Raw genomic sequence first — 55,289 nt, forward strand, 5'->3', positions numbered from 1 at the left:
GTGGCTGATCGAGCAAGGCGTGCCCTTTACCCGCGACGAGCACTACAGCGTCGACGACGGCGGCTTTGAGTTCCACCTGACCCGCGAAGGCGGCCATAGCCACCGGCGCATCATCCACGCCGCCGACGCCACCGGCGCAGCCATCTTCACCACGCTGCTGGAGCAGGCCCGCAAACGCCCGAATATCCAGTTGCTGGAGCAACGCGTGGCGGTCGACCTGATCACCGAACGCCGCCTCGGCCTGCCCGGCGAGCGCTGCCTGGGTGCCTACGTGCTCGACCGCAACACCGGCGAGGTGGACACCTTCGGTGCGCGCTTCACCGTGCTGGCCACTGGCGGTGCGGCCAAGGTGTACCTGTATACCAGCAATCCCGACGGTGCCTGCGGCGACGGCATCGCCATGGCTTGGCGGGCTGGCTGCCGGGTGGCGAACCTGGAGTTCAACCAGTTTCACCCGACTTGCCTGTACCACCCACAGGCCAAGAGCTTCCTGATCACCGAAGCCCTGCGTGGCGAAGGTGCCCTGCTGCGCCTGCCCAATGGCGAACGCTTCATGCCACGTTTCGACCCGCGCGAAGAACTGGCGCCGCGCGACATCGTGGCCCGCGCCATCGACCACGAGATGAAGCGCCTGGGCGTGGACTGCGTATACCTGGATATCACCCACAAGCCGGTCGACTTCATCAAGAGCCACTTTCCCACCGTGTACGAGCGCTGCCTGGCCTTCGGCATCGACATCACCCGTCAGCCGATCCCGGTGGTGCCAGCGGCGCACTACACCTGCGGAGGGGTGATGGTCGACGACCGCGGCCACACCGACGTGCCGGGCCTGTATGCCATTGGCGAAACCAGCTTCACCGGCCTGCACGGCGCCAACCGCATGGCCAGCAACTCGCTGCTGGAATGCTTCGTCTATGGCCGTGCCGCCGCCGCCGACATCCAGGCGCACCTGGATGAGGTGACCATGCCCAAGGCCTTGCCCGGCTGGGACGCCAGCCAGGTCACCGACTCGGACGAGGACGTGATCATTGCGCACAACTGGGACGAACTGCGGCGCTTCATGTGGGACTACGTCGGCATCGTGCGCACCAGCAAGCGCCTGCAGCGAGCGCAGCACCGCATTCGCCTGCTGCTGGACGAAATCGACGAGTTCTACAGCAACTACAAGGTCAGCCGCGACCTGATCGAATTGCGCAACCTGGCGCAGGTGGCCGAGTTGATGATCCTGTCGGCCATGCAGCGCAAGGAAAGCCGCGGACTGCATTACACCCTGGATTACCCGGGGATGCTGGACGAGGCCAAGGACACCATTCTCAGCCCGATCTAAGTCCGGCCCCTGGCGCGGCAATTTCAGCGCCTGCGAGATCGAGCGCCGCCCGCGCGGCGCTTCGCAGCACAAGGCTGCTCCTACATCTGTTTCGGGCCAGTAACGCCTGTGCCTGCGCACGCGACCGCCTTGTTTGCCCGACACGATATCGAGGCGTACGCCAGGGGCCGCGTGCCGCGCTCACAGGAATAACTGGCCCGAAACAAACGGTAGGAGCAGCCTTGTGCTGCGAAGCGCCGCGCGGGCGGCGCTCGATCTCGCAGGCGCTGAAGCTGCCACGACGAACACCTGTCAGCCCTGACTCGCCCCCACCCCTGCCCACCTGCGCCGGCTGAATTTCAACCGCACCCGCAAGCGCCTGTGCTCATCAGCCCCCAGCGCATCCCGTGGCACGCATTGGCTATCCCCCAACCAGCGCCCCGCCCGCACAAAGCGCAACACCACCAGCGCCGGCAACGCCACGCTGTCCCGGCACAAGCGCACCGGCTGCCAGCCACGGGCACGGCTGAACACCTGCCAGCCGCGCACATCACGGCGCAGGCCGACAACGGCATGCTCATGCGTCAGCAGAATACGTCGGGGAATGGCCCAGCCAGCGTGGGCAATACAGGCGGCGACAACTGCAAGGGCCGACCACCCGGGCAGCGGGCTCGCCCATACGGCGAACCACGCCAGTACCTGGCAACCCAGGTAGACCGCCAGCAGCAGGCGCGAGCCTTGCCAGCGGCACTCGAAGCACTCACTTGGGCTGGACACGGTCCAGGATGATGCGGACCATGCGCTGCAGCTCCGGATCCTCGGACTCGGTGCGCTCCATGAACCAGCCGAACATGTCCTGATCCTCGCAGCTCAACAGACGCACGTAGAGTTCGCGGTCGGTTTCGTTGAGCGTGGGGTAGACTTCCTGGGTGAAAGGCACCAGCAGTACGTCCAGTTCCAGCATGCCGCGGCGGCTGTGCCAGAAAAGCCGGTTGAGTTCAGTTTGTTCGACCATGGGGCCCTCCTCGAATGGCCCGCCAGTATACAGCCAGGCGAGCGAAGCGACACCGGGCGTTGGTCTAGTCAACTACCTATTTTGTTACCGGCGTTCTATGATGGCCGCCAGTCTTTAGCCACCGCGATGACCCATGGCCGATTCCGCTTTCTTCTGCCCCCTGTCCCACGAGGGCATCCTCGCCGTCCGCGGCTCCGATGCAGGCAAGTTCCTGCAAGGCCAGCTGACCTGCAACATCAACTACCTCAGCCCGGAACACGCCAGCCTCGGCGCCCGCTGCATGGTCAAGGGGCGCATGCAGTCGAGTTTCCGCATCCTGCCCGAAGGCAACGGCTACCTGCTGGCCATGGCCAGCGAGCTGCTCGACGCCCAGCTGGCCGACCTCAAGAAGTACGCCGTGTTCTCCAAGGCCACGCTGACCGATGAAAGCGCTGCCTGGGCACGCTTCGGCCTGCAAGGCGGCGATGCGGCGCTGCAGGCCCTGGGGCTCGATGTGCCTGCGGCAGCCGGTAGCACCGTGCGCCACGACGGGTTGATCGCCATCGCCGTGTCCGCCGACCGCGTGGAACTGTGGGTACCGGCAGACAACGCCGACCGCGTTCGCCAGGCGCTGGCCACCGCGCTGCCCGAAGGCAGCCTGGACGACTGGCTGCTGGGGCAGATTCGCGCCGGGATCGGCCAGGTAATGGGGCCGACCCGCGAGCTGTTCATCCCGCAGATGATCAACCTGCAGGCCGTCGACGGCGTCAGCTTCAAGAAGGGCTGCTACACCGGTCAGGAAATCGTTGCCCGCATGCAGTACCTGGGCAAGCTCAAGCGCCGCCAGTACCGCCTGGCACTGGACCAGCAGGCCACTCCGGTCCCGGGCGTCGAGATCTTCTCGCCCACCCATGGTTCGTCGGTCGGTGAAGTGGTCATTGCTGCCAGCAACGGCACAGGCTGCGAACTGCTCGCGGTGCTCAGCGCCGAAGCGGTGGAAGACGACAACCTGCACCTGGGCAGCCTCGAAGGCCCACGCCTGCAGGTGTTGACCCTGCCCTACGAACTGGACCGCGATCGGGAAATCCAGCGCTGACCAGCCTGCCCCGCCTACATGGCGGGGCCGCACCACCACTGCGGTAGACACGCCCATGAACAAGCTGGCCGAGATGGTTCAAGCACAGTTGCTCGATGCCATCGAAAAGGATGACCTGGTCCTGCCGACCCTGCCCGAGGTTGCCTTGAGCATCCGCGAGGCGGCGGAAGACAGCGAGATCAGCGTAGCGGCCCTGAGCAAGGTGATCGGTCGCGATGCGGCCCTTTCAGCGCGCCTGATCAAAGTCGTCAACAGCCCACTGCTGCGCGCGGCGGTCGAGGTCACCGACCTGCACACCGCCATCACGCGGCTGGGCATCAACTACAGCTGCAACCTGGCCATTGGCCTGGTGATCGAGCAGATTTTCCACGCCCGGGCGCCGGCAGTGGAACAGAAGTTACGTGATATCTGGGCCAACAGCCTGGATGTGGCGGGCATCAGCTACGAAATCTGCCGCCGCTTTACACAGCTCAAGCCCGACCAGGCCACCCTCGGCGGGCTGGTCAACCAGATTGGCGCACTGCCGGTGCTGATCTATGCCGAAGAGCACAACGAACTGCTGTCCGACCCGGTGTGCCTGCATTATGTGATCGAGCAGATACAGCCCGTGCTGGGCGACAAGATCCTCAAGGCCTGGGAGTTTCCGGAGCAACTGGTCAACCTGCCGAGCCAGGTGCAGGACCTGGACCGGCAGACTGACAAGATCGACTACATCGACATCGTGCAGATCGCCCGCTGCATCAGCCAGCGCGGGCGCCACCGGCCGCTGGCGGCACTGCCGGCATACCGCCATCTGGGCCTGCCGTACGGCACCGAGCTGGAAGTGGGTGAACTGATCGAGGCGCGGAGCATGTTGCGCTGACCGGTGTCAGCCTGTTCGGCCCTCTTCGCGGGTAAACCCGCTCCTACAGGGACCGCGCCGCTGCTGAAGGCTGCGCTGTACCTGTGGGAGCGGGTTCACCCGCGAAAGGGCCGGTACAGGCAATACATCAATCCGCGATAAAACTCACCCGCACCCGCAACCCGCCCTTCGCTCCGTCATGCAGGCTCACCTGTGCCAGGTGCGCCCGGCAGATCTCGCCGACAATCGCCAAGCCAAGCCCACTGCCCTGCGCACTGCGCCGGTAGAAGCGCTCGAACACCCGCTCACGCTCGGCCTCGGGTATCCCCGGCCCGTCGTCTTCCACCTCAAGCACCGCCGGCGCCAGCACCCGCAAGATCACGTTGCCGCCAGCCGGCGTATGCGCCAAGGCATTGTCCACGAGGTTGCTCAACAGCTCGTTGAGCAGCGTCGGCTCCCCCTTCAGCCACACCGGCGCCTCGGCCTCCAGGGCCAGCGCCACCCCACGCTTGTGCGCCAGCGGTGCCATGGCCATGCCCAGCTCACGAGCCAACTGGCTCAGGTCCAGGCGCTGCGCGCCGCCTTCTGCAATCGCCCGCGCACCGTTCTCGACCCGCGCCAGCGACAGCAGCTGGTTGGCCAGATGGGTCAGCCGGTCGGTGCCCTGGGCCGCGGACTCCAGTGTCTGCCGCCACTCCTGCGGCTCGGCCGAACGCAGGCCCAGTTCGACACGTGCCTTCAGCGCTGCCAGTGGCGTGCGCAACTCGTGGGCAGCGTCGGCGATGAACTGCGCCTGGCGCTCGAACTGGCCGCGCAAACGCTCGGTAAAATGGTTCAAAGCCCGCACCAGCGGGCCCAGCTCACGCTGTACCTGCACCACCGGCAAGGCCCGCAGGTCGTCCGGCTGACGCTCTTCCACCGCCGTGCGCAGGCGCTCCAGCGGCCGCAACGCGGCACTCACGGCAAACCACACCATCACCAGCGCGCCCAGCGCCAGCATCCCCAGGCGCAGCAGGGTATCGGCCATCAGGCCACGGGCCATGCGCACCCGCGCTTCCTCGGTCTCGGCCACACGGATTTCCGCCATGCCGTTCATGTTCGGCTCGCTCACCGGCTTCAGCAGGCTGACCACGCGCACGTCCTGGCCCAGGTAGGTGGCGTTGTAGAACCGCGCCAGCGCCGGGTAGTCGTCGGTACGCGGCGTGCCCGGCGGCGGCGCTGGCAGGTTCTCGTAGCCGGAAATCAGCCGCTGCTGGATGTCCAGCACCTGGTAGTAGATGCGCCCGGCACTGTCGTAGGCGAAGGTGTCCAGGGCCACGTAGGGCACATCCGCGCTCAGCGAACCGTCACGCTGGGACAGGCCTGCGGCAATGGTCCTTGCCGAGGCCAGCAGGGTCCGGTCGTAGGCGGTGTCGGCGGCCTCGCGGCCGTTCCAGTAGGCGCTCAGGCCGCTGGCCAGCATCAGCACCACCAGCAGCAAGGCCAGGTTGCCGAGCAAGCGCCCACGCAGGCTGCCGTTGTCACGCATCGCGGTGCTCGAGCAGGTAGCCCAGGCCACGGAAGGTGACAATCGCCACCGGGTGGCCGTCGAGCTTCTTGCGCAGGCGGTGGATGTAGATTTCGATGGCATCAGGGCTGGCTTCTTCGTCCAGGCCGAACACCTGGGCGGCCAGTTGCTCCTTGCTCATCACCCGGCCCGGGCGGGCGATCAGCGCTTCCAGTACGCTTTGTTCGCGAGAAGTCAGTGTCAGGTTGTCGCCACCCAAGGTGAAGCGCCGGGTATCCAGATCGTATACCAACGGCCCGCAGCGTTGCTGGCGCTCGCCACCGAGCACGCTGCGCCGCAACAGGGCCTTGACCCGTGCTTCCAGCTCGGTCAGCTCGAACGGCTTGGCCAGGTAGTCGTCGGCGCCCAGGTTCAGCCCATGAACCCGGTCCTTGACGTCGCTGCGCGCGGTCAGCATCAGCACCGGCAGGGTCTTGCCACGGCCGCGCAGACGCGCCAGCACCTCGAAGCCGTCCATGCGCGGCAAGCCGACATCCAGCACGGCCACGGCGTACTCCTCGCTGGCCAGGGCCAGGTCGGCGGCCACGCCGTCATGCAGCACATCCACGGTCAGGCCATGGCTTTTCAAGGCCTGGGCCACGCTTTCAGCCAGTTGCAGGTGGTCTTCGACCAGCAGCACACGCATCGGATTCTCCCTGCTCGGGTGGGACGGTGGCGCGGAGTGTACCGCTGTCGGCAGGCCTGTGAAGCCCTGTCGACAAACCTTTCACGCTGAAAGGTTAGCGAAAGGTTGGTTACCTAGCATCGCACCACGGTCGCCCTACGCGCCGAAAAAAAGCACCAGCAAGGTGCAACGAATAAGAACAATAAACGGAGCCATCAGTGATGCTGTCATCGCAGCCGCAGGCGTTCGCGCCTACCCGTTCCTTTGCCGCACGCCCCTCCGCCATCGTCAGCGCCCTTGCGCTTGCCGGTGTCGCGCCGATGAGCCAGGCCGCCTTCTTCGAAGACAGCACGGCCACCTTCGAAACCCGCAACATGTACTTCAACCGCGATTTCCGCGACGGCACCAGTGCGCAGCAATCCAAGCGCGACGAGTGGGCCCAGGGCTTCATGCTCAACTTCGAGTCTGGCTACACCGATGGCACCGTGGGTTTCGGCCTGGATGCGCTGGGCATGCTCGGCATCAAGCTCGACTCCAGCCCCGACCGCACCGACACCGGCCTGCTGCCGACGCACGATGACGGCAAGGCCGCCGACGAGTACTCCAAGCTCGGCCTGACCGGCAAGGTGAAGGTGTCGCAGACCGAACTGAAGATCGGCACTCTGATCCCCGAACTGCCGACCCTGCAGCCCAACGATGGGCGCATCCTGCCGCAAACCTTCGAAGGCGGCCTGCTCACCTCGAAGGAGGTCAAGGGCCTGACCTTCACCGGAGGCCGACTGGACAAGGCCAAGGACCGCAACGACACCAACTGGGAAGACCTGGCCCTGAACAACAAGAACGGCCGCTTCGGTGGCTCGTTCAGCGCCGACAACCTGGACCTGGCCGGCCTCGACTACCAGTTCACCGATCGCATCACCGGCAGCTACCACTTTGCCCAGCTCGACGATATCTACCGCCAGCACTTCATCGGCATGGTCGCCACCCAGCCATGGGGCCCCGGCACCTTGGGCGCCGACCTGCGCCTGGCCGTGAGTGACGACGCCGGCGCCGCCAAGGCCGGCAACATCGACAACACCACCGTCAATGGCATGCTCAGCTACGCCCTGGGCGGGCACAAGGTCAGCGCCGCCTGGCAGCAGTTGTCAGGCGACAGCGCCTTCCCGTACGTCGATGGTGCCGACCCGTACCTGGTCAACTTCGTCCAGATCAACGACTTCGCAGGCGCCGACGAGCGCTCCTGGCAGGCGCGCTACGACTACAACTTCGCCGCGCTCGGCGTGCCCGGCCTGACCTTCATGACCCGCTACATCAGCGGCGACAACGTCAGCCGCGCCGCCGGTGGCGAGGGCAAGGAGTGGGAACGCGATACCGAGATGAAGTACGTGGTACAAAGCGGCCCGTTGAAGAACGTCGCCGTGCGCCTGCGCAACGCCACCTTCCGCTCCAACTTCGCCCGCGACGCGGACGAGGTGCGGCTGCTGGTGAGCTACAGCGTGGCGCTGTGGTAACCCCATAGCGATAACTTGATAACAACAACGCTCACGGAGAAAGACGATGACCTACTCACTGCGCCGCCTCGTCCTCGCTACCGGCTGCCTGCTGCTGGCCGGCAACGCCCTCGCGGCCGAACCGAAACGCCCCGAATGCATTGCCCCCGCCTCGCCCGGCGGCGGCTTCGACCTGACCTGCAAACTGGTGCAGAGCGCCCTGGTGCAGGAAAAAATCCTCACCAAGCCGATGCGCGTCACCTACATGCCCGGCGGTGTCGGTGCGGTGGCCTACAACGCCGTGGTCGCCCAGCGCCCGGCCGATGCCGGCACCCTGGTGGCCTGGTCCAGCGGTTCGCTGCTGAACCTGGCCCAGGGCAAGTTCGGCCGCTTCGACGAAAACGCGGTGAAATGGCTGGCCGCCGTCGGCACCAGCTACGGCGCCATCGCAGTGAAAAGCGACTCGCCCTACAAGACCCTCGACGACTTGGTCGCAGCGTTGAAGAAAGACCCGAGCAAGGTGGTGATCGGCTCCGGCGGTACCGTCGGTAGCCAGGACTGGATGCAGACCGCCCTGATTGCCAAGGCCGCCGGCATCAACCCGCGTGACCTGCGCTACGTCGCCCTGGAAGGTGGCGGCGAGATCGCCACGGCGTTGCTGGGCGGGCATATCCAGGTAGGCTCGACCGACATCTCCGACTCCATGCCGCACATTCAGAGCGGCAACATGCGCATCCTCGCGGTGTTCTCGGAAAAGCGCCTGGACGAGCCCGAGATGAAAGACATTCCCACCGCCAAGGAACAGGGTTACGACATCGTCTGGCCAGTGGTACGCGGCTTCTACCTGGGGCCAAAGGTGAGCGACGAGGAATACGCCTGGTGGAAGCAGTCATTCGACAAGATGCTGGCTTCGGAAGACTTCGCCAAGTTGCGTGACCAGCGCGAACTGTTCCCGTTCGCCATGACCGGTGCAGAGTTGGACGGCTATGTGAAGAAGCAAGTGGCTGACTACAAGACACTGGCCAGGGAGTTTGGCCTGATCCAGTAACACGCCAACGCCCTTTCACCGACCCTGTGGGAGCGGGCGCGCCCGCGAAGAAGACACCGCGGTGCCTGGCACCGGCGTTGCCGGTGTTCGCGGGCATGCCCGCTCCCACAGGGTCCGTGCTCAATGAGGACTCTCTGATGATCCTGCAACGCATCTTCGCCCTGGCCCTGCTGGCGGTGTGCGCCGCCCTGGCCGTGATGGCCTGGCCTTACCAGGCGGCGTTTTCCTATGAACCGGTGGGCCCGCGCGCCTACCCGCTGTTGACGCTCGGCCTGCTCGGCCTGGGCCTGCTGTACCTGGTGTTCCGCCCCACCCCCATCGTGCGCAAGGACGACGAACCGGAACTGGACCGCGAGACCCTGATCAAGATCGCCGCCTGCGTCGGCCTGCTGATCGTGTTCGCCAGCACCTTCGAAGCCCTGGGCTTCATCCTCAGCGCCATCCTGGTCGGCGTGCCCATGGCCCGCCTGTACGGCGGCCGCTGGCTGCACAGCGCCATCGTGGTGGCGGGCATGAGCCTGTTTCTCTACTGGCTGTTCGACCGCGTGATGGACGTGCCCCTGCCCCTTGGCCTGCTGAGCGTACTGGAGAACTGACACATGGATACCTTGAGCTACCTGGGCCAGGGCTTCGGCGTCGCCCTGTCCCCCTACAACCTGGTCACCGCCCTCACCGGCACGCTGATCGGTACCGTGGTCGGCCTGTTGCCGGGCCTGGGCCCGATCAACGGCGTGGCCTTGCTGATCCCCATCGCCTTCGCCCTCGGCCTGCCGCCGGAATCGGCGCTGATCCTGCTGGCAGCGGTGTACCTGGGCTGCGAGTACGGCGGACGCATCAGTTCGATCCTGCTGAACATCCCCGGCGAAGCCTCGACCGTGATGACCACTCTCGATGGCTACCCGATGGCCCGCAATGGTCTGGCTGGCGTAGCGCTGTCGCTGTCGGCCTGGAGTTCGTTCATCGGTGCGCTGATCGCCACCTGCGGCATGGTGCTGTTCGCACCGCTGCTGGCGAAATGGGCAATCGCCTTCGGCCCGGCGGAGTACTTCGTGCTGATGGTGTTCGCCATCGTCGCCCTCGGTGGCATGGCCGGCGACAAGCCGCTGAAAACCTTCATTGCCGCATTGATCGGCCTGTTCCTGTCGGCAGTCGGCATCGATGCCAACAGTGGCGTGTACCGCTTCACCGGCGACAGCGTGCACCTGGCCGACGGCATCCAGTTCGTGGTACTGGTGCTGGGCCTGTTCTCCATCAGCGAAATCCTCCTGCTGCTGGAAAAGACCCACCATGGCCACCAGGCAGTCAAAGCCACCGGCCGCATGCTGTTCAACTTCAAGGAAGCGGCCTCGGTGTTCGTGGTCAACATCCGCTGCGGCCTGCTTGGCTTCATCATGGGTGTGCTGCCTGGTGCCGGTGCAACACTGGCGAGCGCCGTGGCCTACATGACCGAAAAACGCCTGGCGGGCGACAAGGGCAAGTTCGGCAAGGGCGACGCCCGCGGCCTGGCCGCACCGGAAACCGCCATCGGCGCCTCCTGCTGTGGCGCCCTGGTACCGATGCTGACCCTGGGCGTACCCGGCTCGGGCACCACCGCGGTGATGATCGGCGCGCTGACCTTGTACAACATCACCCCAGGCCCGCTGTTGTTCGAACAGCAGCCAGACATCGTCTGGGGCCTGATCGCCTCGCTGTTCATCGCCAACATCATGCTGGTGATCCTCAACATCCCGATGATCCGCATCTTCACCCGCATCCTCGCCGTGCCAAACTGGGCGCTGGTACCGGTGATCGCCATCATCACCGCGATCGGCGTTTACGCCGTGCATGCCACTACCTTCGACCTGTTCCTGATGGTCGGTATCGGCATCATGGGCTATATCCTGCGCAAGCTGGACTTCCCGCTGTCGCCGATCCTGCTCGGTTTCATCCTCGGTGGGTTGATGGAGCAGAACCTGCGCCGGGCGCTGTCGATCTCCAACGGCGAACTGGGCATCCTCTGGTCGAGCCCGATCAGCATGTCGGTATGGGTACTGACCATTTGCATGCTGACCCTGCCGCTGCTGCGCATCTGGCGCAAACGCAGCCTGCAGCGCCGGGCGATGGCCGATGCCTGATCGCTCGTTGCCGTTGTTTGTCGCGACCGGGCTGGTCGGCCTTGCTGGCGGTTTTGCCGCCAGCAAGGTCGGCTGGCCTTTGCCGTGGATGGTCGGCTCGTTGCTGGCGATCATCCTGGTGCGCTGCCTGACACCCTGGCAGCTGCCGGAAATCCCCAATGGCCGCAAATGCGGGCAATGCATCATCGGTATCGGCATTGGCCTGCACTTCACCCCGGCGGTGATCGAGCAGGTGGCCAGCCATTTCGCACTGATCTTCTTCGGCGCGCTGTTCACCACCTTGTCCAGCGTGATCAGCGTATGGCTGCTGCGGCGCACCGGTGAAGACCGTGCCACGGCGTTCTTCGCCAGCATGCCGGGCGGTTCGGGGGAGATGGTCAACCTTGGCGCCCGCAATGGCGCAGTGCTCAGCCAGGTGGCGGCGGCGCAAAGCCTGCGCGTACTGGCGGTGGTACTGTGCGTGCCGGCGCTGTTCAAGTTCCTGCTGGGTGACGGGGTACCGCTGAATCACACCGGCAGTGTGAGCTGGGGCTGGCTAGCGCTGATTGCACCGCTGGGCGTTGCCGTCGCCCTGCTGTGGCAGCGCCTGCGCCAGCCCAACCCGTGGTTGTTCGGGCCATTGTTGGTCGCAGCCACCGTGAGCCTGGCCGGCGACCTGCAGATAACCCTGCCCAATGGCGCCAGCCAGATCGGCCAGTGGTTGATCGGCAGCGGCCTGGCCTGCCACTTCAACCGCGCGTTCTTCCGCCGCGCACCGTCGTTCCTGGGCCGCACCCTGGTGGCCACGGCGTTGTGCATGGCGATTGCCGGCAGTGCCGCATGGGTGCTGAGCATGATGACCGCGCTGGATCTGCGTTCGCTGACATTGGGGATGATGCCGGGCGGAATTGCCGAGATGAGCCTGACGGCGGAGACCCTGCAGCTGTCGGTGCCGCTGGTGACGGCGCTGCAGGTGATGCGCTTGTTGTTTGTGCTGTTTCTGGCAGAGCCGTTGTTCCGGGTGTGGAACGCCAACCCGGAATAATCGCGTCGCCTGCTTCGCGGGCTTGCCCGCTCCCACAGGTACTGCATCGCCCTCAAGGCAGGCGCTATCCCTGTGGGAGCGGGCAAGCCCGCGAAGCAAGCGACGCGTTCTTTCAGGTGATCACAGCGGTGGCAATGCCCAGTTGATCGGCGCCAGCCCGCGCTGCTCGAGGAAACTGTTGGCCCGGCTGAAATGCCCGCACCCCAGGAATCCACGGTAAGCCGACAACGGTGATGGATGCACCGATTTCAGCACCAGGTGCTTGGTCCCGTCGATCAGCTTCTGCTTGCTTTGCGCATGCGAGCCCCACAGCAGGAACACCACGTTCGGGCACTGCTCGCTAACCACCTGGATGATCCGGTCGGTAAAGAACTCCCAGCCCTTCTTGGCATGCGACGCGGCATTGGCACGCTCCACGGTCATGGTCGTGTTGAGCAAAAGCACGCCCTGCTCGGCCCAGCTCTGCAGGTAGCCATGACTGGCAATCGGGATGTTCAGGTCGCGCTGCAGCTCCTTGTAGATGTTGACCAGCGAAGGTGGCGTGGCCACGCCCGGTTGCACCGAGAAGCACAGGCCATGCGCCTGACCCGGCCCGTGGTAAGGGTCCTGGCCAAGGATGACCACCTTCACCTGCTCCAGCGGCGTCGAGTTGAGCGCGTTGAAGATCAATGGCCCTGGCGGGTAGATCTCTTTGCCGGCGGCGTACTCGCTGCGCAGGAACTCGCGCAACTGATGCATGTAGGGCTGGTCGAATTCCGCGCGCAAGGCGGCCTTCCAGCTGGGTTCGAGTTTGATGCGATCGTCGTCAGTCATGGGGCCTTCCATAAACAATGGCGCGACACTAGGTAAGCCCTTCCCGCTTGTCAAACGATCCGACCGACGACCGGCATGTTCGGCCAGGCAAGCCATACTTGGGCGATGACTTGCGCGAGGTAGTCCATGGCCATTCATTGCGAGGTACTCACCGGCGCCGATGGCGCCCGCATCGGCATCGCCACCCTGGATGCGCCCAAGGCGCTCAATGCGCTGAGCCTGCCGATGATCGAGGTATTGGGCGAACAGTTGCACGCCTGGGCTCGCGACCCGGGAATCGTCTGCGTGCTGCTGCGCGGCAACGGTGCCAAGGCCTTCTGTGCCGGCGGTGATGTGCGTGCGCTGGTACAAGCCTGCCGCGACCACCCTGGTAGCGTGCCCCCGCTGGCCGCCACCTTCTTCGCCGCCGAATACCGCCTGGACTTTGCCCTGCACACCTATCCCAAGCCGTTGCTGTGCTGGGGGCACGGGCATGTGCTGGGTGGTGGCATGGGCCTGCTGCAGGGCGCCAATGTGCGTATTGTCACCCCCAGCAGTCGGCTGGCCATGCCGGAAATCAGCATCGGCCTGTACCCGGACGTGGGCGCCAGCTGGTTCCTTGCCCGCCTGCCGGGCAAGCTGGGGTTGTTCCTCGGCCTGACAGGCGCGCCAATCAATGCCCACGACGCCCTGGACCTGGGCCTGGCCGACCGCTTTCTGGGTGAGCACCAGCAAGAGGCGCTGATCGAGGAACTGCTGCAATTGAACTGGCAGGAACAGACCGCCCTGCAACTGAACAGCCTGCTCAAGGCCGAACAGCATCGCGCCTGCGCCGAGTTGCCCCAGGCCCAGTGGCTGCCGCGGCGACAGGTAATCGATCAGTTGCTCGACGTGGCCGACGCAGCAGCCGCCTGGCGTGCGCTGGAGGGGCTCAAGCACCACGACGACCCGCTGCTGGCAGATGCCGGCCAACGGTTGCATGAAGGTTGCCCGCTGACCGCCCACCTGGTGTGGGAACAAATTCGCCGAGCACGCCACCTGTCGTTGGCGCAGGTATTCCAGATGGAATACAGCATGAGCCTGAACTGCTGCCGCCACCCGGAATTCAGCGAAGGCGTGCGTGCGCGCTTGCTGGACAAGGACAACCAGCCGCACTGGCACTGGCCCGATGTGGCGCAAGTGCCGGCGGCGGTGGTGGAGGCGCATTTTGCCAAGGTGTGGGAGGGGCGGCATCCGCTGGCGGATCTCGGGTAGCTTCGAGAAGTTGGGGCTGCATTGCAGCCCATCGCGACACAAGGCCGCTCCCACAGGTACAGCGATGGTTTCCAATGCTGCGCCGTACCTGTGGGAGCGGCCTTGCGTCGCGAAAGGGGCGCAACGCGCCCCCGGTTTTCAATTCACCTACCGCTGCCAGTTCCCCCCTTGCCCGTGCCCACGCCGCCCATCCCCGCGTCGGTCACCATCCCCCCGCCCGCTAGAGTGCCAACGGTCATTCTGCTGGTAGCGCTGGCTGCCACCGCGATAATCATGACGGTCCCGGTCGCGCCCATAGTCATACCGCTGGCGGTTGCCATAGTCGTTTCGTGGGTTGCCATACCATTGCTTCATCCCCGGCTGTGGATGGGACCGGTAGTGAGGCGCGGGCGCCGAGCGGTAGTAGTAGCGCGGCGCAGGCTGGTAGTAATAACGGGGCTGCGGCGCTACGTAATAGCGGTCATAGCGGTAATAATCCGGTGACACATAACGGTCGGAGTAGTAGTGGTCCGATCGGTAATAGCCCCCGCTCTCGTAGTACGGAACGCAGGCGGAAGTCATCAGCCCCAGCAGGGCGATCAACAGGATTCGATAGGACATGGCGGCCTCCTGGACCGCTGGAGTGCCCGAACAGCGGCGCTGGCGAGCGTCGATGCGAAATGCGATCATCGACACTGATTAAGACAGTGCCGCCAAGGTGCAGTGCCATTTCTGCAACAATTTGATACAGGTGAATGGCAGCCATGCCCGACAACCAGCACTGCCCCGCTTGTGGCGCCCTCAACCAGTGCAGCTTGGCCGATCCGCGCCGAGCCACCCAGGCCTGCTGGTGTTACAGCGTGACCATCGACCCTGCCGTGCTCGAAGCCCTTCCCGCCGAGCTGCGCGACAAAGCCTGCCTGTGCCCGCGCTGCGCCGCCGTCGAAGAACAACTTCGCTCCCCCGCTTCCGACTGACCGTTTGCCATGCGCCTCGACCGTTTCCTCGCCAACCTGCCCAGCCACAACCGCCAGCAAGTCCGTCTGATGCTGGCGCAACGCCGTGTGCGGGTGGATGGCCAAGTGGTCAGCGACCCACTGGCCGAAGTGCGCGAATTCAGCCGCGTGGAGCTGGACGACCAGCTGCTGCAGGCTGGCCGCCCGGCACGCTACCTGATGTTGCACAAGCCCGCAGGCTGCGTCAGCGCCACCCAGGACCCGCAACACCGCACCGTGCTCGACCTGCTGCCAGCCGGTTTGCGTGAGGACCTGCACATTGCCGGGCGGCTGGACTTCAACACCACGGGCTTGATGATCCTGACCAACGATGGCCAATGGTCACGCCGGCTTACCCAGCCCGCGACCAAGCTGCCCAAGCACTACCTGGTGCAAACCGAGGACGAGATTGGCGAGCACTATGTGGCCAAGTTCCTCGAGGGCTTCTACTTCGCTTTCGAAGACCTCACCACCCTGCCCGCCCAGCTGGACATCCTCGGGCCGCGCCAGGCACGGCTGTCGATCATCGAAGGGCGCTATCACCAGGTGAAGCGCATGTTCGGCCATTTCGACAACAAGGTGGTGGGGTTGCATCGGGAGAGCATGGGGGCGATCCGGCTGGACCCGGGGTTGGCGCCAGGGGCGTTTCGTGAGCTGACGGCGGATGAAATAGCGACGGTCTAATCAGCCTGTACCGGCCTCTTCGCGGGCACGCCCGCTCCCACAGGTACACCACAGGCCTCCGGGCTGGTGTGATCCCTGTGGTAGCGGGCGAGCCCGCGAAGAGGCCGGACCAGACAGATCAGGGTCGTCATACGACCGCTCAGCGACAAAAGTCACATTTTCCCCCGAACGGCACTTGCGGGATTCCCGACCCACTGCTTGAATCCAAATCGTCAGTCTGCATGTGACTACCAAGTCACGACCGCAGTCGAAGACACTTTTTGCCGGCCACCCAAGGCCTCGATGCCTTGGGGCACGGCGAATTGCCCGCCTAAAACAATACCGTCGACGCACGTGCCAAGGATCGACACAGGGCCCCCCGGTTTCTCTTCAGGCAAATGCCTACCTGTCATAAAGAACGTGCACCCTAGGTGACGCGAATACCCTTTTTGCGCCAGGAGTCGATGACATGAGGCCAGAAATCGCTGTACTTGATATCCAAGGTCAGTATCGGGTTTACACGGAGTTCTATCGCGCGGATGCGGCCGAGAATACGATCATCCTGATCAATGGCTCGCTTGCCACCACGGCCTCGTTCGCCCAGACGGTACGTAACCTGCACCCGCAGTTCAACGTTGTACTGTTCGACCAGCCATACGCTGGCAAATCCAAGCCGCACAATCGCCAGGAACGCTTTATCAGCAAGGAGACCGAAGCGCATATTCTCCTCGAGCTGATCGAGCACTTCCAGGCAGACCACGTGATGTCGTTCTCGTGGGGTGGCGCAAGTACGCTGCTGGCGCTGGCGCACCAGCCGCGGGGCGTGAAGAAGGCAGTGGTGAGTTCGTTCTCACCGGTGATCAACGAACCGATGCGCGACTACCTGGACCGTGGTTGCCAGTACCTGGCCGCCTGCGACCGTTATCAGGTCGGCAACCTGATCAACGACACCATCGGCAAGCACCTGCCGTCACTGTTCAAGCGCTTCAACTACCGCCATGTCAGCAGCCTGGACAGCCACGAGTATGCGCAGATGCACTTCCACATCAATGAGGTGCTGCAACATGACCTGGGGCGGGCGCTGGATGGTGCACGCAATATCGACATCCCGGTACTTTTCATCAATGGTGACCGCGACGAGTACACCACGGTCGAAGATGCGCGGCAGTTCAGCAAGCACGTGGGCCGAAGCCACTTCAGCGTGATCCGCGATGCAGGCCACTTCCTGGATATGGAACACAAGGCCGCTTGCGAGGACACTCGCAGTGTCATGCTGGGGTTCCTGAAGCCAACCGTGCGTGAACCTCGTCAACGTTACCAGCCTGTAAAACAGGAGCAGCATGCATTGGCCATCTGAGCAACTCGGCGTCCTGTGGCTCAAACCCGCAAACCATGGGGCGCCGACAAGCTTTTTAATAACTTGGGCTTCTAATTCGTTGAGGGTTCTGGTAAAAAGTGCTGCGCAAACGCGGGTATAGTTTAGTGGTAAAACGAAAGCTTCCCAAGCTTTAGTTGAGGGTTCGATTCCCTCTACCCGCTCCACATCGCATTCCCGCATGGCGTTCCAGCAACGTCATCGCTGTCAAAAGGAGCCCAGGCTCCTTTTTTCGTTTCTCCCCCCTCCCTTTGACCTGCCCCATGGCCATTTGCCTGCCGATCCGCTTCAATGCGTGGATGGATTCGTGAAGCATTTCGAAAGGACGACGCATGTTTCTCTCCCGCTGGCTACCGGGCCTTGCCAACCTGCTGCACTACCGCCGCGAGTGGTTCCACGCCGACCTGCAGGCCGGCCTCTCGGTGGCGGCGATCCAGATTCCCATTGCCATCGCCTACGCGCAGATCGTCGGCCTGCCGCCGCAGTACGGCCTGTATGCCTGTGTGCTGCCGATGATGGTCTATGCCCTGATCGGAAGCTCGCGCCAGCTGATGGTCGGCCCAGACGCCGCTACCTGCGCGATGATCGCCGGCGCCGTGGCGCCGTTGGCCATGGGCGAGCCGCACCGGATTGCCGAGCTGTCGGTGATCGTCACCTTGCTGGTCGGGGTAATGCTGATCGCGGCTGGGGTGGCCCGGGCCGGGTTCATCGCCAGCTTCTTCTCGCGGCCGATCCTGATCGGCTATCTCAACGGTATCGGCCTGAGCCTGATCGCCGGGCAGTTGTCCAAGGTGGTGGGGTTCAAGATCGAGGGCGACGGTTTCATCCTCAGCCTGATCAACTTCTTCCAGCGCCTGGGCGAAATCCACTGGGTGACGCTGCTCATCGGCATCGCCGCACTGGGCCTGCTGATCTGGCTGCCACGACGCTACCCCCACCTGCCTGCGGCGCTAACTGTAGTGGCGCTGTTCATGCTGCTGGTCGGCCTGCTCGGCCTTGACCGCTTTGGCGTCGCCATTCTCGGCCCGGTACCTGCCGGCATCCCGCAGCTGGCCTGGCCACACAGTAACCTGGCAGAAATGAAAAGCCTGCTGCGCGACGCCCTGGGTATCGCCACCGTAAGCTTCTGCAGCGCCATGCTCACCGCACGCAGCTTTGCCGCCCGGCACGGCTACGCGATCAACGCCAACCACGAATTCGTCGCCTTGGGCGTAAGCAACCTGGCTGCCGGGGTTTCCCAGGGCTTTGCCATCAGCGGTGCAGACTCGCGCACTGCGGTCAACGACATGGTCGGTGGCAAGAGCCAACTGGTGGGCATCATCGCAGCACTGGTCATCGCCCTGATCCTGTTGTTCTTCACCGCGCCGATGGCGTGGATCCCGCAGGCAGCGCTGGGTGCCGTGCTGCTGATGGCAGGCTGGGGGCTGATCGACATCAAGTCGCTGAAGCATATCCGCCGCCTGAGCCGCTTCGAGTTCTGGCTGTGCCTGCTGACCACGGTCGGTGTGCTGAGCCTGGGCGTGCTGCCCGGCATCGTGTTTGCCGTGACCCTGGCGATCCTGCGCCTGCTGTACAGCATCTATCAGCCCACCGACGCGGTGCTGGGCTGGCTGCCGGGCACCGAAGGCCAGGTGGACATCCGCAAACACAAGGATGCCCGCACCGTGCCAGGCCTGGTGGTGTACCGCTTCGACGACGCGATCCTGTTCTTCAACGCCGACTACTTCAAGATGCGCCTGCTCGAAGCGGTGCAGAGCCAGGACCAGCCCAGGGCCGTGCTGTTCGATGCCGAGGCGGTGACCAGCATCGACGTCAGCGGCATCGCCGCCCTGCGCGAAGTGCGCGACACCCTGGCCGCGCAGGGCATCTTCTTTGCCATCGCCCGCGCTCGCGGCACCTTCCTGCGCATGCTGGTGCGCTCGGGGATGGCCCGGGAGATGGAAGACAAACTGCTGTTCGGCTCGGTGCGGGCGGGCATTCGCGCCTATCGGGTTTGGCGTAACAGGAGTCGCATTGGGCAACGGGCTGAACAAGGTTGAAGCATTGCGTCGTTGCTACTGGCCATATCGCCAGCAAGCCGGCTCCCACAGGTACTGCACTGCTCTCAAGGCCTGTGGCGAACCGTGGGAGCTGGCTTGCCGGCGATAGGGCCAGTACAGGCTGCACAAAGCAGTTGCCTGGACACCAACCCTCGCACACCTTGCATGACATGCTAAAGTCGCCCCCGTTCCCGCTCCACCCAACGGACCCCAGCATGCCCGCACTAGACGCCACCCTCACCCCCTGGCCGGAACTCGCCGCCCGCCACCCTTGCGACGCCCTGCTGCTGGGCAACGGCGCCAGCCGCGTGCTGTGGAAGCCGTTCGGCTACTTCTCGCTGTTCGAGGAAGCGCAACGTGCCGGGCGCAAGAAAGGCCTGGCCGTCAGCGACCAGGCACTGTTCAAGTCACTGGGTACGGAACTGTTCGAGCCGGTGCTCAGCGCCCTCAACACCACCGTGCGCACCAACGCCGCGCTGGCCATCAACTCCACCGCGCCGCTGAACCGCTACTACTCGATCAAGGAAGCGCTGATCCACGCCGTACGCACGGTGCACCTGCCGTGGCCACTCATGCCGGCCACGACCCTGGCAACCCTCAACCAGGCGCTGCGTGGCTACCGCAGCGTCTACACCAGCAACTACGACCTGCTGCTACCGTGGGCCGTGCAACACGCCCCGCAGGGTTTCGCCGAACTATTCGACGAGCAAGGCTTCTTCGACGTGCGCCGCACCAACGGCGAAGGTACGCGGGTACTGCACCTGCATGGCGGCCTGCACCTGCTCAAGCTGCCCGACGGCACCACCCGCCAACGCAGTGCCGACAGCGCCGAACTGCTCGATGGTTTTGCCGTGAACATCCCGGGCGAAGTGCCGCTGTTCGTCAACGAAGACCGCAGCGACGAGAAGCTGCGCGCCATCCGCAACTCTGACTACCTGGGCTGGTGCCTGGGGCAACTGGCGCGGGAAAGCCAGGGGCTATGCCTGTTCGGGCTGCACCTGGACAGCAGTGACCAGCATCTGCTCGAAGCCATCCGACAGGCCCGACCGATGCATCTGTCGATTGCCATAAGGCCGTTGAGCGAGGCATCGGTGATCAACCAGAAGCAGCATTTTGTCGACAGGTTCGGGGATATGCCGGGGACAGTGCTGCACTTCTTTGATGCCAGTACGCATCCGTTGGGGCAGGCAGCGTTGGCTATTGAAGCACCGCTCACCCACAGATGAAGTGGACCAATTGGGGGCCGCTTTGCGGTCCATCGCCGGCAAGCCGGCTCCCACAGGGATCGCGCAACGCCTGAATTCTGAGCGGTACCTGTGGGAGCCGGCTTGCCGGCGATGGGCTGCAAAGCAGTCCCGTTAATGCTATCTGACAGGCATCAGGGCTTGCCCGCTGAACCACTCGCCCCGTCAAGGCGCCGACGCGGTTGTCACCTGCACGGCCGGGCCAACTGCAACCGGCTCGGGCATCGCGACATCGCCGCCCAGCTGGCGGATTTGCCGAATCTGCTGGACCCTGTTCAGGTTTTCCCAGGCGACGGGGTAGTGCCCCGGCGACAACTCGATCGCGCTGCGGAAAAACTGCTCGGCCACATCCAGCTTGCCTTCCACCAGGCAGACATAGCCGACATCATTGCTGGCCTCGGCACGCTTTTCGACCTGTTCGAAGGCAGACACAGCCTCCTCATAGCGCCCCATGCGAGCCAGCAGCAACCCATAGTTGCGCCAAAGCGGTTTGTAGGTGCCGTCGTAACTCACACCACGCTTGTACCGGAGCTCGGCATCGGCCCATTGCCCGGCCATGTAGTAGGAATACCCCAGGCTGTTCTGCACCAACGCCGAACGCGGATCTATGAGCTCGGCCAGGCGGTAGTAGGTTTGCGCCTCGGCGAAGTTGTCGGCCAGATCCGCGAGTACCCCCAGCCCGTTGTAGGCCTTGAGCGGTGACTTGCCGTCGACCCTGAGCGCAGCCGCCCCGGTCTGGGTGGTGGCCGGGTCCTTGACGAAGCGTTTCTGATCCACGGCAACTGCTTTCAACAGCATTGCCTTGGCCTGCTCATGTTTACGCATGGACAGATTCAGCAGGCCCATTTCCGTCAGGGCATCGGGGTTATCAGGTGCCTTGCCCAGTACCTCGGTGAAAGCCATCTCGGCAAGCTGGTTATTGCCCCGTTCGCGGTGGATACGGCCAACCCAGACCAAGGCCTCATAACGTTCGGGCGCCAGCTCGAGGACGCGCAGGTACTGGTACAGCGCCTGGTCCAGGTCACCGGCCTGGTAAGCCATAGCAGCCATCTGCATCGCCTGGTCGGGCGAGTTGCTCTGCGACTGCACCTGATAGAGCACCGAATTGCCAGCGGAGTAGACAGAACGCACCCCATTCAAGTCTGGCCCTGTGCTCTGGCAACCCGAAAGCACGGCGATCATGGTCAACAGCAAGCTGATCCTGTTCATGTCATAGCTTCCCGAACGTTCTAAGGACCCCGATGATCACCGGGCCGATGGCAACCAGAAAAAAGCTTGGCCACAGACAGAAAATTAGCGGAAAAACCAGCTTTGTTCCGATTTTCGCGCCCATTTCCTCGGCGGCCTGCATACGTCGGTCACGAAACTCCTCGGCGTAGATGCGCAAGGTGGCCGCTACGCTGGTGCCGAAGCGGATGCTTTGGGCCAACAGGCTGACCAGACCCTGGATGTCTTCCAGGCCGGTGCGTTCTGCCAGTTGCCGGAGCGCTTCTGTACTGGAAATACCGGCGCGAATTTGCGCATTGACCAACGCCAGTTCCTCGGCCAGTTCGGCCTGGCTGACCGCCATTTCTTCGGCCACCCGCTCGATTGCCTGGGGTAACGCCAGACCCGACTCTACGCAAACCACCATCAAGTCCAGGGCATCAGGAAAGGCCGCACGCAACCGCCCCTGCCGAGCCGTCTTGCGCTTGTCGATATACAGTGCCGGCAGCAACCATCCGACAGCAGCCCCTATGAGCACCACAGCGATAATCATGGTTGAGGAAAGGTTGGGTACCAGTGGCAGTGTCAACAGCGATATACCAACCAAAATCAGAGGCAACAGCAAACGAACCGCCCAGTACACCTGTACCGCTGACGCCGAGCCGTAACCCGCGTGGGTCAAAAGGGTTCGGGTGGCTGACGCCTGCCCTTGCTCAGACGGGCCAAGGCGCCGACCGACCCGCTCCAGTAGGAGTTGCAGATTGCCTGGCGCCTCCCGCCCGGCCGCAGCGCTGGAATGATCACGCTTGATTAATGCAAGACGACGTTGCAGAGGGCTCTGCAACCCCAGCACCAGTAACGTCACGGTGATCACCGCAATGACCGTACTTACCCCGATCACGCCGACGATCAGCAGGCGTGTCAGTGCCTCATTGTCCGTCACCCGACTCAATAAACCGAGCAAATAATCCATGACCGACGCCCCCGTTGAGAGAACTGCTTAAACCTGGATTCGGATGATTTTGCGAATCCAGAAGATCCCAACCAACATGGAGCCAAAAGCCGCCATGATAAGCTTTTGGCCGAAAGGATCGTTGACCAGCGTTGGCAAATACGTGGGGCTAGTGAGCATGATCCCCGCCGCCAGCACAAAGGGTACGGCCACCAACACCCAGGCCGACATTCGCCCTTCGGCCGACATTGTCTTGACCTTGCGCTGAAAGCGGAAACGCCCGCGGATCAGGCTACTCAGGCGCTCCAGTACTTCGGTCAGGTTGCCGCCGGTCTCGCGATGAATGAGGATCGAGGTCACCATCATCATCACAGTCATACTCGGCACCCGTTCCAGCAGGCCAAGCATGGCCCGGCGCACATCGTTACCGTAGTTGATATCGGCGAAGGTCAGGCCGAATTCGTGCGCCACCGGTCCCTTGTGCTCCTCTGCCACCAGACGCAGGGTTTCGTTGAAGGGGTGCCCTGCGCGCAATGCCCGGCACATGGCTTCCAACGCATCCGGCAAACCCTCCTCAAACTTGGCGAAACGCTTGCCACGATCAGCGGTGATTTTCAGCAGCGGCAGCCAGAACGCCACGAACGCTGCCGCCAGCGCCAGCCACCAGTAGGGAAGGAACAGCCAGGCCAGCACGCCGGCAGCCGCTGCCAGGATGATCCCCATCAGTAGCACTCGATAAGCCCGGTACTCATGTCCGGCCTGCTCGATCAGTTGTGTCAGCGTCGCCATGAACGGCAATTGCTCGAGCCGCGCCTCCAGCGGCGACAGGCGGGTCAGGTATTTCTGCCGCAACACGGACTGCATGTTTGGCAGATGGCTTGCCCGCTCCAGAATTACAAGTCGGCCGCGGATACGCTTGCGGACCTTGCCCGCCTCGCCGAACACCGGCACCACCAACCCCTGGCTGAGGAGAAACACGGCGATAAACACCATGCCGAGAAACATCAGGATGAATTCACCGGGTATCTGGCTCATGATTGACGACCCTCCATCCATTCCGGCCTGAACATCGTCAGCGGCAATTCGATACCGCGCTTGGCCAAGGCATCGCGAAAGGCCGGGACCATGCCACTTGGCCGGTATTCGCCGAGCACCTGGCCTTGCTCGCCCACTCCACTGCGGACAAAAGAGAAAATCTCGGTCATTGTGATGATCTCACCCTCCATGCCATTGATTTCCTGCACGCTGACCAACCGCCGCTTGCCGTCTTCCTGTCGCTCCAGCTGGATCACCACATCGATGGCCGAGGCGATCTGCTGACGCATGGCCTTGATCGGGAACGTAGCGCCAGACATCAAGACCATGTTCTCGACCCGGCCCAACGCATCGCGAGCGGTGTTGGCGTGGATGGTAGTCAGTGAACCATCGTGCCCGGTGTTCATTGCCGTCAGCATGTCCAGCGCTTCGGCACCACGCACCTCACCGATCACGATACGGTCTGGGCGCATCCGCAGGCTGTTGCGCACCAGCTCCCGCTGGCCCACCTCGCCGCGCCCCTCGATGTTCGCAGGCCGTGTTTCCAGGCGCACTACATGTGGCTGCTGCAGTTGCAGCTCGGCCGAGTCTTCGATGGTGACGATGCGCTCGTTGTGGGGAATGAAACTGGACAGCACATTGAGCATGGTGGTCTTGCCGCAGCCGGTGCCGCCAGAGATCAGCACGTTCAGCCGGCCTCGCACGATCGCCTTGAGCATTAGCGCGATGGCCGGGGTAAGGGCGCCGGCCTGAATCAGGCTGTCGATATTGAGCAGGTCCACCGCAAAGCGGCGGATCGAGATACTCGGCCCATCGATGGCCAGCGGCGGAATGATCGCATTGACCCGTGAACCGTCCTTGAGGCGGGCATCGACCAACGGCGAAGACTCGTCGATACGTCGACCGAGGCTGGAGACGATGCGGTCGATGATATTCAGCAGGTGCTGATCATCGCGAAAACGCACATCGGTGCGCTGCAACTTGCCGAACCGTTCGACGTATACCGAGTCATGCCCGTTGACCAGAATGTCGGACACCGTATGGTCGGCCAGCAGCGGCTCCAACGGGCCAAGGCCAAGCACTTCGTCGGTGATCTGCTTGATGATCAACTGGCGGCTGGCAGAGCTTACCGGCGCCGAATGCTCATCGAGCAGACGCTGGCAGATATCGCGGATCTGCCGCACGGCCTCGGCCTGCTCGAGCGAATCGAGCAAGGACAGGTCCATGACCTTGAGCAGTTGCTGATAGGTTTTTTCCCGCCACTCGGCCTCCACCGATGTGACCTGGCTTTTCGTTTCAAACAGAACATCCGGTGCCGAATGTTCCCACGCCATCAGCGCCTCTGCCGGGTCCTTCGCGCCGCCACCCTGCTTCGACGGCGTCGATGCCTCGGGGGTGACTGCCTGTTTGCGCAAACGGTTACGGAAATCGCTAAGCATGGTTCACCCCCGAAAAACACGCTTGAAGGCGCGTTTGAACAGTCCGCTGTCTGTGGCCACCTGCTTGCCCACCAATTCCTCGGCCAGCCCACGCAGCGCCTGGGTGATCGCCGAGCGAGGTGCTTGCAGGCCTAATGGCACACCTGTGTTCTGGCTCTGGTTGATGACGCTGAAGTCATTCGGCAGTTTCACGATATTGGTGCAGCGCAGCGCTTCGCCGATATCCTTGAGGCTGACCGGCGCCGCCTTGTCGTAGCGGTTGACCACCACCTCCAGCTGATTGCCGCGCACGCCCAGGTCATCGCGCAGAATGCGTGCCAGGGAACTGGCGTCGCGCAGGTGGTTGACGCTCTGCTGCACCACGACGTACACCCGGTCGGCCTGCTCCAGCACCGAAGCGGTGATGTGATCGATCTGCCGCGGCAAGTCCGCCACTACCCAGTCATAGTTGGCCCGCGCCAGTTGCAGCAGCGCATCGAGCTGTTCGGCCTGGACATCCTGCGGCAGACACAGCTCATTGGCGCGGCTGCCAAGCACATGCAAGGACGGGCTGAAATGGCTGCAGAACCCGCGCAGTGCCACCCCGTCCATTTCTTTTATCTGCTGCAACACGTCCAGTTGGCTGTGCGACTGCGCCACATCCAGATGATGCGACACGCTGCCAAACTGCAGGTCCAGGTCAAGCAACAGGGTGTTGCCCTTGAGGCTGAGCTGATGCGCCAGGTTGCAGGCCAGCACAGTGCCACCGGAGCCACCCTTGGCATTCATCACCGCGACCAGTTTGCCTGTTGCCGTGCTGTTGGTCTGGGTTTCCATGACCATACGGTTCAAGGCAGCGATAAGCTCCGTGGCAACGATAGGCTCCGGCAGAAAATCGCGCGCACCGGCCTGCATTGCCAGGCGCATGCCTTCCCGATCGTCCAGCAGGCCACACACCAAAAGCGGCGGGCGCTCATGGGCCGGGCGTTGCAACAGGGCCGCCAGTTCCTCACGCCACAGCTGGCCAACGCGCAGCAGCAGGAAATCGGGCGTCCGGTCCAGCCCGTACAGAGGGTCGCAATGCCCATTGCTCACCTGACGAACATTCACCTCCAGACCGGAGATGCGCTGACAGATTTCTTGCAATTGACGCAGGGCCAAGGCGTCAGAGCTGCTGATCAACAGACGCATCCCGGGTTTGATGGAGGTAGCGGATACGGAAGATTCCCTAAGATTCAGCATGGTGTGATCTCCGGTACGACATCCGCCTCGGTATGACGCCCGAGGCTCTCGCGAGGTAAGGTCGCCTTGAATACTGGCAAGGTAATGGGCACGCCAAACCCTGGAATAAACAGGCTGAATTGAAAGTTCTGCAGCGTCAGCTGCACATAGCGGACGGCGGCAAACCCGGTGGCACTTACCAGATCACCGGGGTTGGCGACCTGTGCACCGTTCTTGTCCAGGTAACGCAGAGTCAGGTCCGAGGTGTCCAGGCCGGCCAGCAGGCTGCTGGCGCCACTGTCGCCCGCACTGTTGAATATCGCCCGGCGCAGCACCACCGGATCGCTGATATTGCACACCGCCGCCAGACGTGCGCCACGCCGAACGGACTCATTCAGCACGTTCACGGTGTAGTACAGCCGGCCTATTTCCAGCACACCGAACAACAGCGTGAACATCAACGCACTGACGATGGCGAACTCCACCACGTAAACGCCCTGCATGCTTCTGCGCTTCATCACAGTGCCCTCATCACGGTGGTGGCGACCAACGGGAAGTTCAGCGCGGCGCCGTTGCCGATAAAGGCCGGAATGCCGTTGGCGATCAGCGGGGAAAAGACCGCGCTGATTGTCACCTGCACGTGGTCGTTGGTGCCCGCCACCTTGGCAACCTGCACGGTGGTATTGGCCGGCATCCCGGTCAGGCTGCAGGGCGGCGTGGAAGGCGCACCATGCACCGCCACGTACTTGGTCATGCACTCGAGATCGGCGCTCACCTCGACCTGGCCAAGGGTCGAGTTCCAGGCTTGGCTGGCGACAAAACGCGCGGCGTCCCGGCTGCCCTGCAGCAGGCTGTTGTACTGGTAAAGCATGCGGCCAAATTCGCCGAAAGCCAGCAAGGTCAGGAGCAACAGTGGCAGGGTGATGGTGAACTCGACGATTGCCACCCCTTGCTGACGCTGCGCACGCTTGAGCCGATAGAGTTCCATGACACGCTCCTAGGAGTCGGTGCTCGGTGTGCCACTGCCACTGATAAAGGTTTTGTACAGCTGGATGATCTGCGGGCCGGAATCGTCCTGCGGCGTGGGCCCAGGCACGCCGTCACCCTCGCATTGCTTGACAAACTGGCCGAAGATCTGCGAATCCCCACCCGAGTTGTCGGCCGGCTGCACTACGTAGAAGCAACCGAAACCGATGACCGGAATCGATGATGCCCCCGAGTTCTTGCCCGAGCAGTCGCCCACCACGATCTTCAGCATCCGCCGCTCGAAAACTCCACCCGACTGGCAACCCGTACCGCCTGCGACACATGCGGCGGTCTGCGCGGCATAGTCGTTGTAGTCGAACAGCGGCGTGCCGCCAGCAGAGAGGTTGCCATTGCTCGAAGTGACGACTTGGCCTTGGTGCTCCACCTTTTCAGTTTTGTCGTTGTACTTCATCGCCGGGTTGCTATAGCTCGTAACCAGATCGGGCGGATAGTCCGTGCTATTGAGCGACCCGGCGTACTCGCCGAAGCGAGTATTCAGGCCTTTCACAGCAGGGCCAACCGTGTTGCCAGGCTTGGTAGCGGCGTTGTCACCGACATTTCGGCAAACCGAGGCGCCACCAGCCATGAGTTCGCCAACCGCCTTGCCGCCCGAGCCAAAATCGAGCAGCTGGAAGTTGCCCGGGCCAATCGGGTCGCTATTCTTGGCAGCCGATTTCAAGACCTCCAGGTCACCAAAGCGATACCCCCAGAACATGCCGGTATCCGGGGTGTATTTGGTCGGATCCCCACACACCAGCAGCGGCGCAAGATCACATGGACTGGTGGGGCTCGGCCCGGCGGTGGCAATCGCCGTCACACTTTTGGTCCCCACGGTTCCTGTACCGATTGACTGGGCGAAGCTCCAGAAAAAGCCCGCCAGTGAGTAATTCGATACCGAGACCCGCACATAGGTGGCATTGGCCGGCCCGGGGAAGGAGAAAGGCCCATAGACATTGTCTGCCAACTCCACCACGGCAAATCCGCCAGGGTTGCCGCCGATTGCCGTCAACAGCTCCGTGTTGCCAGCGGCCTTGGCATTTTCGTTGAGGGTGAAGAGCGCGGCTGCTCGTGTGGTACTGGCAGAATTGCCAGTGCCCATCACCTGGCTCAGGGTCTTGGCGCCACTGAGCGCGGCGGCGTCCACGGCATTCTGCAGTCGGGTCTTGTTCAACAACATGTGACCGCCATCGAGCACCAACGCTGCCATCATCAGTATCGCCAACAGGGCGATCACGATGATGACAGTTACTGCCCCCCGCTGTTGGCCTGGCGGCGCGGTGAACATCCGTTGAGCTCGAGGAGTCATGATTACGCCCTCAATCAGCGAGTTGAATCAGTGACTTGGATCTGGATCGGCTGACCGATCTGCTGCGCATCACCAGTCGTCCCCCGGTAGCTATTGATCACCTTCTCCAGTAAAGGCCCGTCAGAGCCAGCGGCCGGCACTTCAGTGCCTGGGTTGGCGGCTACCTGCTTGTCGGCAATCTGCTGGTAGGTGGTCTGGTAGACGCTGTAGCCCAACGGGCCAACGCGCCCTTCGTCGTACGACATGCAACCCGACAACCCCGACAGCAGCACGCAACACACGATCATGCTTCTCATGCTGGTTCTCTCCGATCAATTCAGGTCATGGCCAAAGTTGCCACCGCTGACACCGAGGCTCACGGGGACCGCGCGCCCCGGCTCACTGCCCTTGGTCTTGCCGAGCAGGTAGAAGTCCAGGTCACTGGGCTCGACGAACTTCTCGGTGGGCAGGCGCACTGCCTTGGCATCCACGGGCTTGGCGAGGTGCGGCGTCACCAGGATCACCAGTTCGGTTTCACCGTTGATGAACGATTGGCTGCGGAACAGGTGCCCGAGTATCGGCAGGTCCCCCAGACCCGGGAAACGGCTGACGAAATCGCGAGTGTTTTCGCTGATCAAGCCGGCGATGGCAATGGTCTGGCCATTGCCCAGTTCGACCGTGGACTCTGCGCTGCGCTTGGTCAGCGACGGAATAACCTGGGAAACTCCATCGCCCAGGATGCTGCTGAGGCCCGTGTCGAGTACCAGCGAGTTAGCGTTGGAAAGCTCGCTCACCGAGACATTCAGGTTGAGGTTGATACGCCCGGAGTCGAGCACCACCGGCAGGAACTTCACGCCGACACCGAATTCCTTGTATTCGATGGTGATGCCATCATCCTCGGTGATCGGCACCGGGAACTCGCCACCAGAAATGAACTCCGCCTGCTGGCCGGTCAGCGTGGTGAGGGTGGGCTCGGCCAGCACCTTGGCCGAACCATTGTCCTTGGACGCCTCCAGCACCACGTTGAAGAGGAAATCGTCGGACAGGAACTGTGCGAACAAGCCTTTGCCGCCACCAATCAGCGAACCTGGCGAAAGGATCGACCCGCCACCTGGAGTCAGGCCCAGGCCTTGACCATTGTTGAACCCACCACCGCTCCAGTTGCCGGACGAGCCAAGGGCATTGAAGCGCACGTTGAGGTTCTTGATCAGGCTGCGCTGCATCTCTGCCACTTTCACTTCCAGCATCACCTGCTGGCTGCCACCGACGCTGAGCAGGTTGATCACCTCCAGCGACTGAGCCGGTGCCGCTTCGGCGGCTTCACCCTTGCCTTGCACCACACTCGAGGTCTGCGCGGCATAGGTCTTGGCCACTTTCATCGCTGTGTCCATGGCCGCGGCGCTGCGCACCTGACCACGCAGTACCAACGCGCCTTGTGCGCTGAACACCTCGATGTTCTCCTCGGGCAGCAGCTGGTGCAGTTTGGTCTTGAGCCCGGTGAGGTCATGCACAACCTCCACATCCATGGTCTCGATCAAGCGGTTGTTGCTGTCCCACAGCAATACGTTGGTAGTGCCGAGGGAACGGCCGAGCAGGTAGAGCTGGGTCGGGCTGGTGATCAGGATATCGGCGATATCCGGGTTGCCGACCGAGATTTTCCTCACCGGCGTACGAGCGCTGATCGTCCGCGACTTGTAAATGGGCACCTGGACCATGTTGGCGTTGGCCGCCGGCATGGCGCTGTATCCCGATCCCGGTTCTGCAGCCTGCGTCACGCCGACGAACAGCAGCTGCGTACCCAGCCCGCACAACAGGTACATCCCTAGTCTCTGCAAAGTATTCATACACAACTCCTTGCTAGGTATTCTTGTTCCTGCCGAACGTTAGCCATTCGGACGCCTGCCGCCTTAAAACCTTGCTTTCGCTACTTCAACTTCAGTCCCACGGATGATGGTGACCGCGCCACCGTCACTACTACGATTTACCACCGGTCTTGGTTGGGGTTTGAATGCTGGCGTTGCAGCCTTCACCGGCTCGACAGCAGCAACGGCTGACGCCTGCTTCTGAGCGTCCAACGGGTTGCGCAGGGCCAGTTGCAACTTCCCTTCAGATTGCGCCCTGACCAGCACCTCGGCCTCTTTGGCCGACATTTCCAGGGTCACGGCACGTACCACCACCGGCTGGGTCTTGTCCGTCCCTGCAGTCTGGTCCACGGCCAATACCCGGAGGTCCTGGAGGATGGTTCTGGATTCAGCGTCATTACCGCTGCCGTTACTTTGCTTGGTCGCCAGAACATCGACCCGGTTACCCGGCAACAGGAACCCGCCCACCCCGACCACGTCATCCACACGCACCGAAATGGCGCGCTTGTCTGGAGCAATCAATGAAGCCAGGGTACTGCCACCCAGGTGCTCGGCCAGGCGAGCGCTACGTAGCACATCGCCGCGCAACAGTGCGAAAGTGGCAATCTTGCCAACCACCTTTTCATTGCTGTCAAAGGCATCGTCAGGTACCGCATCCTTGGGCATGCGCACGATGGCGACCTGCTGGGCCTCGATCATCTGCCCGAACGGGATCTCCACCGTAGCGACCACCACGTTCTTCATGTTGTCATCCGGGGCGGCGTTGAGCCGACCATTGAGCCAGTTGTTGGCCATCCAGGCGGCGCCAAGCCCCAGGGTCAGGGAAACGGCAACCAAGGTCAGCGTACGGGCACTCATGTCTGCATCTCCTCATCCAAGGAAGTCGATCTGCACGAAGTAGCTTTGCCAAGCCCATTTCAGCTCCTGTGGCGACAGCGGACCATCGCCGCCCAGGTAACGCTGGCGGTCAAGCGCCATGTTCAGCAGGTCGCGAGGGTGGCAGGGCACCAGCGGCACGCCTTCGACCTCGTACAGCGCCTGTAGCGCGTAACGCAACAGCAGCGGGTCGTAAGCCAGGCCCAGGCGTTCGCATTCCTGACGCCAGATGCGTTCGTACTCATCGACTTTCAGGTAGCTGAACTGCAGCTTGTAGCCAATGCGCCGCAAGAAGGCTTCGTCAGCCAACTCCAGCGGGTTGAGGTTGGTGGAGAACACCAGCACCAGATCGAACGGCAGCTCGCAATGGCGCCCGCCACCCAGGTTGAGGAAGTCGCGCTTCTCTTCCATCGGCACGATCCAGCGGTTGAACAGCTCGGCCGGGGCCATGCGCTGGCGCCCCATGTCGTCGATGATGAACAGGCCATTGCTGGCCTTGAGTTGCAAGGAGGCCTGATACTGGCGGGTGCTCGGATCGAAACGGACATCCAGTTGCTCCATGCCCAGTTCGCCGCCAGTGATCACCACCGGGCGCTTACAGCGCACCAGCCGGCGATCGATGCCTTCGTTCAGCAACAGGCTGGTGGGTTGCCCCTCCTCCTCCAGGCGCTGATGCACCTGAGGGTCATACACCTCGATAACCGACTCATTGATTTCTATGGCATGCGGTACCCAGATGGCTTCGGCGAACAGACGAATCAACCGGCTGCTGACGTAGGTCTTCCCGGTGCCTGCGGGACCGTAAATCATGATCGCGCGCCCGGAGTTCAACGCTACGCCCAGTTGATCGAGCATGCTCTCCGAGAGCACAACACCTGCGAAGGCCGAGTGCATGTCCTGCGTACTGATGCGGCCATGGTGGATGGTCTGCAGCTTGAGCAGGTCACGGTAGGTACTTACAGGGAAGGGCGCCGCGCCGATATAGCCGCTGCGCGCCAGTGCATCGCGAGCGGTGGCACGGCCGCGTTCGGTCAGGCCGTAGCGGAGCACCTGCCCCCCCGTTTGCACACCGACCTGGCCCAGTACTTCGACGCGGCCATCCTTGCGCAGAAAGGCCAACACTTCTTCTACCACCGCACCGGTCAGTGCCAGGCGCTCCACCAGGCGCGACAGGTCCAGCGTACCGGCGTCATGCAGGTGCTTGCACAGCAGATCAGCGAGAAAGCTTTCTGCCAGGCCAGTCTCACGGACTGTACGTGGCTGAGGTGCCAGGCTCTGCACTGCGTCCTTGTCACAGGCGCAGGCACCACTGTCTCTGAGTGCGTACATGGTTAGCCTCCCAGGCTATAGGCCAAGCGGTTGCCAAAAAAGGCTGACAAGGGTTCCGAGAAGAATTGCTATGGCGTATGGGAAAGGCTTTCCGGCCACTTCATCAGACTGCGGTGCGAAATACGCCTGTGCTTTCAACATCAACCAGTAACGCGACAAGGTCATCGGTAACTGGCCACGCACTAGAATTAGTAGAAGACCACATAGACATCCGGCAATCAGACTCAGGAGTGCCGCGCTGAGCGCGCCGTTCCAAGGAAGAAAAGCGCCGACCATGGCCATTAGTTTGACATCGCCGGCAGCCATCCCACCCAAGGCGTGCATTGGGAGAAAAATGGCGAAGCCAATCAGCAACCCCAGCAACCCATAACCGAAACCACTGACTCCGGCGGAGTAAGCCTGACCAGCCAAGCCCAACCCCAGCCCCACCAGAATCAGGAGGTTGGGAATGCGGTGGCGACGAAGGTCGCTCGCCACCGCGATACCCAGCAGCCCCATCAGCAAAACAGTCATAACCAACTGCTCTCTGGTCATCACCGCCTCTCCCTGCTGGATGATTATTTCTATTAGCACGCCGCCCCTTTAATGGCAGTGCAGAGAGCCTGCATCTTTGTTTGCACTTCAGTTCCGAGACTAGTGAATATCCCAACAACAAGTGCCGTCACCAACCCACCAGCCACCGCATATTCCACAACGGTCAGCCCATCTTCATCTTTGACGAACTTCACGACCGAAGCCTTGATTGTTTGCAGAGTCATTTCGCTCACCTCGCTAAGGACATTATTTTTCTTCCCGGGCAGTAGCGGTTGCACTACCTGATGGGAATCCTAGTCAGGGGGAGGCGACAGTCGTTAGGAGATTTTTGCGAATCGCTAGGACTTTTTTGCGGCCATTGGCCAGCATCCAAAAAGTGACAATGCCACCAGGAAAACAGGTAGCAAGCGTCAATATGAGAAGCACTTTCGTACGCATTTGCAGCCGGCTCAGGGAAAGGTTCTGGCACGTTTGTTCAAAGCCGACAAGCGGTCGTCATGATCAAAGACCAGCCTGACTGCGGAACCTGTCTAACATCAGGGTTTTACAAAACGCATAGAACCCCCTAAGCAAAAACGATCTAAGGTAATAACCAAATTGCTCGGCGACTTAATAGTGTTTTGACAATACTGCTGCTCGTAGGGAAACTCCCCAGCATAAGGTTAAGTCACGATGTCTAACCCGGGCACAAAGCCGCTGCTGTTGTGGTTCGATCTGACACGCGATCATTCCACCGAAGCGCTGATGGCACAGTTCAGTCATGTCTGCGATTGCAAACTGGCGAAGGCCGTGGCGCATTCCGAACGCCAGCAGGCAGACATGATCTGCATGCATTTCGATCGCCCCGACACCCTCAACCTCAACCTGCTGCTGGAAGTGAAACGCAACTCACCGTCCATACCGATCACCATGTTCACCGTGCAGCACTCCGAAGAGCTGGCTGTCTGGGCCATGCGTTCGCGGGTCTGGGAGTATCTGGTATTGCCGCTGACAAGCGGTGAGAAAAGTCGCTACATCGATGTCCTCAAGCAGCTGTGCGACATACGCCACGCCAGCAAGACCTCAGGCCATGCGCAGCGCATCGACCACCTTCCCTCTTTGCCGGACAGCATTCGCCTGACCGGCGAACACCACAAGCACCAGGCGCTCAGCAAGGTCATGCCATACATCGACCAGCATTTTCGCGAATGCATCGACCAAAAGGACATCGCACAGCGCTGCGGCATGACCACGGCCCGCTTCAGCCGCCTGTTCAAGGAGGTCAACGGCGTTGGGTTTCTGGATTACATCCTGAGCAAGCGCATGAACCTGGCCATGGACCTGCTGGTCAACAGCCAGATGCCGATTACCAGCATCGGCTATGAGGCCGGCTTCAAGGACCCATCCTACTTCGCCCGTGCCTTCAAGCAGGTCAGCAACTGCACACCCAGCGAATACCGACATGCCCGCCAGCTCGGAGCGTCGGTCAGCGAAACCGAGCCTCTGAAAGGTCCAGATGCGCCACTGATGGATAACGTGTTACCGAATGCGGCATTTCACAAGAGCCGCTGAAGAATCACACGCCAGGCAGCAACCCATCCGCACGCAACAGCGTCTCCAGGCAATGCTCCTTCACCCCATAGAACGCCTTGAGCTGCCCGATCTTCTCCAGCAACGCGCCGTTGTCCCCTGCCTGGCGCCGCTTCACCGCAAGAATCATCTTGTTCTTGTTGGTGTGCTCCAGCGAAATGAACTCGAACACCTTGGTCTCGTACCCGCAGGCTTCGAGGTACAGCGCGCGCAGGCTGTCGGTCAGCATTTCGGCCTGCTGGCCCATGTGCAGGCCGTACTGCAGCATCGGTTGCAACAACCCCGGGCTGTGCAATTGCGGGCGGATCTGCTTGTGGCAGCACGGCGAGCACATGATGATCGCGGCGTTGCAGCGGATGCCGGTGTGGATGGCGTAGTCGGTGGCGATGTCGCAGGCATGCAGGGCAATCATCACTTCGATGGCCTCGGGCACCACGCTACGCACATCACCACACTGGAACTCCAGGCCCGGGTGCTCCAGGCGCAAGGCGGCGGCGTTGCACAGGTCGACCATGTCCTGGCGCAGCTCGACGCCGGTTACCTGTGCTTCGCGGCCCAGGCTATTGCGCAGGTAGTCGTGCATGGCAAAGGTCAGGTAGCCCTTGCCTGAGCCGAAGTCGGCCACCCGTAGCGCCTGCGCCGCCGGCACCGGTGCACTGGCCAGGGCGTGGTCGAAGACTTCGATGAACTTGTTGATCTGCTTCCACTTGCGCGACATCGACGGTATCAGCGCGCCTTGTGCGTCAGTAACCCCGAGGTCACGCAGGAACGGCCGTGAAAGCTCCAGATAGCGCTTCTTCTCGCGGTCATGGCCGCTGCTACTGGCAGCTTCGCGCGGCGCCTGTGCGCCGTGGCGCTGGAGCATGGGCTTGCCCTTCTTGCTGAAGGTCAACTGCACTTCACCGTCGGCATCGAACAGGTGCGCGTTGCGGAAGCTGTCCGGTAGCAGCTCGGCGACCAGCGCCTGGGCCTGCTCCAGCGCCAGATTGCGGGTGATATCACGGGTCTGGTGGCGATAGACCAGCGACAGGCACGGCTGGCCCTTGACCTGCAGCGGCTTGGCAATGATCCGTTGCAAGGTCTGGTCGGCACCGACATGGCGCGCCAATACCAGTTTGACCAGGGTATTGCCATGCAGGGCGGCGTTCAGCAGGTCGAGAAACTGGGTGCGCGCATCCGGCGCGGATGGGGCAGAAGAACTGGCGGACATGGAAAAACGGTGCCTCGGATAGCGGGGAGCGCATGGCGCAATGCACGCATTCTACAGGGTGCTCAACTTCCTGTGGGAGCGGGCTTGCCCTAATGCCAGTCAGTTAAGGTTTGCCTGTTTAATTGGGGCTGCTTTGCAGCCCTTCGCGGGCTTGCCCGCTCCCACAGGGGTCGCACAAATCATGGGCTCAGCGACACACCTGTGGGAGCGGGCAAGCCCGCGAAGGGCCGCAAAGCGGCCCCAATTTGCTTGACTGACTGGCATTAGGGCTCAATCGAGAATCACCAACCGGTTGGGCAACTCGTTACGTGCATGGGTAGGCGGCACATGTTCGCTGAGCAGTTCGCCGCATGCCTCGATGCACTCGACAAACCCCTGCAAGGTGCGGCCCTGGCGTACCTGTTCGGCAAGGCGGGCGACGATGGCCGCGCGGGCGGTGGCATCCAGATGGCGCTCGATACCGCGGTCGACCAGGATCTCCACATGCCGCTCCGCCTCGCTGACGAAGATCAGTACGCCCGTGGCACCAGCAGTGCGCTGCAGGTTCTGTTCGCGAAACTGCTGGCGGGCCAGGCGCGAAGCACGCCAGCGGCGCAGGGCCCGGGGGATCAGCCAGCCGGCCAGGCGCGGGCTGCGCAGCAGCAGGCACAAGCCTACGAACAGCAGCACATTGGCCACCAGCAAGCCACGCACTCCGGGCCAACCCAGCAGCCAGTGCAACAGGGCCGGCACGGCCAGCGCCAGCACGGCGGCCCAGAACAACGGCCAGTAGGCATAATCGTCGGCCCGGCGGGCCAGCACCGTCACCAGTTCGGCATCGGTGCGCCGTTCGGCACGGGCAATGGCTTCGGCGATCTGGCGCTGATGGTATTCGTCGAGGGGGGTCATGCCGTCGGTCTCTTGAGCGTTCTTATAGTTGTTGTCCCGGCATTCGGGGCTTCGTCCGCAGGCGACATATTCAGGCATAATCCGCCGCTGGAAGAAATGCCTGCAAATCGTACAACAATAGCCGCCTGAAAACTTCGGCCGCGCGCGTATCACCGTGGATACGGCACAGGCCTCACAACGGAATTGATGATGAAACTGTCTTTGCTGGGCCTGGCCATGGGCCTTGCCAGTCAGGCGGCACTCGCCGCCCCCTCCGCCCCGCCCCTGCAGGACAAGCAGGCGTTCATCGACCATCTGATCAGCCAGATGACCGAAGCCGAGAAGATCGGCCAACTGCGCCTGATCAGTATCGGGCCGGAAATGCCCAAGGATAAGATCCGCGAGGAAATTGCCGCCGGGCGCATCGGCGGTACCTTCAACTCACGCACGGCCCCCGAGAACCGCCCCATGCAGGACGCGGCGATGCGTAGCCGGCTGAAGATTCCGATGTTCTTCGCCTACGACACCGTCCACGGCGAACGCACCATTTTCCCGATCGGCCTGGGCATGGCCGCGACCTGGGACATGGACGCCGTCGCCAAGGTCGGCCGCACCGCCGCCATCGAAGCCGCGGCCGACGCCCTGGACATGACCTTCGCACCGATGGTCGACATCGCCCGCGACCCGCGCTGGGGCCGCACCAGTGAAGGCTTCGGCGAGGACACCTACCTGACCTCGAAGATCGGCCAGGTGATGGTCCGCTCGTTCCAGGGCAGCAGCCCGGCCAACCCCGATAGCATCATGGCCATCGTCAAGCACTTCGCCCTGTATGGCGCGGTGGAAGGCGGGCGCGACTACAACACGGTCGATATGAGCCTGCCGAAAATGTACAACGACTACCTGCCACCCTACCGCGCCGCGCTCGACGCTGGTGCCGGCGGGGTGATGGTGGCGCTGAACTCGATCAACGGCGTGCCGGCCACCTCCAATACCTGGCTGATGAACGACCTGCTGCGCAAGGAGTGGGGCTTCAAGGGCGTGACCATCAGCGACCACGGTGCCATCCAGGAACTGATCCGCCATGGCGTCGCCCGCGACGGGCGCGAAGCCGCCAAGCTGGCGATCAAGGCCGGCATCGACATGAGCATGAACGACACCCTGTACGGCGAAGAGCTGCCAGGCCTGCTGAAGTCTGGCGAAGTGACCCAGGCCGAACTGGACCAGGCAGTGCGCGAAGTGCTGGGTGCCAAGTACGACATGGGCCTGTTCAAGGACCCGTACGTGCGCATCGGCAAGGCCGAAACCGACCTGAAGGACTACTACGGCAACGACCGCCTGCACCGCGATGCCGCGCGTGACGTGGCGCGCCGCAGCCTGGTGCTGCTGGAAAACCGCAACCAGACCCTGCCGCTGAAAAAGGCCGGTACCATCGCCCTGGTCGGCCCGCTGGCCGATGCCCCGATCGACATGATGGGCAGCTGGGCTGCCGACGGCAAACCGGTGCACTCGGTGACCGTGCGCGAAGGCCTGCGCCGCGCCGTGGAGGGCAAGGCCAAGCTGGTCTACGCCAAAGGTTCCAATGTCACCGGCGACAAGGCGATGTTCGATTACCTGAACTTCCTCAACTTCGATGCTCCGGAAATCGTCGACGACCCGCGCCCGCCCGCGGTGCTGATCGACGAGGCGGTGAAGGCGGCGAAGCAGTCCGATGTGGTGGTGGCAGTGGTCGGCGAATCCCGCGGCATGTCCCACGAGTCGTCGAGCCGTACCACCCTGGAAATCCCGGCCAGCCAGCGGGAGCTGATCAAGGCCCTGAAGGCCACCGGTAAGCCGCTGGTGCTGGTGCTGATGAACGGCCGCCCACTGTCGATTGCCTGGGAACGCGAGCAGGCCGACGCCATTCTGGAAACCTGGTTCGCCGGTACCGAAGGCGGCAACGCGATTGCCGACGTACTGTTCGGCGATTACAACCCGTCCGGCAAGCTGGCCATCACCTTCCCGCGTTCGGTCGGGCAGATCCCGATGTACTACAACCACACCCGTATTGGCCGGCCCTTCACACCGGGCAAGCCGGGCAACTACACCTCGCAGTACTTCGAGGAGCCGAATGGCCCGCTGTACCCGTTCGGCTATGGCCTGAGCTACAGCAGCTTCGAGCTGTCGGGGCTGAAGCTGTCGAACAAGGACCTCAAGCGTGGCGACACGCTGGAGGCCAAGGTGACGGTGAAGAACACCGGCAAGGTGGCAGGCGAGACCGTGGTGCAGTTGTACCTGCAGGATGTATCGGCATCGATGAGCCGCCCGGTGAAGGAACTGAAGAACTTCCAGAAGCTAATGCTCAAGCCTGGCGAGTCGCGCACGTTGAGCTTCCGCATCAGCGAAGAAGACCTGAAGTTCTACAATGGCCAACTGCAGCGGGTTGCCGAGCCAGGGGAATTCAATGTCCAGGTCGGGCTGGATTCCCAGGCGGTGCAGCAACAGAGCTTTGAACTGCTGTAACTGACAGGTTTTGCCTGTACCGGCCCCTTCGCGGGCTTGCCCGCTCCCACAGGTAATGCACAGGTCCATCGGGCTGTGAATCTTCTGTAGGAGCGGGCAAGCCCGCGAATAGGCCGGCCCTGATATCCCATTCATCCGGATCCGCCCATGCCCTTTTCCGTTCGCGCCCTGCGTCTGGGGCTGATCTCCCTGCTGATCGTGCTGGGCACCGCCCTCAGCGCCGGCTGGGCCATGCACCAGGCCAAGCGCCAGGCCATGGAAGCCGACGCCCAGCGTGCCAGCCAGCAGTTGGGCCTGTATGCCAATGCCCTGCACACGCTGATCGACCGCTACCGCGCCCTGCCCGCCGTGCTGGCGCTGGACCCGGAACTGATCGCCGCCCTGCGCGGCCCGGTCAGCGAACCGATGCAGGACGCCCTGAACCGCAAACTCGAACGCATCAACGGCGCTGCCAACTCCTCCACCCTCGAACTGCTCGACCGCACCGGCCTGGCCATCGCCGCCAGCAACTGGCGGCTGCCCAGCAGCTATGTGGGCTCCAACTACGGTTTCCGCCCCTACTTCAAGCAAACCCGCAGCCAAGGCAGTGGCCGCTTCTACGCCGTGGGCGTGACCAGCGGCGTGCCGGGCTACTTCCTCGCCAGCGCGGTGAACGACGAGCATGGCCGCTTCCTCGGCGCCATGGTGGTTAAGCTGGAGTTCCCCGAACTGGAGCGCGAGTGGCGCCAGGGCAGCGACATCCTGCTGGTCAGCGATGCCCGTGGCATCACCTTCATCGCCAACCAGGACGGCTGGCGCTACCGCGAGCTGCAGCCGCTCAATGGTGCCGACCGTGCCGAACTGGCCGAAACCCGTCAGTACGACAAGCAACCGCTGGTGCCGCTGCAGCACCAGGTGCTGACCCGCTTTGCCGCCAACAGCACCCTCAGCCGCGTGCAAGGCCCGGAGGGTAGCGCCGAGTACCTGTGGGAAAGCCTGCCGCTGGAAAGTGAAAACTGGACCTTGCATCTGCTGCGCAAGCCGCAGGTGGCCGCCGACGGTCGCAATGCCGCCCTCGGTGCCGCCGCCGTATGGCTGAGCCTGGTGTTCGCTGCGCTGTTCGTCAGCCAGCGCCTGCGCCTTGCCCGCCTGCGCCAGCGTAGCCGGGAGGAGCTCAAGCGCCAGGTCGAGGAACGCACCCGTGAGCTGCGCACCGCCCAGGAGGGGCTGGTGCAATCGGCCAAGCTGGCGGCGCTTGGGCAGATGTCGGCGGCCATGGCCCATGAAATCAACCAGCCGCTGACCACCCAGCGCATGCAGCTGGAAACCCTGCGTCTGCTGCTCGACCATGGCCGATATGACGAAGCACGCCAGGCACTGGAGCCGCTGGAGCAGATGCTCACACGCATGGCCGCGCTCACCAGTCACCTGAAAACCTTCGCCCGCAACAGCCCGGTCGGCCTGCGCGAACGCCTCGACCTGGCCACCGTGGTCGACCAGGCACTGCACCTGCTGGAGGCGCGTATTCGCAGCGAAGAAGTGGAGGTAGCCCTGTACCTGGCGCGCCCGGCCTGGGTGCGCGGCGATGCCATTCGCCTGGAGCAGGTGCTGATCAACCTGCTGCGCAATGCCCTCGACGCCATGGCCGACAAGCGCTACAAACGCCTGGAGATCCGCATCGAGCCCGACGGCGAGCTATGGCGCCTGAGCGTGCTGGATTCGGGTGGCGGCATTGCCGAGGCCAACCTGGCCAAGGTCTTCGACCCATTCTTCACCACCAAGCCGGTGGGTGAAGGCCTTGGGCTGGGGCTAGCCATCTCCTACGGCATTGTCCACGAGGCCGGCGGCAAGCTGCAGGCCGAAAACCTGCCTGGCGGCGCGCGCCTGAGCCTTACCCTGCCCCGTGACCTGGAGCCTGCATGTTGAATTCAGTGATCGTCGTCGATGATGAAGCCAGTATCCGCACGGCGGTCGAGCAATGGCTGAGCCTGTCGGGCTTCAGCGTGCAACTGTTCGCCCGCGCCGAAGAATGCCTGGCACACCTGCCACGGCACTTTCCCGGGGTGATCATCAGCGATGTACGCATGCCGGGCATGGATGGCCTGCAGTTGCTCGAACGCCTGCAGGCGGACGACCCCGACTTGCCGGTGATCCTGCTGACCGGCCACGGCGATGTGCCCATGGCAGTGGAAGCCATGCGCAGCGGGGCCTACGACTTCCTGGAAAAACCCTTTACCCCGCAGCACCTGCTGGGCAGCCTGCGCAGGGCCCTGGAAAAGCGCCAGCTGGTCTTGGAAAACCGCCGGCTGCACGAGCAGGCCGATCTCAAGTCACGCCTGGAAGGCACACTGCTGGGTATGTCCCAGGGCCTGCAACAGCTGCGTCGGCAAGTGCTGGACCTGGCCAGCCTGCCGGTCAATGTGCTGATCCGCGGCGAAACGGGCAGTGGCAAAGAGCGCGTGGCCCGCTGCCTGCACGATTTTGGCCCGCGCGCCGACAAGCCGTTCGTCGCCCTCAATTGTGCAGCCATCCCCGAGTCGCTGTTCGAGGCCGAGCTGTTCGGCCATGAAAGCGGCGCCTTTACCGGCGCACAGGGCAAGCGCATCGGCAAGCTTGAGTACGCCAACGGTGGCACGGTGTTCCTCGACGAAATCGAAAGCATGCCACTGGCCCAACAGGCCAAGCTGCTGCGGGTGATCCAGGAACAGAAGCTGGAACGCCTGGGGGCCAACCAGAGCATCAGCGTCGACCTGCGCATCATTGCCGCGACCAAGCCCGACCTGCTCGAAGAAGCCCGCGCCGGGCGCTTTCGCGAAGACCTTGCCTATCGCCTGAACGTGGCCGAGTTGCGCCTGGCGCCGTTGCGTGAACGGCGTGAGGACATTCCACTGCTGTTCGAGCACTTTGCCCGTGCCGCCGGCGAAAAGCTTGGTCGCGCAGCCCCGCCACTGTCGGGCGCGCAACTGGCGCAGCTGCTGTCGCATGACTGGCCGGGCAACGTGCGTGAGCTGGCCAACGCGGCGGAACGGCATGCATTGGGGCTGGGCTCGCCGAACATCGAGGTGACGCCTGCCGGGCAGTCGTTGAGCGAACAGATGGAAGCGTTCGAGGCGCAATGCCTGCGCGCGGCGCTGCGCCAGCACGGGGGCGAAATCAAGGCGGTGATGGAGGCCTTGCAGCTGCCGCGGCGCACGCTGAACGAAAAGATGCAGAGGCATGGGTTGGTGCGCGAGGACTTCATTGGGCGGGAATGAGCGGAAATCCGCTTATCTCGCTCAATCAGCAAGCAAAAAACCGCTCATTAATCTGATTTTCCGGGGCTGCCTTGCAGCCCTTCGCGGGCACGCCCGCTCCCACAGGGAAATGCGCCACGTCAGGAATAACGCGGCATCTGTGGGAGCGGGCGTGCCCGCGAAGGGGCGCGCAGCGCCCCCATTTGAAGCCCAATGCACCCATTTGGCACACCTTCTGCAATCACCTGTGCAAGCTGCGCCACGGCGCGCTCCACAAAAACAACGAGAAGGTATCCCTGATGGATAATGCCACCTCCCTGCCAGCCGGGGCGTCCACCGCGCCTGCCACAGAAAAAACCACCGCCAGCCGCCTGAAGTCGATCTTCAGCGGGTCCATCGGCAACATGGTCGAATGGTACGACTGGTACGTCTACGCCGCATTCTCGCTGTACTTCGCCAAGGCCTTCTTCCCGGCCGGCGATTCCACCGCACAATTGCTCAATACCGCCGCGATCTTTGCCGTGGGCTTCCTCATGCGCCCGATCGGTGGCTGGTTGATGGGCCTGTACGCCGACCGCAAAGGCCGCAAGGCCGCATTGATGGCCTCGGTACTGCTGATGTGCGCAGGCTCGCTGGTCATCGCCCTGACCCCGGGTTACGAAACCATCGGAGTCGCCGCACCCATCCTGCTGGTCATTGCACGCCTGATGCAGGGCCTGTCGGTGGGTGGTGAATACGGCACCTCGGCCACCTACCTCAGCGAGATGGCCAGCAAGGACCGCCGTGGCTTCTTCTCCAGCTTCCAGTACGTCACCCTGATCTCCGGCCAGCTCATTGCCCTGGCGGTACTGATCGTCCTGCAACAGACCCTGACCACCGAGCAGCTGTATGCCTGGGGCTGGCGCGTACCGTTCGTGATCGGTGCGCTGTGCGCCGTGGTGGCCCTGTACCTGCGTCGCGGCATGGAAGAAACCGCCTCCTTCACCAAGAAGGAAAAGGCCAAGGAAAGCCTGATGCGCACCCTGCTGCGCCACCCCAAGGAGCTGATGACCGTGGTCGGGCTGACCATGGGCGGCACCCTGGCCTTCTACACCTACACCACCTACATGCAGAAGTACCTGGTCAACACCGTTGGCATGAGCATCAGCGACTCGACCACCATCTCGGCCGCCACGCTGTTCCTGTTCATGTGCCTGCAGCCGGTGATCGGCGGCCTGTCCGACAAGATCGGTCGACGCCCGATCCTGATCGCCTTCGGCGTGCTCGGCACCCTGTTCACCGTACCGATCCTCAGCACCCTGCACACCATCCAGACCTGGTGGGGCGCGTTCTTCCTGATCATGGCGGCGCTGATCATCGTCAGCGGCTACACCTCGATCAACGCCGTGGTCAAAGCCGAGCTGTTCCCTACCGAAATCCGCGCGCTGGGCGTGGGCCTGCCGTACGCGCTTACCGTGTCAATCTTCGGCGGCACCGCCGAGTACGTGGCCCTGTGGTTCAAGAGCGCCGGCATGGAGAGTGGCTTCTACTGGTACGTGACCGCCTGCATCGCCTGCTCGCTGCTGGTTTACGCAACCATGAAGGACACCAAGCAGCACTCGCGAATTACCACTGAGTGAGTGTGAGCTTGCGGTAATCAAGAAGGGCGCCCCGTTTTCGGGGCGCCTTTTTTCATACATGCGAATGCGTCATGCAATCCAGGTGTACGGTTTGAGGGCTCCAGCGCATGCGAGACGCACCGCGCGGACGGCGCTTGATTTCAGCAACAGCGCAAACATCAAGCCATACCTCCGAAGCCTTCTGATGAGCCGATTAGAAATCCTAATCGGCTCACAATGTGAGCCGAATAGCCCAATTAATCGGCTCACTGGTATCGGAAAGCAGGCTCAAGACATCTCCAACGCCTGACGCGGCTCACGGCGCTGGTACCAGGTGGCCATCAGCACCAGTACCAGCAACACCCCGCCCAGCACCGCCGAAGAGCCGACCGTGCCGAAGTCCAAACCGCCCTTCTCGTGGGGTTTGGTGAGGAAGTCGCCCAAGGTGGCGCCGAACGGGCGGGTAAGCACGAACGCGACCCAGAACAACACTACGCCAGGGATGCGTGTCCAGTAGCGGGCCACCACTACCAAGGCGATGGCACTGCCGATCAACAGTGCGCCACCGGCAAAACCGAGCCCCGAGTCATCTGCCAGGTAATCGCCCAGCGCGGTGCCGAGGGTGTTGGAAAACAGGATCGCCACCCAGTAGAACAATTCGCCCGTGCGGTTCTTGATGCGGGTGACATCCAGCGGGTTGCCGCTCAGGCGCCATACCAGGAAGGTCAGCAGCAGGATGCCGATGAGGATGGCCGAACCCGCGGCGTAGCCCAGGCCCAGGGTGCGGTCCATGAAGTCGGACATGGTGGTGCCGGCGGTGCTGGTGGAGAGGATCACCAGCCAGTACAGCATCGGGTGGTAGCGGCGCGAGTACAGCTGGCCGAGCAAGGTCAGCAGGAACACGCTGATAAGCAGCAACGAACTGAGGGCATAGCCGATGTTCAGGGTCATCGACAGCAAATCCCCCGCCGTTTCGCCAAGGGTGGTAGCGCAGATCTTCATGACCCAGAAGGCCAAGGTGATTTGCGGAAGTTTGTTCATTGTTGTGCCGCTCCGGTTTGAGGTGCGGCGATGGTGCTGAGCAGCATTTGAAAAATCGGTTGGTGATGTATGAAAAATGCGTTCAGCAGCCTTCAATGACAGATTTTTCATCCTTAACGCCCCATTAACTCCACCGCCTCAAGCTGAAATGGCTGGCAGAACGTCGGCGCATGGGCGGACACATCCTGAGCCAGAACCGCTGCCCGAGCCACAAGATGCACGCCAATACATATCGAACAATTCGATTTTTAAGCGCTACTATTTGCGCTTTTTAATCAAATTAATCGGCGTAGGATTAAACCCATAGAAACAAAACAACCTCAAAAACCACTGGAGCAACGACCATGAAAAACAAACTGATCCTCACCCTGGCCCTCTCGGTTTTCGCTGCTGGCGCCTTCGCCGAAGATGGCTTCAACCGCACCAACGCCCACACCTTCGCAGCGACCCAGAGCCAATCCGCTGCCTACGCTGAAGATGGTTTCGACCGCACTGGCGGCCAGCGCTTCGCTGAAGATGGTTTCGACCGCACTGGTGGCCAGCGCTTCGCCGAAGACGGCTTCGACCGCACCGGTGGCCAGCGCTTCGCCGAAGACGGCTTCGACCGCACTGGTGGTCAACGCTTCGCCGAAGACGGCTTCGACCGCACTGGTGGTCAGCGCTTCGCCGAAGACGGCTTCGACCGCACTGGTGGTCAGCGCTTCGCCGAAGACGGCTTCAACCGCACCAACGCCCACCGCATCAGCTGATCCCTGATGCGAGCACCCAGCCCGGCTTCGGCCGGGCTTGATCATTTTCAGGCGGGCACAGGCTTGGCACACTAGGCGCCTTGTCCACCAGGAGGTAGGGCCAGCAAGCCCAGCACAGATGTATTACTACGAACCCGCAAAAGGCCACGGCCTGCCCCACGACCCGTTCAACGCCATCGTCGGCCCCCGCCCTATCGGCTGGATCTCCTCACAGGACCGCGAAGGCCGCCTGAACCTGGCGCCCTACAGCTTCTTCAACGCCTTCAACTACATCCCGCCAATCATCGGTTTCTGCAGCGTCGGGCGCAAAGACAGCCTGAACAACATCGAGCAGACCGGCGAGTTCGTCTGGAACCTGGCCACTCGCCCGTTGGCCGAGCAGATGAACCAGAGCTGCGCACCGGTTGCCGCCGAGGTAAGCGAATTCGAATTGAGCGGCCTCACCGCCACGCCATCGAGCATCGTCAATGTGCCGCGTGTCGGCGAAACCCCAGTGGCCTTCGAGTGCAAGGTCAGCCAGATCGTCCAGCTCAAGCGGGCCGACCAGGAACTGGTGCCCAGCTGGTTGATCCTGGGTGAAGTGGTGGCGGTGCACATTGCCGAGCACCTGTTGAAGAACGGTATCTACGATACCGCTGCCGCCGAGCCGATCCTGCGTGGTGGTGGCCCGGCAGACTATTTCGAGCTGGGCAACCTGTTCAAGATGGCCCGCCCACCGGCCTGATCACCAGATCAGCTCACCCTCTTCGCTGACGCCCTGCAGGCGTTGCAGCTCGGCCGTGGCCGCTTCATCGGCGGCCACGGCGCCCTTGAACACCTGGCCGTCGAGAATCTTGTGAAAGCGCGGCGCGCCGCCCATGCCCAGGGCCTTGACTGCGATGGCCGCGTTGTAGCCGCCACCTTCCACCGGGACCATCGCCGAAACCGCTTCGAAATGCGGGAATTCCCTACGTGCCATGTTGCTATCTACCTGGTTGATCAAGGGCAGCATCTTACCCTATTCACCTGTACCGGCCCTATCGCCGGCAAGCCAGCTCCCACAGGTGCTGCACCGCTCTCGAAACCTGCGATAAACCTGTGGGAGCTGGCTTGCCGGCGATAAGGCCAGAATAGGCAACACCTCAATCAAAGGTATGCAGATCCAGGCTGCTGACCACCTGCGCCTGTACCAACTCACCAAACACCTCCAGTGTCGGCGAAGCAAAATAGCCACTCATCGCCTGCTGGTCTTGCCAGCTGCCACTGAGCAACCATAAATCGGCATCAGCCTGCGAACGCTGCACCGAAAAACTCAGGCAGCCCGGTGCCCGCAACGAGGGCTCGAGCAGGTCACGCAGGCGCGCGCCCAGCTCCGCCGAGCGCCCGCTGCTGGCACGGATGAAAGCAAGGTGGGTGACCGGTTGTGTCGGGGTCATTGCACAATCTCCTTGAAGCAGGCGGACGAAAAAGCCAGGCTGCCAAGGTTAGGGCCTCGCCCGCGCGACGCGTTAGGCCATTACTGCACGCCGATTGCCTGATCCTGCAGCGCGGCAGGATCAGGCAATCGGCGTGCAGCTTTTGACTAGCGCCCGCTATTGCCCAAACCTATGCTGCGTCGGTCAGCAGAGGAAAGCCATCATGACCATCGCCACGTCCATCGACCCAAGCCTGGAACTGCAACGCCAGGAGCTGGCCGAGCTGATCCGCCGCCACGCCGGGGAGCCTCACGGCCCGGCATCAGCCATCGATGACCTGTACCTGGTGCGCTACACCGAAAACGTGCGCTCGGTACCGACGCTGGCGCAACCCGCGCTGTGCATCCTCGCCCAGGGTAGCAAAAGCCTGTTCCTGGGTGACGAGCAGTACGCCTACGACCCGCTGCACTACATGGTGGTCTCGGTAACCTTGCCGCTTAGCGGCGTAAAGCTCGACGCCAGCCCCGAGCACCCGAGCCTTGGCCTGCGCATGGACCTGGACCCAGCCGAAATAAGCCAACTGATCGCCGAAAGCGGGCCGATGCTGGTGCCCAACCGGCCTTCCGGTCGTGGCTTGTATGTGGAGAGAACCGACGCCGCGTTGCTCGACGCCTTGCTGCGGCTGATACGCCTGCTGGACACCCCTCGCGACATCGCGATGCTGGCGCCGCTGTTCCGCCGGGAGATTCTGTACCGCCTGCTGCGCGGGCCGCAGGGCTATCGGTTGTACGAAATTGCCTTGGCCAACAGCCAGACCCACCGCGTTTGTCAGGCCATCACCTGGCTCAACCAGAACTACCAGCGGCCTTTGCGCATCGAGGATCTGGCGCGTGAAGTCAACCTCAGCACCTCGACCTTGCACCACCGGTTCAAGGCCGTGACGTCGATGAGCCCGTTGCAGTACCAGAAGCAACTGCGCCTGCAGGAGGCACGGCGATTGATGCTCAATGACGGCCTCGAGGCAGCGGTGGCGGCCTACCGGGTGGGGTATGAAAGCCCGTCACAGTTCAGCCGTGAATACAGCCGGCTGTATGGCGCGCCGCCGATTCGTGATGTGGCCAGATTGCGGGCGACTGCTGGCTGAAGTTTTGAACGGCAGTACCGGCCCTTTCGCGGGCTCGCCCGCTCCCACAGGTACAGCACAATACTCAAAGCCTGTGCAAAAACCTGTGGGAGCGGGCAAGCCCGCGAAAGGGCCGATACTGGCAATAGATTTACTTCAACCCGACACAGCTCCCTGCCACTGATTCTGGTCAACCTGGATCAAGGTCGGCCCCTTGCGCTCCACTGCCTGCCCCAACGCCACCTGCAGCTGCGCCACATCTGCCACCTGCTCCGCCGCCGCGCCCAGGGCCCGCGCCACACCGATGAAGTCCGGCGTATGGATATCCACCCCGACTGGCTCGATGGCCCGGTTGACCATGTACTTCTTGATTTCCTCGTACCCCTGGTTGTTCCACAGCAGCACGATCAGCGGCACCTGCGCTTCCACCGCGCTGGCCAGCTCCGGCAAGGTGAACTGCAAACCGCCATCACCAATCAGGCACACCGCAGGGGCACGCTCACCGACCTGCTCCGCGCTGCCCAGCCAGGCGCCCATGGCCGCCGGCAATGCGTAACCCAAGGTGCCGTAGCCGGTCGAAGCGTTAAACCAACGGCGTGGCTGGTCCATGTCCAGGGTCAGGTTGCCGGTGTACACCGGCTGGGTCGAATCGCCCACCAGAATGGCATTGGGCAGACGCTCGAGAATCGCACTCAGCAGACGCGTCTGGCTCAAGGTCGGCTGGTCCCAACCCGCCGCCAGTGCCTGGCGCAGCTTGGCCACCCGAGCCTCGCCCCACGTGCTCTCACGCACGGATTGCGGCAGCGCCTGCAAGGCACCGAGCAGCGCCTCGGCGGCCAGTTCGGCATCGGCCACCAGCGACAGCTCCGGCAGGTAATTGCGCACGGTCTGGTCCGGGTCGATGTCGATGCGCAACAGGCTGCCCGGGATCTCGAAACCACCTTTGAAGGTGACGTCATAGTCGGTTTCGGCCAGTTCGGTGCCGATCGCCAGCACCACATCGGCGTCGGCCACCAGCGCCCGCGTGGCTGGCAGTGACTGGGTCGAGCCAATCTGCAGCGGGTGGCTGGCCGGCAGCAGCCCCTTGGCATTGATGGTCAGCGCCACCGGCGCCTGCAGGTGTTCGGCCAGGCGCGCCAGCGCAGCGCCCGCGGCCAATGCGCCGCCCCCGGCCAGGATCAATGGCCGCCGTGCATTGGCCAGGCGCTCGGCCATCTGCGCCACTGCCTGCGGCGCTGCCCCCGCCCGGTTGCTGCGCACCACGCGCCCCGGCAGCAGGTGATCGGCCGGTTCGACCAGCACGTCGAGCGGGATCTCGATATGCACCGGGCGCGGCCGGGCGCCTTCGAACACGGCGAATGCCCGAGCCAGCACCTGCGGCAGGTCATCGGCACTCATCAGGGTGTGGGAAAACGCCGCCACACCCGACACCAGCGCGGCCTGGTTGGGCAACTCATGCAGCTTGCCACGGCCACCGCCCAACTGGTCGCGGGATTGCACGCTGGAAATCACCAGCATCGGGATCGAGTCGGCATAGGCCTGGCCCATGGCGGTGGTGATGTTGGTCATGCCCGGGCCGGTGATGATGAAGCACACCCCCGGTTTGCCGCGGGTCCGCGCATAGCCGTCGGCCATGAACCCGGCCCCCTGCTCGTGGCGCGGGGTGACATGGCGGATGGACGAGCCGGCCAGGCCGCGGTAGAGCTCCACGGTATGTACACCAGGAATGCCGAAGACATGGTCAACGCCATAGCCTTCAAGGAGTTTTACCAGTACTTCGCCGCAGGTCGCCATTGGGTTTCACCGTGAATCTTGGTTGGGTTATGCCCCTATTGGACCCAGCCACGGCTATCGCCACAATGCAAAAAAACACATACTAGCCATGTTCTGCAATCATGGCTCAGCACAATGAAACGCCTCCCGCCCCTGCCCGCCCTGCATACCTTCCTGGTCACCGCCCAGCACTGCAATTTCACCCGTGCCGGGCAGCAGTTGCATATCACCCAGGGCGCCGTCAGCCGGCAGATCGCGGCCCTCGAAGAGCATCTGGGTTATGCCTTGTTCCAGCGCCAGGCCCGTGGGTTGAGCCTGACCCGTGAAGGCCAGGACTGGCTGCCAAGGGTGCAACAGGTATTTGCGCTGATTGAACAAGGGGTGCGCGAGGTGGGTGGGCGCAGCACTACCTTGCAGCTCAAGGCACCGACCTGCGTGATGCGCTGGCTGCTGCCACGCCTGATGGAATGGCAGGCGCTACGCCCGGATGTACCGGTGGAGCTGACCACCACGGTGCAACATGGAGTGGACTTTCGCCGCGAGGGTTTCGATGCGGCGGTGGTGTATGGCGATGCGCCGAACCATGGGCTGCGCGTGCGCAAGCTGTTCGATGAGCAGCTGACGCCGGTGTGCGCACCGTCATTGCGCGAGGGGCCGGTACCGTTGCAGCAGGTCGAGGACCTGGCGCGACACATGCTGCTGCACCCCTCGCGGAATGAGCATGACTGGCGGTTGTGGCTGCAGGCAGCCGGGGCAACGCTGGCCATTCAAGGCCCGAAGCAGCATTTCGAGACACTGGACATGGCGATGGCCATGGCCTCGCAGGGGACCGGCGTGGCTATCGGCGACTGGTCGCTGATCGGCGATGACTTGCGCGGGGGGCGGTTGTGCATGCCGTTTGCGCTGAAAGTGATGACCGGCAAGGGCTATTACCTGGTGAGCCAGGCCAAGAGCTTGCCGGCGGGGTTGGGGGAGTTGCTGGATTGGCTGGAACACCAGGCCAGCCAGTGAGGGCCTCTTCGCGGGCACGCCCGCTCCCACAGGTACAGCACAGATTCCAAGACCTGTGCTTTACCTGTGGGAGCGGGCGTGCCCGCGAAGCAGGCGACTCAATAGCCGACAGTGAAACGCTGCCGCGAATGCGCCGGTTTTTCCAGTTCATCGAGCATGGCAATCGCGTAATCGGCAAAGGTGATCCAGCTCTTGCCATCCGCGCCGATCAACAGATGATCCTTGCCCAGCTTGTAATGCCCGCTGCGCTCACCTTCAACGAACTCCGCCGACGGCGACAGGAAGGTCCAGTCCAGGTTCGGCTCCCGTTGCAACGCTTCCAGGAAACGCACTCCGGCAGTGGCATCGGCCTTGTATGCCTCGGGGAAGTCCGGGCTGTCGATCACCCGATGCCCAGACGGCAGCAACAGGCTGCCGGCCCCCCCCACCACCAGCAGGCGCCTGACCCCGGCCCGTTTGACTGGCTCGATGATGGCGTGTGGCTCGATGGTCGAGAAATGCGCCGCACTCAGCACCGCATCCACACCCGCGACCGCCGCTTGCAGGGCTGCGCTGTCCTTGGCATCCAGCGCCTTGACGGTCACCCCCTCCCGCCCCTGCAACCGCGACGGGTCGCGGGCGATGGCCAGCACACTGTGGCCACGGCGCAGGGCCTCTTCCAGCAACTGGCTGCCAGCGCGGCCAGTGGCACCGATGATTGCAATCTTGCTCATGGGATACTCTCCATCAGTTGAACGGAACTACCACTTCATCTCGCCCTTGGCGACCTTGGCCCCCAGCTCCAGCGAGCTTTCATCGGCCAGGCTCGGGTAACGTCGCTTCATCGCCGCGATCAACGCACCGGCGTCTTTCGCCTGGGCGGTCTCGGCATCGAAGTCACGAATGTAGTTCGCCGTGAAATGCACGGCCTCCAGCGATCGACTGCTGTCTTCCAGGTAATGCCCGGGGATGACCGTGCGCGGCGCCAGCGCTTCGATGTGCGCCAGGGTGCCGAGCCAGTCGGCGTGGGACTTGGCCGTTTGCGTGTCGGCCATCCACACATGAATGTTCTCCGACACCACCACGCCACCGACCACCGCCTTGATCGACGGGATCCACACAAAACTGCGGTCAGGTTGCGAGCCGTCGAGGCCGACCACCTCGAGGTCCTGCCCTTCCAGCGTCAGGCGGTTGCCTTCGAGCACCTGTGGCAGCACCAGCCGCGCCGGCTTGTCCGCGCCCATCTGCGGGCCCCAGTAGGCCAGCTTGGCATCCTTGGTCTGGCGGATATGGGCAACCGTGGCGGCCGACGCCAGCACCTTGGCGTCCGGGAAGGCCTGGGTCAGGGTATCCAGGCCGAAGTAGTAGTCCGGGTCGCCATGGCTGATGTAGATAGTGGTCAGCTGCTTGCCGCCTGCCCGCAGGCGCTGCACCAGCTGCTCGGCCTGGGCCTTGCCGAACTGGGCATCGACGAGGATGGCGTCGTGCTCGCCGCTGACGATCACCGAACTGACCGGGAAGATCGCCTCGTGCCCGGGGTTGTAAACCTCCAGCCGCAAGGGGTCGGCAGCCAGCGCCGGGCCGGCCAGGGTCACACAGGCCAGCAGCAGGCCACGCAAGGGAGTGAAAAGAGACATCGCAAACGCCCGTCAGATGAACAATGCCCAACAGCTTAGTTGCCCAATCCGTGACAAAAAATGCGATGCTCGAACATAGTTTGTTTCTGAAACCGGGCAAATCATGGACCGTCTCAACGCCATGCGCGTTTTCGTCACCGTCGTCGACCTGGGCAGCCAGTCGGCGGCGGCGGATCATCTGCAACTGTCGCGGCCAGTGGTATCGCGCTACCTGGCAGAGCTGGAAGACTGGGTTGGCGCACGGCTGATGCAGCGCACCACACGCAAGCTCAGCCTCACCGCCGCCGGCCAGGAAACCCTGCCCCGCTGCCGGCAATTGCTGGAATTGGCTGGCGACCTGCAGGCCGCGGTGCAGCAGCCGGATGACGCGCCCAAGGGCGCGCTGCGCATCAGCGTCAGCACCTCCTTCGGCCAGGCCCAACTGGTGGATGCTGTGGCCGCTTACGTCCAACGCTACCCCGGGGTGAAGGTGGAACTACAGATGCTCGATCGCACGGTCAACCTGGTGGACGAGCGCATCGACCTGGCCATCCGCACCAGCAATGACCTGGACCCCAACCTTATCGCCCGGCGCCTGAGCGTATGCCGCTCGGCAGTGTGTGCGGCACCGGCCTACCTGCGCGAGCACGGCACGCCGCAACGGGTCGAGGAACTGAGCCGGCACAACTGCCTGACACATGCCTACTTCGGCCACAGCCTGTGGCATTTCGAGGTAGCCGGCCAGCAAGTCGCCGTGCCAGTGGCGGGGAACATCAGTGCCAACGAGGCGATGACACTGCAGAAGGCGGCGCTGGCCGGCGCAGGTATCGCCATGCTGCCGACCTACCAGGCCGCGCAGGCCCTGCGCCGGGGTGAACTGGTGCGCCTGCTGCCCGAAGCCAGCCCGCGCGAGCTGAACCTGAATGCGGTGTACACCTCACGCAAGCACATGCCGGCGACCTTGCGCAGCATGCTGGATTTTCTTGTGCAGCGGTTCAAGGACGAACCGGAGTGGGATCAGGACTTGTAAAGCCGCTCCTACAGGAATGGCATTGTCACTCCTCGACGCTCATGTACTCCTTGGCCCAGCGGATGTAGTCCTCGGGCTGGGTGTAGGTGTGCGAGAGTTCGGTGGCGCTGAGGTTTTCCGACTTGTTCTGCTGGCCGCGCTGCAGCCGCAGGCAATCGTAGGTGGCCTTGATCGCGGCAAAGTAGGCCGCGTGACCATCGACCACGATGCGCACGCCCAGGCGTGCCAGGCGCTCGTCGTCACGCAGGTTCGGGTTGCCGTAGGTCACCAGCATCAATGGCACCGTCAAGTGCTCGGCAATCTGCTCGAGTTGCTCGAAGTCCTTCACCCCCACCATGCAGATGCCATCGGCTCCGGCCTTCTGGTAGCTCTGGGTACGCACGATGATTTCTTCGGTGGTGAGCACGCCAGCGTTGGTCCGGGCAATGATCGACAGCGACGAATCGACCCGTGCCTCCAACGCCGCACGGATCTTGCCGACGCCCTCTTCAACCGGGATCAAGTCGGTGGACTTGCGCCCGAACTGGGCAGGTAGCAGGGTGTCCTCGATGGTCAGCGCAGCCACGCCGGCGCGCTCCAGTTCGATGACCGTGCGCATGACGTTCAGCGCGTTGCCATAGCCGTGGTCGGCGTCAGCCAGCACCGGCAGTTGTGCCACGCGACCAATACGGGTGGCCTGCTCGACGAACTCGCTGAGGGTGATCAGGGCGAAGTCCGGTGCAGCCAGTACCTGCAGCGAAGCGACGGAGCCACCGAGGATGCCGACCTCGAAGCCCAGGTCTGCGGCAATGCGTGCCGACATCGGGTCGAACACCGATGCGGTGTGATAACAGGAACCTGAAGCGAGCAGCTCGCGGAAGGCAAAACGCAGATCTTGATGGGAAGCCTTGGGCATGATCACTCCGCAAAATAAGTTGAAATTCGAACGGTAACTACCGACCCCTGTAATCGGGTCTACCTGGCCTGTTCCAACCGTCGCCATCTGGGCGGTCATGCTCGACATGCAGGCAGAGGAATAAAAGGTGTGGGAGACAGCGGCGCAAAAACCTGCGGCATAATGTTGCACCAAGCTGGTGCAAACCCCCGATTTTCGGCCTCTGTGGCATACCAACGATATCACGCAGCCATGCAGCACTGAATGAATGCGCCAATGCCGATCTTGCATAGGGGATGCAGATAGTGGATAGGAAGCTACCTAACTCAGGTTACAATTTCGGGGCCCCTTCGCGGGCACGCCCGCTCCCACAGGTACACCACAGCCTTCAAGCCCTGTGTTGTACCTGTGGGAGCGGGCGTGCCCGCGAAGAGGCCTCAACCGATAAACAAGGTATCCCCGTGACCGCCGCCCTGCCCCCCACCACCCTGCGCAACGTGCTCACCGCCCTGATGCTGGCGATCTTCCTCGGCGCCCTGGACCAGACCATCGTTGCCGTCTCGCTGCCGGCGATC

General features: G+C 63.0%; 54 protein-coding genes and 1 tRNA gene (2 of these 55 cut by a window edge). 26 read left to right on the forward strand and 29 right to left on the reverse strand.

Annotated elements, in window-relative coordinates:
• Nucleotides 1-1,327, forward strand: partial view of an L-aspartate oxidase gene (gene nadB / locus AC2T3R_RS20875; RefSeq protein ID WP_013974000.1) — the 3' portion only. Its footprint begins 278 nt before the window's first position; the window shows 1,327 of its 1,605 coding nt (coding positions 279-1,605); its start codon lies off the left edge, out of view; it ends in the stop codon at nucleotides 1,325-1,327.
• Nucleotides 1,328-1,618: 291 nt separating this feature from the next.
• On the opposite strand, the gene AC2T3R_RS20880 is transcribed toward nadB, so the two are convergent.
• Together AC2T3R_RS20880 and AC2T3R_RS20885 are read right to left on the reverse strand one after the other, a co-directional pair.
• Nucleotides 1,619-2,083, reverse strand: coding sequence for a protein YgfX (locus tag AC2T3R_RS20880; protein WP_410951782.1), 465 nt, complete (start codon nucleotides 2,081-2,083; stop codon nucleotides 1,619-1,621).
• Complete coding sequence (locus tag AC2T3R_RS20885; RefSeq protein ID WP_003252043.1) at nucleotides 2,067-2,321, reverse strand: FAD assembly factor SdhE; 255 nt, start codon at nucleotides 2,319-2,321, stop codon at nucleotides 2,067-2,069. Before AC2T3R_RS20885 ends, AC2T3R_RS20880 begins: the two co-directional genes overlap by 17 nt.
• Before the next feature lie 133 nt (nucleotides 2,322-2,454).
• On the opposite strand from AC2T3R_RS20885, the gene ygfZ reads away from it, so the two are divergent.
• Nucleotides 2,455-3,396 (forward strand): CAF17-like 4Fe-4S cluster assembly/insertion protein YgfZ, encoded by a 942-nt coding sequence (gene ygfZ, locus AC2T3R_RS20890; protein WP_410951783.1) that lies wholly within the window; start codon nucleotides 2,455-2,457, stop codon nucleotides 3,394-3,396.
• A gap of 55 nt (nucleotides 3,397-3,451) precedes the next feature.
• Nucleotides 3,452-4,258 carry an HDOD domain-containing protein gene (locus AC2T3R_RS20895; protein ID WP_015271603.1) on the forward strand — a complete coding sequence of 269 codons (807 nt, stop codon included), beginning with the start codon at nucleotides 3,452-3,454 and terminating at the stop codon, nucleotides 4,256-4,258.
• Nucleotides 4,259-4,385: 127 nt separating this feature from the next.
• Here AC2T3R_RS20895 and AC2T3R_RS20900 read toward each other — a convergent pair whose 3' ends face one another.
• Nucleotides 4,386-5,765, reverse strand: a complete 1,380-nt coding sequence (locus AC2T3R_RS20900) for a sensor histidine kinase (RefSeq protein WP_025340432.1) — start codon at nucleotides 5,763-5,765, stop codon at nucleotides 4,386-4,388.
• Entirely contained in the window at nucleotides 5,758-6,429 is a 672-nt protein-coding gene (locus tag AC2T3R_RS20905) for a response regulator (RefSeq protein ID WP_013974005.1), read from the reverse strand. Before AC2T3R_RS20905 ends, AC2T3R_RS20900 begins: the two co-directional genes overlap by 8 nt.
• 200 nt (nucleotides 6,430-6,629) lie before the next feature.
• Between AC2T3R_RS20905 and AC2T3R_RS20910 the strand changes: the two genes are divergently transcribed.
• From AC2T3R_RS20910 to AC2T3R_RS20930, 5 genes are all read left to right on the forward strand, one after another.
• On the forward strand, nucleotides 6,630-7,919 hold the full coding sequence (locus tag AC2T3R_RS20910; RefSeq protein WP_023663468.1) for an OprD family porin: 1,290 nt from the start codon (nucleotides 6,630-6,632) through the stop codon (nucleotides 7,917-7,919).
• A 46-nt stretch (nucleotides 7,920-7,965) separates the two neighbouring features.
• Complete coding sequence (locus AC2T3R_RS20915; protein ID WP_013974007.1) at nucleotides 7,966-8,946, forward strand: Bug family tripartite tricarboxylate transporter substrate binding protein; 981 nt, start codon at nucleotides 7,966-7,968, stop codon at nucleotides 8,944-8,946.
• Nucleotides 8,947-9,083: 137 nt separating this feature from the next.
• On the forward strand, nucleotides 9,084-9,542 hold the full coding sequence (locus AC2T3R_RS20920) for a tripartite tricarboxylate transporter TctB family protein (protein WP_015271606.1): 459 nt from the start codon (nucleotides 9,084-9,086) through the stop codon (nucleotides 9,540-9,542).
• 3 nt (nucleotides 9,543-9,545) lie between these two features.
• The gene (locus tag AC2T3R_RS20925; protein ID WP_486744209.1) at nucleotides 9,546-11,060 is read left to right on the forward strand and encodes a tripartite tricarboxylate transporter permease; all 1,515 of its coding nucleotides are present in this window, start codon (nucleotides 9,546-9,548) and stop codon (nucleotides 11,058-11,060) included.
• Nucleotides 11,053-12,084, forward strand: coding sequence for an AbrB family transcriptional regulator (locus AC2T3R_RS20930; protein WP_410951784.1), 1,032 nt, complete (start codon nucleotides 11,053-11,055; stop codon nucleotides 12,082-12,084). Before AC2T3R_RS20925 ends, AC2T3R_RS20930 begins: the two co-directional genes overlap by 8 nt.
• Before the next feature lie 120 nt (nucleotides 12,085-12,204).
• Here the strand turns inward: AC2T3R_RS20930 and ung are convergent, their stop codons facing one another.
• Nucleotides 12,205-12,897 carry a uracil-DNA glycosylase gene (ung, locus tag AC2T3R_RS20935; protein ID WP_486744210.1) on the reverse strand — a complete coding sequence of 231 codons (693 nt, stop codon included), beginning with the start codon at nucleotides 12,895-12,897 and terminating at the stop codon, nucleotides 12,205-12,207.
• 126 nt (nucleotides 12,898-13,023) lie between these two features.
• On the opposite strand from ung, the gene AC2T3R_RS20940 reads away from it, so the two are divergent.
• On the forward strand, nucleotides 13,024-14,130 hold the full coding sequence (locus AC2T3R_RS20940; protein ID WP_486744211.1) for an enoyl-CoA hydratase/isomerase family protein: 1,107 nt from the start codon (nucleotides 13,024-13,026) through the stop codon (nucleotides 14,128-14,130).
• 147 nt (nucleotides 14,131-14,277) lie between these two features.
• Here the strand turns inward: AC2T3R_RS20940 and AC2T3R_RS20945 are convergent, their stop codons facing one another.
• Nucleotides 14,278-14,730: a hypothetical protein gene (locus AC2T3R_RS20945; protein ID WP_085721051.1), complete on the reverse strand. Its 453-nt coding sequence runs from the start codon at nucleotides 14,728-14,730 to the stop codon at nucleotides 14,278-14,280.
• A gap of 143 nt (nucleotides 14,731-14,873) precedes the next feature.
• On the opposite strand from AC2T3R_RS20945, the gene AC2T3R_RS20950 reads away from it, so the two are divergent.
• The 6 genes from AC2T3R_RS20950 (at nucleotide 14,874) to AC2T3R_RS20975 (ending at nucleotide 20,407) form a co-directional block, all read left to right on the forward strand.
• Nucleotides 14,874-15,086, forward strand: coding sequence for a cysteine-rich CWC family protein (locus AC2T3R_RS20950; protein WP_015271611.1), 213 nt, complete (start codon nucleotides 14,874-14,876; stop codon nucleotides 15,084-15,086).
• Between the two features lie 9 nt (nucleotides 15,087-15,095).
• Nucleotides 15,096-15,788: a pseudouridine synthase gene (locus tag AC2T3R_RS20955; protein WP_061550377.1), complete on the forward strand. Its 693-nt coding sequence runs from the start codon at nucleotides 15,096-15,098 to the stop codon at nucleotides 15,786-15,788.
• 448 nt (nucleotides 15,789-16,236) lie between these two features.
• Nucleotides 16,237-17,124, forward strand: a complete 888-nt coding sequence (locus tag AC2T3R_RS20960; RefSeq protein ID WP_013974016.1) for an alpha/beta fold hydrolase — start codon at nucleotides 16,237-16,239, stop codon at nucleotides 17,122-17,124.
• Nucleotides 17,125-17,235: 111 nt separating this feature from the next.
• Nucleotides 17,236-17,309 (forward strand) — tRNA-Gly (locus AC2T3R_RS20965).
• A gap of 165 nt (nucleotides 17,310-17,474) precedes the next feature.
• Nucleotides 17,475-19,181 carry a SulP family inorganic anion transporter gene (locus AC2T3R_RS20970; RefSeq protein ID WP_486744212.1) on the forward strand — a complete coding sequence of 569 codons (1,707 nt, stop codon included), beginning with the start codon at nucleotides 17,475-17,477 and terminating at the stop codon, nucleotides 19,179-19,181.
• Between the two features lie 215 nt (nucleotides 19,182-19,396).
• Nucleotides 19,397-20,407, forward strand: a complete 1,011-nt coding sequence (locus tag AC2T3R_RS20975; protein ID WP_410951788.1) for a DUF4917 family protein — start codon at nucleotides 19,397-19,399, stop codon at nucleotides 20,405-20,407.
• Nucleotides 20,408-20,590: 183 nt separating this feature from the next.
• On the opposite strand, the gene AC2T3R_RS20980 is transcribed toward AC2T3R_RS20975, so the two are convergent.
• The 14 genes from AC2T3R_RS20980 to AC2T3R_RS21045 form a co-directional block, all read right to left on the reverse strand.
• The gene (locus AC2T3R_RS20980; protein ID WP_410951789.1) at nucleotides 20,591-21,634 is read right to left on the reverse strand and encodes a tetratricopeptide repeat protein; all 1,044 of its coding nucleotides are present in this window, start codon (nucleotides 21,632-21,634) and stop codon (nucleotides 20,591-20,593) included.
• A 1-nt stretch (nucleotide 21,635) separates the two neighbouring features.
• On the reverse strand, nucleotides 21,636-22,604 hold the full coding sequence (locus AC2T3R_RS20985) for a type II secretion system F family protein (RefSeq protein ID WP_486744213.1): 969 nt from the start codon (nucleotides 22,602-22,604) through the stop codon (nucleotides 21,636-21,638).
• 27 nt (nucleotides 22,605-22,631) lie between these two features.
• A complete protein-coding gene (locus AC2T3R_RS20990; protein WP_486744214.1) occupies nucleotides 22,632-23,618 on the reverse strand; it encodes a type II secretion system F family protein in 987 nt (328 codons plus the stop codon).
• Complete coding sequence (locus AC2T3R_RS20995; protein ID WP_397460982.1) at nucleotides 23,615-25,057, reverse strand: TadA family conjugal transfer-associated ATPase; 1,443 nt, start codon at nucleotides 25,055-25,057, stop codon at nucleotides 23,615-23,617. Before AC2T3R_RS20995 ends, AC2T3R_RS20990 begins: the two co-directional genes overlap by 4 nt.
• A gap of 3 nt (nucleotides 25,058-25,060) precedes the next feature.
• The gene (locus AC2T3R_RS21000) at nucleotides 25,061-26,278 is read right to left on the reverse strand and encodes an AAA family ATPase (protein ID WP_486744215.1); all 1,218 of its coding nucleotides are present in this window, start codon (nucleotides 26,276-26,278) and stop codon (nucleotides 25,061-25,063) included.
• The gene (locus tag AC2T3R_RS21005) at nucleotides 26,272-26,775 is read right to left on the reverse strand and encodes a TadE/TadG family type IV pilus assembly protein (RefSeq protein WP_486744216.1); all 504 of its coding nucleotides are present in this window, start codon (nucleotides 26,773-26,775) and stop codon (nucleotides 26,272-26,274) included. Before AC2T3R_RS21005 ends, AC2T3R_RS21000 begins: the two co-directional genes overlap by 7 nt.
• Nucleotides 26,775-27,245, reverse strand: a complete 471-nt coding sequence (locus AC2T3R_RS21010) for a TadE/TadG family type IV pilus assembly protein (protein ID WP_486744217.1) — start codon at nucleotides 27,243-27,245, stop codon at nucleotides 26,775-26,777. Before AC2T3R_RS21010 ends, AC2T3R_RS21005 begins: the two co-directional genes overlap by 1 nt.
• A 9-nt stretch (nucleotides 27,246-27,254) precedes the next feature.
• Nucleotides 27,255-28,568: a TadE/TadG family type IV pilus assembly protein gene (locus tag AC2T3R_RS21015; protein ID WP_486744218.1), complete on the reverse strand. Its 1,314-nt coding sequence runs from the start codon at nucleotides 28,566-28,568 to the stop codon at nucleotides 27,255-27,257.
• Nucleotides 28,569-28,603: 35 nt separating this feature from the next.
• Nucleotides 28,604-28,885, reverse strand: a complete 282-nt coding sequence (locus tag AC2T3R_RS21020) for a hypothetical protein (protein WP_054573865.1) — start codon at nucleotides 28,883-28,885, stop codon at nucleotides 28,604-28,606.
• A 15-nt stretch (nucleotides 28,886-28,900) separates the two neighbouring features.
• Entirely contained in the window at nucleotides 28,901-30,388 is a 1,488-nt protein-coding gene (locus tag AC2T3R_RS21025) for a type II and III secretion system protein family protein (RefSeq protein ID WP_054573866.1), read from the reverse strand.
• Nucleotides 30,389-30,475: 87 nt separating this feature from the next.
• Entirely contained in the window at nucleotides 30,476-31,288 is an 813-nt protein-coding gene (gene cpaB / locus AC2T3R_RS21030; RefSeq protein WP_486744219.1) for a Flp pilus assembly protein CpaB, read from the reverse strand.
• A 12-nt stretch (nucleotides 31,289-31,300) separates the two neighbouring features.
• Nucleotides 31,301-32,635: a Cdc6/Cdc18 family protein gene (locus AC2T3R_RS21035; protein WP_054573868.1), complete on the reverse strand. Its 1,335-nt coding sequence runs from the start codon at nucleotides 32,633-32,635 to the stop codon at nucleotides 31,301-31,303.
• A 15-nt stretch (nucleotides 32,636-32,650) separates the two neighbouring features.
• A complete protein-coding gene (locus AC2T3R_RS21040) occupies nucleotides 32,651-33,169 on the reverse strand; it encodes an A24 family peptidase (RefSeq protein WP_486744220.1) in 519 nt (172 codons plus the stop codon).
• A gap of 32 nt (nucleotides 33,170-33,201) precedes the next feature.
• A complete protein-coding gene (locus AC2T3R_RS21045) occupies nucleotides 33,202-33,393 on the reverse strand; it encodes a Flp family type IVb pilin (RefSeq protein ID WP_486744221.1) in 192 nt (63 codons plus the stop codon).
• 448 nt (nucleotides 33,394-33,841) lie between these two features.
• Between AC2T3R_RS21045 and AC2T3R_RS21050 the strand changes: the two genes are divergently transcribed.
• A complete protein-coding gene (locus AC2T3R_RS21050) occupies nucleotides 33,842-34,720 on the forward strand; it encodes a response regulator transcription factor (protein WP_410951801.1) in 879 nt (292 codons plus the stop codon).
• A gap of 4 nt (nucleotides 34,721-34,724) precedes the next feature.
• Here AC2T3R_RS21050 and AC2T3R_RS21055 read toward each other — a convergent pair whose 3' ends face one another.
• Both AC2T3R_RS21055 and AC2T3R_RS21060 read right to left on the reverse strand, forming a co-directional pair.
• A complete protein-coding gene (locus AC2T3R_RS21055; RefSeq protein ID WP_410951802.1) occupies nucleotides 34,725-35,948 on the reverse strand; it encodes a class I SAM-dependent methyltransferase in 1,224 nt (407 codons plus the stop codon).
• A 270-nt stretch (nucleotides 35,949-36,218) separates the two neighbouring features.
• Entirely contained in the window at nucleotides 36,219-36,836 is a 618-nt protein-coding gene (locus AC2T3R_RS21060) for a TPM domain-containing protein (protein ID WP_013974020.1), read from the reverse strand.
• Between the two features lie 186 nt (nucleotides 36,837-37,022).
• Here AC2T3R_RS21060 and bglX point away from each other — a divergent pair, with 186 nt between their 5' ends.
• From bglX to AC2T3R_RS21080, 4 genes are all read left to right on the forward strand, one after another.
• The gene (gene bglX, locus AC2T3R_RS21065; RefSeq protein ID WP_410951804.1) at nucleotides 37,023-39,314 is read left to right on the forward strand and encodes a beta-glucosidase BglX; all 2,292 of its coding nucleotides are present in this window, start codon (nucleotides 37,023-37,025) and stop codon (nucleotides 39,312-39,314) included.
• A gap of 147 nt (nucleotides 39,315-39,461) precedes the next feature.
• Entirely contained in the window at nucleotides 39,462-41,219 is a 1,758-nt protein-coding gene (locus AC2T3R_RS21070) for a sensor histidine kinase (RefSeq protein WP_024087686.1), read from the forward strand.
• Nucleotides 41,213-42,547 (forward strand): sigma-54-dependent transcriptional regulator, encoded by a 1,335-nt coding sequence (locus tag AC2T3R_RS21075; protein WP_039613761.1) that lies wholly within the window; start codon nucleotides 41,213-41,215, stop codon nucleotides 42,545-42,547. Before AC2T3R_RS21070 ends, AC2T3R_RS21075 begins: the two co-directional genes overlap by 7 nt.
• Before the next feature lie 278 nt (nucleotides 42,548-42,825).
• Nucleotides 42,826-44,145: an MFS transporter gene (locus AC2T3R_RS21080; protein ID WP_003258436.1), complete on the forward strand. Its 1,320-nt coding sequence runs from the start codon at nucleotides 42,826-42,828 to the stop codon at nucleotides 44,143-44,145.
• 267 nt (nucleotides 44,146-44,412) lie between these two features.
• Here AC2T3R_RS21080 and AC2T3R_RS21085 read toward each other — a convergent pair whose 3' ends face one another.
• The gene (locus AC2T3R_RS21085) at nucleotides 44,413-45,165 is read right to left on the reverse strand and encodes a COG4705 family protein (RefSeq protein ID WP_025340470.1); all 753 of its coding nucleotides are present in this window, start codon (nucleotides 45,163-45,165) and stop codon (nucleotides 44,413-44,415) included.
• Nucleotides 45,166-45,509: 344 nt separating this feature from the next.
• Between AC2T3R_RS21085 and AC2T3R_RS21090 the strand changes: the two genes are divergently transcribed.
• A complete protein-coding gene (locus AC2T3R_RS21090; protein WP_003258434.1) occupies nucleotides 45,510-45,914 on the forward strand; it encodes a hypothetical protein in 405 nt (134 codons plus the stop codon).
• Between the two features lie 118 nt (nucleotides 45,915-46,032).
• A complete protein-coding gene (locus tag AC2T3R_RS21095; protein WP_410951805.1) occupies nucleotides 46,033-46,638 on the forward strand; it encodes a flavin reductase family protein in 606 nt (201 codons plus the stop codon).
• Here AC2T3R_RS21095 and AC2T3R_RS21100 read toward each other — a convergent pair whose 3' ends face one another.
• Nucleotides 46,639-46,905 carry a hypothetical protein gene (locus AC2T3R_RS21100; RefSeq protein ID WP_015271637.1) on the reverse strand — a complete coding sequence of 89 codons (267 nt, stop codon included), beginning with the start codon at nucleotides 46,903-46,905 and terminating at the stop codon, nucleotides 46,639-46,641.
• Between the two features lie 130 nt (nucleotides 46,906-47,035).
• A complete protein-coding gene (locus AC2T3R_RS21105) occupies nucleotides 47,036-47,329 on the reverse strand; it encodes a putative quinol monooxygenase (protein ID WP_015271638.1) in 294 nt (97 codons plus the stop codon).
• Between the two features lie 202 nt (nucleotides 47,330-47,531).
• Here AC2T3R_RS21105 and AC2T3R_RS21110 point away from each other — a divergent pair, with 202 nt between their 5' ends.
• Nucleotides 47,532-48,452, forward strand: coding sequence for an AraC family transcriptional regulator (locus tag AC2T3R_RS21110; RefSeq protein WP_003258430.1), 921 nt, complete (start codon nucleotides 47,532-47,534; stop codon nucleotides 48,450-48,452).
• Between the two features lie 135 nt (nucleotides 48,453-48,587).
• Here the strand turns inward: AC2T3R_RS21110 and AC2T3R_RS21115 are convergent, their stop codons facing one another.
• Entirely contained in the window at nucleotides 48,588-50,225 is a 1,638-nt protein-coding gene (locus AC2T3R_RS21115) for a 5-guanidino-2-oxopentanoate decarboxylase (RefSeq protein ID WP_410951806.1), read from the reverse strand.
• Nucleotides 50,226-50,339: 114 nt separating this feature from the next.
• Between AC2T3R_RS21115 and AC2T3R_RS21120 the strand changes: the two genes are divergently transcribed.
• Nucleotides 50,340-51,215 carry a LysR substrate-binding domain-containing protein gene (locus tag AC2T3R_RS21120; RefSeq protein ID WP_015271640.1) on the forward strand — a complete coding sequence of 292 codons (876 nt, stop codon included), beginning with the start codon at nucleotides 50,340-50,342 and terminating at the stop codon, nucleotides 51,213-51,215.
• A 98-nt stretch (nucleotides 51,216-51,313) separates the two neighbouring features.
• Here AC2T3R_RS21120 and AC2T3R_RS21125 read toward each other — a convergent pair whose 3' ends face one another.
• Nucleotides 51,314-51,928, reverse strand: coding sequence for an NAD(P)-dependent oxidoreductase (locus tag AC2T3R_RS21125; RefSeq protein WP_410951808.1), 615 nt, complete (start codon nucleotides 51,926-51,928; stop codon nucleotides 51,314-51,316).
• 27 nt (nucleotides 51,929-51,955) lie between these two features.
• Entirely contained in the window at nucleotides 51,956-52,831 is an 876-nt protein-coding gene (locus tag AC2T3R_RS21130) for an MBL fold metallo-hydrolase (protein ID WP_410951809.1), read from the reverse strand.
• A 103-nt stretch (nucleotides 52,832-52,934) separates the two neighbouring features.
• Between AC2T3R_RS21130 and AC2T3R_RS21135 the strand changes: the two genes are divergently transcribed.
• Nucleotides 52,935-53,840, forward strand: a complete 906-nt coding sequence (locus tag AC2T3R_RS21135) for a LysR family transcriptional regulator (RefSeq protein WP_486744222.1) — start codon at nucleotides 52,935-52,937, stop codon at nucleotides 53,838-53,840.
• Between the two features lie 25 nt (nucleotides 53,841-53,865).
• On the opposite strand, the gene AC2T3R_RS21140 is transcribed toward AC2T3R_RS21135, so the two are convergent.
• Nucleotides 53,866-54,735, reverse strand: a complete 870-nt coding sequence (locus AC2T3R_RS21140; protein ID WP_003259571.1) for an isocitrate lyase/PEP mutase family protein — start codon at nucleotides 54,733-54,735, stop codon at nucleotides 53,866-53,868.
• Nucleotides 54,736-55,175: 440 nt separating this feature from the next.
• Between AC2T3R_RS21140 and AC2T3R_RS21145 the strand changes: the two genes are divergently transcribed.
• A protein-coding gene (locus AC2T3R_RS21145; protein WP_410951811.1) for an MDR family MFS transporter crosses the window boundary here: on the forward strand, nucleotides 55,176-55,289 show its beginning. It continues 1,338 nt past the right edge of the window; only the first 114 of its 1,452 coding nucleotides appear in the window; the start codon lies at nucleotides 55,176-55,178; the stop codon falls past the right edge of the window.

This window comes from Pseudomonas sp. PVC-5-1 (assembly GCF_057444345.1).

What these genes read in the sequence shown, in the direction of transcription:
- AC2T3R_RS20885 (WP_003252043.1), bottom strand. Translation starts at nt 2,321, where the DNA reads ATGGTCGAACAAACTGAACTCAACCGGCTTTTCTGGCACAGCCGCCGC.
- ygfZ (WP_410951783.1), top strand. Translation starts at nt 2,455, where the DNA reads ATGGCCGATTCCGCTTTCTTCTGCCCCCTGTCCCACGAGGGCATCCTC.
- AC2T3R_RS20895 (WP_015271603.1), top strand. Translation starts at nt 3,452, where the DNA reads ATGAACAAGCTGGCCGAGATGGTTCAAGCACAGTTGCTCGATGCCATC.
- AC2T3R_RS20900 (WP_025340432.1), bottom strand. Translation starts at nt 5,765, where the DNA reads ATGCGTGACAACGGCAGCCTGCGTGGGCGCTTGCTCGGCAACCTGGCC.
- AC2T3R_RS20905 (WP_013974005.1), bottom strand. Translation starts at nt 6,429, where the DNA reads ATGCGTGTGCTGCTGGTCGAAGACCACCTGCAACTGGCTGAAAGCGTG.
- AC2T3R_RS20910 (WP_023663468.1), top strand. Translation starts at nt 6,630, where the DNA reads ATGCTGTCATCGCAGCCGCAGGCGTTCGCGCCTACCCGTTCCTTTGCC.
- AC2T3R_RS20915 (WP_013974007.1), top strand. Translation starts at nt 7,966, where the DNA reads ATGACCTACTCACTGCGCCGCCTCGTCCTCGCTACCGGCTGCCTGCTG.
- AC2T3R_RS20920 (WP_015271606.1), top strand. Translation starts at nt 9,084, where the DNA reads ATGATCCTGCAACGCATCTTCGCCCTGGCCCTGCTGGCGGTGTGCGCC.
- AC2T3R_RS20925 (WP_486744209.1), top strand. Translation starts at nt 9,546, where the DNA reads ATGGATACCTTGAGCTACCTGGGCCAGGGCTTCGGCGTCGCCCTGTCC.
- AC2T3R_RS20930 (WP_410951784.1), top strand. Translation starts at nt 11,053, where the DNA reads ATGCCTGATCGCTCGTTGCCGTTGTTTGTCGCGACCGGGCTGGTCGGC.
- ung (WP_486744210.1), bottom strand. Translation starts at nt 12,897, where the DNA reads ATGACTGACGACGATCGCATCAAACTCGAACCCAGCTGGAAGGCCGCC.
- AC2T3R_RS20940 (WP_486744211.1), top strand. Translation starts at nt 13,024, where the DNA reads ATGGCCATTCATTGCGAGGTACTCACCGGCGCCGATGGCGCCCGCATC.
- AC2T3R_RS20945 (WP_085721051.1), bottom strand. Translation starts at nt 14,730, where the DNA reads ATGTCCTATCGAATCCTGTTGATCGCCCTGCTGGGGCTGATGACTTCC.
- AC2T3R_RS20950 (WP_015271611.1), top strand. Translation starts at nt 14,874, where the DNA reads ATGCCCGACAACCAGCACTGCCCCGCTTGTGGCGCCCTCAACCAGTGC.
- AC2T3R_RS20955 (WP_061550377.1), top strand. Translation starts at nt 15,096, where the DNA reads ATGCGCCTCGACCGTTTCCTCGCCAACCTGCCCAGCCACAACCGCCAG.
- AC2T3R_RS20960 (WP_013974016.1), top strand. Translation starts at nt 16,237, where the DNA reads ATGAGGCCAGAAATCGCTGTACTTGATATCCAAGGTCAGTATCGGGTT.
- AC2T3R_RS20970 (WP_486744212.1), top strand. Translation starts at nt 17,475, where the DNA reads ATGTTTCTCTCCCGCTGGCTACCGGGCCTTGCCAACCTGCTGCACTAC.
- AC2T3R_RS20975 (WP_410951788.1), top strand. Translation starts at nt 19,397, where the DNA reads ATGCCCGCACTAGACGCCACCCTCACCCCCTGGCCGGAACTCGCCGCC.
- AC2T3R_RS20980 (WP_410951789.1), bottom strand. Translation starts at nt 21,634, where the DNA reads ATGAACAGGATCAGCTTGCTGTTGACCATGATCGCCGTGCTTTCGGGT.
- AC2T3R_RS20985 (WP_486744213.1), bottom strand. Translation starts at nt 22,604, where the DNA reads ATGGATTATTTGCTCGGTTTATTGAGTCGGGTGACGGACAATGAGGCA.
- AC2T3R_RS20990 (WP_486744214.1), bottom strand. Translation starts at nt 23,618, where the DNA reads ATGAGCCAGATACCCGGTGAATTCATCCTGATGTTTCTCGGCATGGTG.
- AC2T3R_RS20995 (WP_397460982.1), bottom strand. Translation starts at nt 25,057, where the DNA reads ATGCTTAGCGATTTCCGTAACCGTTTGCGCAAACAGGCAGTCACCCCC.
- AC2T3R_RS21000 (WP_486744215.1), bottom strand. Translation starts at nt 26,278, where the DNA reads ATGCTGAATCTTAGGGAATCTTCCGTATCCGCTACCTCCATCAAACCC.
- AC2T3R_RS21005 (WP_486744216.1), bottom strand. Translation starts at nt 26,775, where the DNA reads ATGAAGCGCAGAAGCATGCAGGGCGTTTACGTGGTGGAGTTCGCCATC.
- AC2T3R_RS21010 (WP_486744217.1), bottom strand. Translation starts at nt 27,245, where the DNA reads ATGGAACTCTATCGGCTCAAGCGTGCGCAGCGTCAGCAAGGGGTGGCA.
- AC2T3R_RS21015 (WP_486744218.1), bottom strand. Translation starts at nt 28,568, where the DNA reads ATGTTCACCGCGCCGCCAGGCCAACAGCGGGGGGCAGTAACTGTCATC.
- AC2T3R_RS21020 (WP_054573865.1), bottom strand. Translation starts at nt 28,885, where the DNA reads ATGAGAAGCATGATCGTGTGTTGCGTGCTGCTGTCGGGGTTGTCGGGT.
- AC2T3R_RS21025 (WP_054573866.1), bottom strand. Translation starts at nt 30,388, where the DNA reads ATGTACCTGTTGTGCGGGCTGGGTACGCAGCTGCTGTTCGTCGGCGTG.
- cpaB (WP_486744219.1), bottom strand. Translation starts at nt 31,288, where the DNA reads ATGAGTGCCCGTACGCTGACCTTGGTTGCCGTTTCCCTGACCCTGGGG.
- AC2T3R_RS21035 (WP_054573868.1), bottom strand. Translation starts at nt 32,635, where the DNA reads ATGTACGCACTCAGAGACAGTGGTGCCTGCGCCTGTGACAAGGACGCA.
- AC2T3R_RS21040 (WP_486744220.1), bottom strand. Translation starts at nt 33,169, where the DNA reads ATGACCAGAGAGCAGTTGGTTATGACTGTTTTGCTGATGGGGCTGCTG.
- AC2T3R_RS21045 (WP_486744221.1), bottom strand. Translation starts at nt 33,393, where the DNA reads ATGACTCTGCAAACAATCAAGGCTTCGGTCGTGAAGTTCGTCAAAGAT.
- AC2T3R_RS21050 (WP_410951801.1), top strand. Translation starts at nt 33,842, where the DNA reads ATGTCTAACCCGGGCACAAAGCCGCTGCTGTTGTGGTTCGATCTGACA.
- AC2T3R_RS21055 (WP_410951802.1), bottom strand. Translation starts at nt 35,948, where the DNA reads ATGTCCGCCAGTTCTTCTGCCCCATCCGCGCCGGATGCGCGCACCCAG.
- AC2T3R_RS21060 (WP_013974020.1), bottom strand. Translation starts at nt 36,836, where the DNA reads ATGACCCCCCTCGACGAATACCATCAGCGCCAGATCGCCGAAGCCATT.
- bglX (WP_410951804.1), top strand. Translation starts at nt 37,023, where the DNA reads ATGATGAAACTGTCTTTGCTGGGCCTGGCCATGGGCCTTGCCAGTCAG.
- AC2T3R_RS21070 (WP_024087686.1), top strand. Translation starts at nt 39,462, where the DNA reads ATGCCCTTTTCCGTTCGCGCCCTGCGTCTGGGGCTGATCTCCCTGCTG.
- AC2T3R_RS21075 (WP_039613761.1), top strand. Translation starts at nt 41,213, where the DNA reads ATGTTGAATTCAGTGATCGTCGTCGATGATGAAGCCAGTATCCGCACG.
- AC2T3R_RS21080 (WP_003258436.1), top strand. Translation starts at nt 42,826, where the DNA reads ATGGATAATGCCACCTCCCTGCCAGCCGGGGCGTCCACCGCGCCTGCC.
- AC2T3R_RS21085 (WP_025340470.1), bottom strand. Translation starts at nt 45,165, where the DNA reads ATGAACAAACTTCCGCAAATCACCTTGGCCTTCTGGGTCATGAAGATC.
- AC2T3R_RS21090 (WP_003258434.1), top strand. Translation starts at nt 45,510, where the DNA reads ATGAAAAACAAACTGATCCTCACCCTGGCCCTCTCGGTTTTCGCTGCT.
- AC2T3R_RS21095 (WP_410951805.1), top strand. Translation starts at nt 46,033, where the DNA reads ATGTATTACTACGAACCCGCAAAAGGCCACGGCCTGCCCCACGACCCG.
- AC2T3R_RS21100 (WP_015271637.1), bottom strand. Translation starts at nt 46,905, where the DNA reads ATGCTGCCCTTGATCAACCAGGTAGATAGCAACATGGCACGTAGGGAA.
- AC2T3R_RS21105 (WP_015271638.1), bottom strand. Translation starts at nt 47,329, where the DNA reads ATGACCCCGACACAACCGGTCACCCACCTTGCTTTCATCCGTGCCAGC.
- AC2T3R_RS21110 (WP_003258430.1), top strand. Translation starts at nt 47,532, where the DNA reads ATGACCATCGCCACGTCCATCGACCCAAGCCTGGAACTGCAACGCCAG.
- AC2T3R_RS21115 (WP_410951806.1), bottom strand. Translation starts at nt 50,225, where the DNA reads ATGGCGACCTGCGGCGAAGTACTGGTAAAACTCCTTGAAGGCTATGGC.
- AC2T3R_RS21120 (WP_015271640.1), top strand. Translation starts at nt 50,340, where the DNA reads ATGAAACGCCTCCCGCCCCTGCCCGCCCTGCATACCTTCCTGGTCACC.
- AC2T3R_RS21125 (WP_410951808.1), bottom strand. Translation starts at nt 51,928, where the DNA reads ATGAGCAAGATTGCAATCATCGGTGCCACTGGCCGCGCTGGCAGCCAG.
- AC2T3R_RS21130 (WP_410951809.1), bottom strand. Translation starts at nt 52,831, where the DNA reads ATGTCTCTTTTCACTCCCTTGCGTGGCCTGCTGCTGGCCTGTGTGACC.
- AC2T3R_RS21135 (WP_486744222.1), top strand. Translation starts at nt 52,935, where the DNA reads ATGGACCGTCTCAACGCCATGCGCGTTTTCGTCACCGTCGTCGACCTG.
- AC2T3R_RS21140 (WP_003259571.1), bottom strand. Translation starts at nt 54,735, where the DNA reads ATGCCCAAGGCTTCCCATCAAGATCTGCGTTTTGCCTTCCGCGAGCTG.